The sequence below is a fragment of the Mycobacterium szulgai genome (genome assembly GCF_002116635.1).
In the GTDB taxonomy this organism is placed as follows: domain Bacteria; phylum Actinomycetota; class Actinomycetes; order Mycobacteriales; family Mycobacteriaceae; genus Mycobacterium; species Mycobacterium szulgai.
Genome location: NZ_LQPW01000106.1, coordinates 1 through 57,671 on the forward strand (window position 1 = coordinate 1; position 57,671 = coordinate 57,671).

At 67.4% G+C, this 57,671-nt stretch carries 46 protein-coding genes and 4 pseudogenes (1 of these 50 running past the window's edge); 16 read left to right on the forward strand and 34 right to left on the reverse strand.

The features are described 5' to 3' along the window. A pseudogene (locus AWC27_RS31160) lies at positions 1-3,226 on the forward strand (PE family protein); the annotation flags it as partial. Positions 3,227-3,241: 15 nt separating this feature from the next. Here AWC27_RS31160 and AWC27_RS14925 read toward each other — a convergent pair. Both AWC27_RS14925 and AWC27_RS14930 read right to left on the reverse strand, forming a co-directional pair. Beyond that, entirely contained in the window at positions 3,242-5,179 is a 1,938-nt protein-coding gene (locus tag AWC27_RS14925; protein ID WP_085671233.1) for a primosomal protein N', read from the reverse strand. Positions 5,180-5,237: 58 nt separating this feature from the next. Further along, positions 5,238-5,975 carry a lysoplasmalogenase gene (locus tag AWC27_RS14930; protein WP_085671193.1) on the reverse strand — a complete coding sequence of 246 codons (738 nt, stop codon included), beginning with the start codon at positions 5,973-5,975 and terminating at the stop codon, positions 5,238-5,240. On the opposite strand from AWC27_RS14930, the gene AWC27_RS14935 reads away from it, so the two are divergent. Further along, on the forward strand, positions 5,974-6,939 hold the full coding sequence (locus tag AWC27_RS14935) for an alpha/beta hydrolase (protein ID WP_085671194.1): 966 nt from the start codon (positions 5,974-5,976) through the stop codon (positions 6,937-6,939). The two genes, AWC27_RS14930 and AWC27_RS14935, sit on opposite strands and share 2 nt — an antisense overlap. 25 nt (positions 6,940-6,964) lie before the next feature. Beyond that, complete coding sequence (locus tag AWC27_RS14940; RefSeq protein ID WP_085671195.1) at positions 6,965-7,921, forward strand: alpha/beta hydrolase; 957 nt, start codon at positions 6,965-6,967, stop codon at positions 7,919-7,921. Positions 7,922-7,928: 7 nt separating this feature from the next. Here AWC27_RS14940 and AWC27_RS14945 read toward each other — a convergent pair. Beyond that, positions 7,929-8,950: pseudogene (locus AWC27_RS14945) on the reverse strand (helix-turn-helix transcriptional regulator). 74 nt (positions 8,951-9,024) lie between these two features. Here AWC27_RS14945 and AWC27_RS14950 point away from each other — a divergent pair. After that, complete coding sequence (locus tag AWC27_RS14950) at positions 9,025-10,434, forward strand: cytochrome P450 (protein ID WP_085671196.1); 1,410 nt, start codon at positions 9,025-9,027, stop codon at positions 10,432-10,434. Beyond that, positions 10,431-11,915, forward strand: a complete 1,485-nt coding sequence (locus tag AWC27_RS14955) for a flavin-containing monooxygenase (protein WP_085671197.1) — start codon at positions 10,431-10,433, stop codon at positions 11,913-11,915. The genes AWC27_RS14950 and AWC27_RS14955 overlap by 4 nt, the downstream gene beginning before the upstream one ends. Here AWC27_RS14955 and AWC27_RS14960 read toward each other — a convergent pair. Further along, positions 11,912-13,285, reverse strand: a complete 1,374-nt coding sequence (locus AWC27_RS14960) for an alpha/beta fold hydrolase (RefSeq protein ID WP_085671198.1) — start codon at positions 13,283-13,285, stop codon at positions 11,912-11,914. The genes AWC27_RS14955 and AWC27_RS14960 overlap by 4 nt on opposite strands. A gap of 180 nt (positions 13,286-13,465) precedes the next feature. Between AWC27_RS14960 and AWC27_RS14965 the strand changes: the two genes are divergently transcribed. Continuing rightward, positions 13,466-15,592: a PPE family protein gene (locus tag AWC27_RS14965; protein WP_085671199.1), complete on the forward strand. Its 2,127-nt coding sequence runs from the start codon at positions 13,466-13,468 to the stop codon at positions 15,590-15,592. A gap of 16 nt (positions 15,593-15,608) precedes the next feature. Then, positions 15,609-16,181 (forward strand): pyridoxamine 5'-phosphate oxidase family protein, encoded by a 573-nt coding sequence (locus AWC27_RS14970; protein WP_085671200.1) that lies wholly within the window; start codon positions 15,609-15,611, stop codon positions 16,179-16,181. Here AWC27_RS14970 and metK read toward each other — a convergent pair whose 3' ends face one another. The 5 genes from metK to mihF form a co-directional block, all read right to left on the reverse strand. Continuing rightward, positions 16,182-17,393 (reverse strand): methionine adenosyltransferase, encoded by a 1,212-nt coding sequence (gene metK, locus AWC27_RS14975; RefSeq protein WP_085671201.1) that lies wholly within the window; start codon positions 17,391-17,393, stop codon positions 16,182-16,184. 127 nt (positions 17,394-17,520) lie between these two features. Next, a complete protein-coding gene (coaBC, locus tag AWC27_RS14980) occupies positions 17,521-18,774 on the reverse strand; it encodes a bifunctional phosphopantothenoylcysteine decarboxylase/phosphopantothenate--cysteine ligase CoaBC (protein ID WP_085671202.1) in 1,254 nt (417 codons plus the stop codon). 20 nt (positions 18,775-18,794) lie between these two features. Next, on the reverse strand, positions 18,795-19,127 hold the full coding sequence (gene rpoZ, locus AWC27_RS14985; RefSeq protein WP_083114000.1) for a DNA-directed RNA polymerase subunit omega: 333 nt from the start codon (positions 19,125-19,127) through the stop codon (positions 18,795-18,797). Between the two features lie 46 nt (positions 19,128-19,173). Further along, positions 19,174-19,803, reverse strand: coding sequence for a guanylate kinase (gene gmk, locus AWC27_RS14990; RefSeq protein WP_139837015.1), 630 nt, complete (start codon positions 19,801-19,803; stop codon positions 19,174-19,176). Between the two features lie 16 nt (positions 19,804-19,819). Then, positions 19,820-20,137, reverse strand: coding sequence for an integration host factor, actinobacterial type (gene mihF / locus AWC27_RS14995; protein WP_003407240.1), 318 nt, complete (start codon positions 20,135-20,137; stop codon positions 19,820-19,822). Between the two features lie 436 nt (positions 20,138-20,573). Here mihF and AWC27_RS15000 point away from each other — a divergent pair, with 436 nt between their 5' ends. Then, entirely contained in the window at positions 20,574-20,984 is a 411-nt protein-coding gene (locus tag AWC27_RS15000) for a TOBE domain-containing protein (RefSeq protein WP_085671203.1), read from the forward strand. Here the strand turns inward: AWC27_RS15000 and pyrF are convergent. The 7 genes from pyrF to pyrR form a co-directional block, all read right to left on the reverse strand. After that, complete coding sequence (gene pyrF, locus AWC27_RS15005; RefSeq protein WP_085671204.1) at positions 20,972-21,796, reverse strand: orotidine-5'-phosphate decarboxylase; 825 nt, start codon at positions 21,794-21,796, stop codon at positions 20,972-20,974. The genes AWC27_RS15000 and pyrF overlap by 13 nt on opposite strands. Further along, positions 21,793-25,155, reverse strand: a complete 3,363-nt coding sequence (carB, locus tag AWC27_RS15010; protein ID WP_085671205.1) for a carbamoyl-phosphate synthase large subunit — start codon at positions 25,153-25,155, stop codon at positions 21,793-21,795. The genes pyrF and carB overlap by 4 nt, the downstream gene beginning before the upstream one ends. Further along, positions 25,155-26,282: a glutamine-hydrolyzing carbamoyl-phosphate synthase small subunit gene (gene carA, locus AWC27_RS15015; RefSeq protein WP_085671206.1), complete on the reverse strand. Its 1,128-nt coding sequence runs from the start codon at positions 26,280-26,282 to the stop codon at positions 25,155-25,157. Before carA ends, carB begins: the two co-directional genes overlap by 1 nt. A 14-nt stretch (positions 26,283-26,296) precedes the next feature. Further along, a complete protein-coding gene (locus tag AWC27_RS15020; RefSeq protein WP_085671207.1) occupies positions 26,297-26,794 on the reverse strand; it encodes a PH-like domain-containing protein in 498 nt (165 codons plus the stop codon). A 61-nt stretch (positions 26,795-26,855) separates the two neighbouring features. Further along, a complete protein-coding gene (locus AWC27_RS15025; RefSeq protein ID WP_085671208.1) occupies positions 26,856-28,148 on the reverse strand; it encodes a dihydroorotase in 1,293 nt (430 codons plus the stop codon). Further along, the gene (locus AWC27_RS15030; RefSeq protein WP_085671209.1) at positions 28,145-29,098 is read right to left on the reverse strand and encodes an aspartate carbamoyltransferase catalytic subunit; all 954 of its coding nucleotides are present in this window, start codon (positions 29,096-29,098) and stop codon (positions 28,145-28,147) included. The genes AWC27_RS15025 and AWC27_RS15030 overlap by 4 nt, the downstream gene beginning before the upstream one ends. Next, entirely contained in the window at positions 29,095-29,655 is a 561-nt protein-coding gene (gene pyrR, locus AWC27_RS15035; protein ID WP_085671210.1) for a bifunctional pyr operon transcriptional regulator/uracil phosphoribosyltransferase PyrR, read from the reverse strand. Before pyrR ends, AWC27_RS15030 begins: the two co-directional genes overlap by 4 nt. Positions 29,656-29,858: 203 nt before the next feature. Here pyrR and AWC27_RS15040 point away from each other — a divergent pair, with 203 nt between their 5' ends. Then, a complete protein-coding gene (locus tag AWC27_RS15040) occupies positions 29,859-30,512 on the forward strand; it encodes a class I SAM-dependent methyltransferase (RefSeq protein WP_085671211.1) in 654 nt (217 codons plus the stop codon). On the opposite strand, the gene AWC27_RS15045 is transcribed toward AWC27_RS15040, so the two are convergent. The 5 genes from AWC27_RS15045 to AWC27_RS15065 all read right to left on the reverse strand — a co-directional run bounded on the left by AWC27_RS15045 (position 30,509) and on the right by AWC27_RS15065 (position 36,135). Continuing rightward, positions 30,509-31,489 carry a sulfotransferase domain-containing protein gene (locus AWC27_RS15045; protein ID WP_085671212.1) on the reverse strand — a complete coding sequence of 327 codons (981 nt, stop codon included), beginning with the start codon at positions 31,487-31,489 and terminating at the stop codon, positions 30,509-30,511. The genes AWC27_RS15040 and AWC27_RS15045 overlap by 4 nt on opposite strands. After that, positions 31,483-32,397, reverse strand: a complete 915-nt coding sequence (locus AWC27_RS15050) for a sulfotransferase domain-containing protein (RefSeq protein ID WP_139837020.1) — start codon at positions 32,395-32,397, stop codon at positions 31,483-31,485. The genes AWC27_RS15045 and AWC27_RS15050 overlap by 7 nt, the downstream gene beginning before the upstream one ends. Before the next feature lie 57 nt (positions 32,398-32,454). Next, entirely contained in the window at positions 32,455-33,633 is a 1,179-nt protein-coding gene (locus tag AWC27_RS15055) for a type III polyketide synthase (RefSeq protein ID WP_085671214.1), read from the reverse strand. Next, a complete protein-coding gene (locus tag AWC27_RS15060) occupies positions 33,630-35,132 on the reverse strand; it encodes a fatty acid desaturase (protein WP_139837017.1) in 1,503 nt (500 codons plus the stop codon). The genes AWC27_RS15055 and AWC27_RS15060 overlap by 4 nt, the downstream gene beginning before the upstream one ends. A 154-nt stretch (positions 35,133-35,286) precedes the next feature. Further along, positions 35,287-36,135 carry an LppX_LprAFG lipoprotein gene (locus AWC27_RS15065; RefSeq protein WP_085671215.1) on the reverse strand — a complete coding sequence of 283 codons (849 nt, stop codon included), beginning with the start codon at positions 36,133-36,135 and terminating at the stop codon, positions 35,287-35,289. Between the two features lie 275 nt (positions 36,136-36,410). Between AWC27_RS15065 and AWC27_RS15070 the strand changes: the two genes are divergently transcribed. The 4 genes and pseudogenes from AWC27_RS15070 to AWC27_RS32785 all read left to right on the forward strand — a co-directional run. Beyond that, positions 36,411-37,619: a serine hydrolase domain-containing protein gene (locus AWC27_RS15070; protein WP_085671216.1), complete on the forward strand. Its 1,209-nt coding sequence runs from the start codon at positions 36,411-36,413 to the stop codon at positions 37,617-37,619. Between the two features lie 340 nt (positions 37,620-37,959). Continuing rightward, positions 37,960-39,207 (forward strand): FAD-dependent monooxygenase, encoded by a 1,248-nt coding sequence (locus tag AWC27_RS15075; protein WP_085671217.1) that lies wholly within the window; start codon positions 37,960-37,962, stop codon positions 39,205-39,207. Further along, positions 39,204-42,377 carry an ATP-binding protein gene (locus tag AWC27_RS15080; protein WP_085671218.1) on the forward strand — a complete coding sequence of 1,058 codons (3,174 nt, stop codon included), beginning with the start codon at positions 39,204-39,206 and terminating at the stop codon, positions 42,375-42,377. The genes AWC27_RS15075 and AWC27_RS15080 overlap by 4 nt, the downstream gene beginning before the upstream one ends. 162 nt (positions 42,378-42,539) lie before the next feature. Further along, positions 42,540-43,075: pseudogene (locus AWC27_RS32785) on the forward strand (PE family protein); the annotation flags it as partial. Between the two features lie 47 nt (positions 43,076-43,122). On the opposite strand, the gene AWC27_RS15090 reads toward AWC27_RS32785, so the two are convergent. Both AWC27_RS15090 and AWC27_RS15095 read right to left on the reverse strand, forming a co-directional pair. After that, positions 43,123-45,957, reverse strand: a complete 2,835-nt coding sequence (locus tag AWC27_RS15090) for an aminotransferase class I/II-fold pyridoxal phosphate-dependent enzyme (protein WP_085671219.1) — start codon at positions 45,955-45,957, stop codon at positions 43,123-43,125. Positions 45,958-45,989: 32 nt separating this feature from the next. Further along, on the reverse strand, positions 45,990-46,400 hold the full coding sequence (locus tag AWC27_RS15095) for a DUF6636 domain-containing protein (RefSeq protein ID WP_085671220.1): 411 nt from the start codon (positions 46,398-46,400) through the stop codon (positions 45,990-45,992). 164 nt (positions 46,401-46,564) lie between these two features. Here AWC27_RS15095 and AWC27_RS15100 point away from each other — a divergent pair, with 164 nt between their 5' ends. After that, positions 46,565-47,347 carry a bestrophin-like domain gene (locus AWC27_RS15100; RefSeq protein WP_085671221.1) on the forward strand — a complete coding sequence of 261 codons (783 nt, stop codon included), beginning with the start codon at positions 46,565-46,567 and terminating at the stop codon, positions 47,345-47,347. A gap of 14 nt (positions 47,348-47,361) precedes the next feature. On the opposite strand, the pseudogene AWC27_RS15105 reads toward AWC27_RS15100, so the two are convergent. The 7 genes and pseudogenes from AWC27_RS15105 to AWC27_RS15135 all read right to left on the reverse strand — a co-directional run. Then, positions 47,362-47,604, reverse strand: a pseudogene (locus AWC27_RS15105) (GreA/GreB family elongation factor); the annotation flags it as partial. 142 nt (positions 47,605-47,746) lie between these two features. Further along, positions 47,747-48,283 (reverse strand): Rv1733c family protein, encoded by a 537-nt coding sequence (locus AWC27_RS15110; protein ID WP_085671223.1) that lies wholly within the window; start codon positions 48,281-48,283, stop codon positions 47,747-47,749. Positions 48,284-48,390: 107 nt separating this feature from the next. Continuing rightward, the gene (locus AWC27_RS15115) at positions 48,391-49,953 is read right to left on the reverse strand and encodes a PucR family transcriptional regulator (RefSeq protein ID WP_085671224.1); all 1,563 of its coding nucleotides are present in this window, start codon (positions 49,951-49,953) and stop codon (positions 48,391-48,393) included. A 14-nt stretch (positions 49,954-49,967) separates the two neighbouring features. After that, positions 49,968-50,375, reverse strand: coding sequence for an antitermination protein NusB (locus AWC27_RS15120; RefSeq protein ID WP_083116172.1), 408 nt, complete (start codon positions 50,373-50,375; stop codon positions 49,968-49,970). Then, positions 50,372-50,845, reverse strand: coding sequence for a transcription antitermination factor NusB (gene nusB / locus AWC27_RS15125; protein ID WP_139837021.1), 474 nt, complete (start codon positions 50,843-50,845; stop codon positions 50,372-50,374). Before nusB ends, AWC27_RS15120 begins: the two co-directional genes overlap by 4 nt. Then, positions 50,842-51,405 carry an elongation factor P gene (gene efp / locus AWC27_RS15130; RefSeq protein WP_083116174.1) on the reverse strand — a complete coding sequence of 188 codons (564 nt, stop codon included), beginning with the start codon at positions 51,403-51,405 and terminating at the stop codon, positions 50,842-50,844. The genes nusB and efp overlap by 4 nt, the downstream gene beginning before the upstream one ends. A 14-nt stretch (positions 51,406-51,419) precedes the next feature. Continuing rightward, positions 51,420-52,547: a M24 family metallopeptidase gene (locus AWC27_RS15135; RefSeq protein WP_085671226.1), complete on the reverse strand. Its 1,128-nt coding sequence runs from the start codon at positions 52,545-52,547 to the stop codon at positions 51,420-51,422. Positions 52,548-52,580: 33 nt separating this feature from the next. Here AWC27_RS15135 and AWC27_RS15140 point away from each other — a divergent pair, with 33 nt between their 5' ends. Beyond that, positions 52,581-53,306, forward strand: a complete 726-nt coding sequence (locus AWC27_RS15140; protein WP_085671227.1) for a B-4DMT family transporter — start codon at positions 52,581-52,583, stop codon at positions 53,304-53,306. Here the strand turns inward: AWC27_RS15140 and aroQ are convergent. From aroQ to aroC, 4 genes are read right to left on the reverse strand one after another with little or no spacing between them, the layout of a single operon-like run. Next, positions 53,303-53,725: a type II 3-dehydroquinate dehydratase gene (aroQ, locus tag AWC27_RS15145; protein WP_085671228.1), complete on the reverse strand. Its 423-nt coding sequence runs from the start codon at positions 53,723-53,725 to the stop codon at positions 53,303-53,305. The genes AWC27_RS15140 and aroQ overlap by 4 nt on opposite strands. Then, on the reverse strand, positions 53,722-54,810 hold the full coding sequence (aroB, locus tag AWC27_RS15150; RefSeq protein WP_085671229.1) for a 3-dehydroquinate synthase: 1,089 nt from the start codon (positions 54,808-54,810) through the stop codon (positions 53,722-53,724). Before aroB ends, aroQ begins: the two co-directional genes overlap by 4 nt. After that, the gene (locus AWC27_RS15155) at positions 54,807-55,337 is read right to left on the reverse strand and encodes a shikimate kinase (RefSeq protein ID WP_085671230.1); all 531 of its coding nucleotides are present in this window, start codon (positions 55,335-55,337) and stop codon (positions 54,807-54,809) included. The genes aroB and AWC27_RS15155 overlap by 4 nt, the downstream gene beginning before the upstream one ends. Continuing rightward, the gene (aroC, locus tag AWC27_RS15160; RefSeq protein WP_085671231.1) at positions 55,337-56,542 is read right to left on the reverse strand and encodes a chorismate synthase; all 1,206 of its coding nucleotides are present in this window, start codon (positions 56,540-56,542) and stop codon (positions 55,337-55,339) included. Before aroC ends, AWC27_RS15155 begins: the two co-directional genes overlap by 1 nt. Before the next feature lie 139 nt (positions 56,543-56,681). Here aroC and AWC27_RS32125 point away from each other — a divergent pair. Further along, the coding region annotated (locus AWC27_RS32125; RefSeq protein ID WP_085671232.1) for a PE family protein crosses the window boundary (this coding region is incomplete at its 3' end): on the forward strand, positions 56,682-57,671 show 990 of its 3,989 nt. The annotated region continues 2,999 nt past the right edge of the window.

Genomic DNA, 57,671 nt, shown 5'->3' on the forward strand with positions numbered 1-57,671 from the left:
GGCCGGCGGTGCAGGCGGAGCCGGTGGTCTCAGCCGCGCGCTGATGTCTGGAATCGGCGGAGCCGGCGGGCTCGGCGGTGACGGCGGGGCCGGCGGCGCCGGGAACCAGGACGGCGGAGACGGCGGGATCGGCGGCCCCGGCGGGGCCGGTGGGGCCGGCGGGTTGAGCCACTCGTTGATATCTGGTGCCGGCGGGGCCGGCGGGCTCGGTGGTAACGGCGGTCTGGGTGGCGCGGGTAGCTACGGCGCTGAAACCGGCGGCGGCAACGGTGGGTCCGGCGGGGCCGGTGGGGCTGGCGGTGCCGGCGGGACCGCCAGTATGAGTGTGGCCGGAACCGGCGTCACTGGCGCCGCGGGCGACGGCGGCAACGGCGGGTCTGGCGGTAACGGCGCCAACGCCGTCGGTGGCACCGAGCAACACGGCTTCAACGGCGGCCACGGCGGGGCCGGCGGCGCCGGCGGCAATGCCGGCGGCGTCACTGCAATCAACGGCAGCGGCGGCGCGGGCGGCAATGGCGGCAACGGGGGCAACGGCGTGGAAGGCACCGCGAGCACCGACGGCGGCGCCGGTGGCAACGGCGGACACGGCGGCGCAGCCGGCAGCGGCGGCGTTGGCGGCGCGGCCGGCAACGGTGGCAATGGCGGGATCGGCGGCAACGGATTCAATGCGCCCAACGGCGGTGCCGGCGGCCACGGCGGGGCCGGCGGCGCCGGCGGCAACGCCGGCGGCGTCACTGCAATCAATGGCAGCGGCGGCGCGGGCGGCAATGGTGGCAACGGGGGCGACGGCAACACTGGCAACGCTGCCGGAAACGGTGGCGACGGCGGGGCCGGCGGCGTGGTCGGGAGCGGCGGCGTCGGCGGCGTCGCGGGCAACGGCGGCACCGGCGGGACCGGCGGCAACGGCAATGCCGGAGGTAATGGCGGAGCGGGCGGCGCGGGCGGCGACGCCGGGGGTGAAACCGCGATCAACGGCAACGGCGGCGCCGGCGGCAACGGCGGCAATGGAGTCGACGGCGTGGACGGCGTCGCGAGCAGCGCCGGCGGCAACGGCGGCGCCGGCGGCAACGGCGGCAACGGCGGCGCCGTGGGTAGCGGTGGCATCGGCGGTGCTGCCGGAAACGGCGGCCACGGCGGCGGCGGTGGCGACGGCGGCACCGGTCTGCTCGGCTCGGTAGGCAGCAACGGCGGCAACGGTGGCGCCGGCGGCAACGCCGGAGGCGCGACCGCCATCAACGGCAACGGTGGGGACGGCGGCCGTGGCGGCAATGGCGGCAACGGCGTGGACGCCACCGTGAGCAGCGCCGCTGGCGGCAACGGCGGCGCCGCAGGCGCCGGCGGACACGGCGGCATGGTCGGCACCGGTGGCATCGGCGGCACCGCCGGCAACGGCGGGGCCGGCGGGACCGGCGGCAACGGCGGAACGGGCGCTGACGGTACGAATCTCACCGCACAGGCAGGCGGCACCGGCGGAACCGGCGGGGCCGGCGGGGCCGGCGGCAACGCCGGAGGCAGCACCGGCACCAACGGCGATGGCGGCACCGGGGGCCGCGGCGGCAATGGCGGCAACGGCGCCACCGGCAACGCGACCAGCAGGGCGGGCGGTGCCGGCGGCGCCGCAGGGACCGGCGGTCACGGCGGCATGGTAGGCACCGGCGGTAACGGCGGCACCGCCGGCAACGGCGGGGCCGGCGGGACCGGCGGCAACGGCGGGACGGGCGCGGGCGGTGCAAATCTCACCGGGCAAGCGGGCGGCACCGGCGGCATCGGTGGAGCCGGCGGCGCCGGTGGCGATGCGGGCGGCGGCAACGCCACCAACGGTGACGGCGGCACTGGCGGTCGCGGCGGTAACGGCGGCGCCGGCGGCACCGGCAAACAAGACCTGCTTTTCGTCACGAAGGCCGGCATTGGCGGCAACGGCGGTGACGCCGGCGCCGGCGGCGCCGGCGGCGCGGTGGGCACGGGCGGCGTCGCTGGTACTGCCGGCACCGGCGGCACCGGCGGCACCGGTGGCACCGGCGGCACCGGCGGCACCGGCAGCAGCGGGTTGTTCAGTGTCGAGGGCGGCGACGGCGGCCAGGGCGGCCACGGCGGTGGAGGCGGCGACGCCGGCGGAAGCACCGGCACCAATGGAACCGGGGGCAACGGCGGCCAAGGCGGCCAAGGCGGTGTCGGCGGCACGTTAGTCGGCGTGGGTGTCGGCGGAGGCAACGGTGGGGCCGGGGGCACCGGCGGCGCGGTCGGCACCGCTGGTGTCGGCGGAGTCGACGGCAATGGCGGCACCGGCGGAGCGGGCGGTACCGGCGGCATGAGTTTGCCCGCCATCTCGAGCGGCAACGGAGGCAACGGCGGGAACGGCGGTAACGCCGGCGGTAGCACCGGAACCAACGGCAACGGCGGCAACGGCGGCAACGGTGGTGCCGGCATAGACGGCGCGGCCGGCACCACTGATGCTATTGCCGGCGGTTCGGGCGGCAACGGCGGCAACGGCGGCAATGGCGGCGCGGTCGGCAAAGGCGGCGTCGGCGGCCACGCCGGCGACGGCGGCAACGGCGGCACCGGCGGCAAGGGCGGAACCGGGTACACCGGCCAGGACCGCGGCGGCAACGGCGGCAACGGCGGCAACGGCGGTAACGGCGGCCTTGCCGGCACAGGCGGCGGCGGTCACGTAGGCGCTGGCGGTAACGCCGGCGACGGAGGCAATGGCGGCAACGGCAAGACCAGCAGTATCAGCCAGGGCGGTTCCGGCGATGGGGGTGATGGCGGCGACGGCGGCCTTGGCGGTCGTGGCGGCAACGCCGGCGACGCGTTCGGCACCAGCGGCAGCGGCGGCCACGGCGGCAACGGCGGCTACGGCGGGGCCGGTGCCGAGGGGCTTGGCCTGGGCGGCTGGGACGGCAGCGGGGGCGACGGCGGAGCGGGCGGTGCCGGTGGGGCGGCCGGCACCGGCCATGGAGGCATCGGCGGCGACGGCGGCAACGGCGGTAGAGGCGGCGGGGCACGCAGCCTTCCCGGCGGCGCCGGCGGCGACGGCGGTGCCGGCGGCGGCGGCGGTGGCGACGGCGGCAATGGCGGTGACGGTGGCCGCAGCTCCACCGACAACGGCGGCGACGGCGGCGACGGCGGCAACGGCGGTAGCGGCGGCGGAATCGGCGGTTTGCCCGGCGCCGGCGGCGGCTCCACTAGCGGCACTCCCGGCAAAGCCGGACAGCCCGGCACCTCCTAGCCGAGCAAGGCGGCGCTACCCAATTTGCAGTGGGTCGATCTGCACGCGCAACGACTGATGTGTCTGGCGCGCGCTGAGCACGCCGACGCCACGCCGCAGGCAGGCCGCCAACTCCAGCCCGTGCTGGCGACCTACTCGGACCAAGATCCGGGTAACCGGCGCGCCAGTCGGCGTGCCCGCGGGGCGCCGAGCGCCGGGCGGCAGATCCACCGGGCCCAAGAGTTCAGCGTCATCGGGCAGATCGGCCGCCTCCAGCAGGGCCGTGACAGCTTCAGCGGGACCGTCGACGGCGGCGATGTGCACACTCGGCGGCAGCCCGACTTCCGTGCGAGCCACCAGTTCGGCTTCGGCGTTGCCTACCGGATCCCATCTGATCAGCGATTGCACCGTGCGCAGGGAGGATTCGGCGACGATGGTCACCACGCCCCCGTCACCGCGCGGTCGCACCAGCGCGGCCGCGGCCATCCACCGGGACAGCGCGTCCTCGGCCGCCCGGAGGTCTTGCCGACCCAGCAGCGCCCAGGTGTCGAGCAGCAGCGCGGCCCCATATCCGCCGGCCGCCCGGGGTTCGGCCCCCGGGGTGGCGACCACGAGCGCCGGTTTGGCGCCGACCTCCGGAACGACCGTGTCGTCGGCCGACGTGATGACCGCGGTGCCCGGAAATGCCCGGCCAAGCTCCTCAGCGGTGCGCCGGGCCCCGACGACGACCGCGCGGATCGCGTCGGACCCACAGCGTGCGCAGCGCACCGTCGGATCCATCCGGCCACACCAGCGGCAGAGCGGGCCCGTGTCCTGGAGTGACAGCGGACCGGTGCAGTGCCGGCATCGGGCGATCGCGCGGCAGCGCCCGCAGGCCAGCGACGGCACGTACCCGCGCCGCGGGACCTGCACCAACACCGGCGCCTGCGCCTCCAGCGCGGAGCGGGCCGCGCGCAGCGCGATTGACGGCAGCCGGGCGGTGCGGGCGGCCGGGTCGCGTTCCTCGGCGTAGCCGCTGTCATCGAGGGCAACCACGCGGGGAGTGCGCGCCCGCACCACCGTCCGTGCCGCGACCACGTCCTGCGCCCACCCGCTGCGAACCAGCGCATGCGCCTCGGTGGTGCGGGCGTAGCCGCCGATCAGCGCGGCACAGCGCGCTTGATGCGCGCGCAGCATCGCCACCTCCCGGGCATGCGGATAAGGTGCCCGCGGCTCGGCCAGGCTGTCGTCGCCGTCGGCCCACACCGAAACCAGTCCCAGGTCGCTGAGCGGTGCAAACACGGCACTGCGCGTACCGATCACCAGCCGCGCGGTACCCCGCAGCACCGCCAGCCAGCGCCGGTATCGCGCGGCCGGCCCCAGACCCGCCGACAAAGCCACCAGGTGGTCGGCGCCCACCCGGCTGGCCGCCGCTTCCCGCAGCAGGTCCAGGTCGCGCTGGTCGGGCACGATCGCCAGTGCGGTGCGTCCAGCGCGCACAGTCTCGGCGGCGGCCTCGGCGAATCGGTCGGCCCACCGCTCACCCGGTAGCGCCTGCCAAACGGCCCGGGCGGCGCGTCCTTCGGCGAGTGCGGACAGGAATTGACCGCCCCGGCCATAGCTCTCCCAGGCTGACGGATCGACGGGTGCGACGACGGGCAGGCCCGGCTGGACCGCCGTTTCCCGCTCCACCCGGGCGTGCCGCGCCGGCACCGCCAGGCGCAGCACGTCGGGCCGCGTGCCCGCGTAACGCGCCGCGACCGCGTCGACCAGTCGCCGGATCTCGGGAGTGAGCACGGGCACCGGCGAAACCACGCGATCGAGCCAGCCCAGTTTGCCGTGATGGTCGGTGTCATTGCGGCGTTCCAGAATGAACCCGTCGACCAGCCGGCCATGAAACCTCACCCGCACCCGCACCCCCGGCTGGGCGTCGTCGGACTGCTCGGCGGACACCAGGTAGTCGAACTCGCGGTCCAGGTGCGGCACCGAAAGCATCGGCAGCACTCGCGCTATCGGTTCGACCTCGATGGGTAGCCGATCCCGAGATGCGTTGCTAGGCAATATCTTTCTCGGTGGACTCGGGAGCGCCGGCGATTCCCTCGCGACCGAAGAAGAATCCGGCGGTGATCAATATCTCCGCCGCGGCGTACAGCCACCAGATCGGTACGGCCAGCACCTCATTGCCGAGGATGAACCGGCTGATCGCGATCATCGAGTCCGACGCCGCGAAACATACCGCGCCCACCGCGGTCCAGATCGTCGGCAACCGCGCCAACAGCGCCGCACTCACCATGGCGCAGATAACGGTGATGTACATCGTCACTGGAATCGTCAGTCTCTGCTCGGTCAGGTGTGGCCACAACCAGACCAGCATTCCCGCACACGCCACGACGATGATCACAACACCGCCCAGGCGCCACCGCGACAACACCGCGTGCGGCACCATCGCCCCCAGGAAACATAAGTGCGCCAACAGAAATGATCCCAGCCCGAACACGAACGACTGGCTCCACCACGGAATCGACAAGAACCAGTCGCCGGCGGCCGAGAACAGCAGCGCCGGCATCAACCAGCGCCGGTCGCGAACCACAGGGTGAGCAACCGCGGCGACGGTCAACAGCACCGCCATCGATGCTTTGAACGGCGGCTGCAAAATCCAGTGCCCGGTGAGTTCGGCGCCCGGCGGAAAACGCAACGCGAGCACGGTTAGGTAGACACCGTAGGCGATTCCCGCCCAACCGGCCGCCACCCAGAACCCGGCAACCAGACGAGATGCGTACGGTACCTCCATGCCCAATTTGGAGAACACCGACGAGGAAAAGCCCGCTGTCGATCCCATCCTGCTGAAGGTACTGGATGCGGTTCCGTTTCGGCTATCACCCGAGAATGGAATCGAGGCGATGCGTCAGCGATTGCGCAACCTGCCGCGCCGCGCGGTACATCCGGAGTTGCGGGTTGAGGATCGGGCCATAACCGGGCCCGCGAGCAGCATCGGTCTCCGGATCTATTGGCCGCCAAGTGATTCCGATCGCGGCACCGATCCCCCGGTGGTGGTGTATTTCCACGGGGGCGGCTTCGTTATGGGCGATCTCGACACGCACGACGGCTCCTGCCGTCAGCACGCTGTGGGCACGGGTGCGGTAGTGGTGTCGGTCGACTACCGCTTGGCACCTGAACACCCCTATCCCGCCGCCATCGAAGATGCCTGGGCCGCAACGAGTTGGGTGGCAGAGCACGGTCGCGCGATCGGAGCCGACAGCAGCCGCATTGCCGTCGCCGGCGATTCGGCGGGCGGCACCATTGCCGCGGTAATGGCACAGAAAGCCCGCGATGAAAACGCGCCGCCGCTTGCCTTTCAGCTGTTGTGGTATCCCTCCCTCATGTGGGATCAATCGCTGCCGTCGTTCACCGAGAACGCCACCGCACCGATCCTGGACACCAAGGCAATCGCCGAGTTCTCGCGTTGGTACGGAGGTGAAGTCGACATGTCCAACCCGCCGGCCGGGCTGGCTCCGGGTCGAGCGGAAAACCTGGAAGGCGTGGCGCCCGCCTACATCGGCGTCGCCGGCCATGACCCGTTGCGCGACGACGGCATTCGCTACGGCGAGTTGCTGGCGGCCGCCGGTGTGCCCGTCCAGGTCGACAACGCCGAGACGCTGGTGCACGCCTATGTCGGCTACGCCGGCGTGGTGCCGGCGGCCACAGCGGCGCTGGAGCGCGGACTGGCCGCATTGCGCGTGGCGCTACACCCCTAGGTCCGACGTTGCTTAAAGTGGGGAAATGAGGGAGACACATGCCCAACCCGGCATCGATCCCGTCTTCAAGGCGTTGCTCGATGCCGTTCCGATGACATTCAACGCCGCCGACGGCGCCGAGGTCGCTCGCGCGGCGCTCGCCGCACTGAAGGTGCCACCCGAATTGCTGCCGAAGCTGCGGACCGAGGACCGGACCGTCGGATATGACGGGCGCAGCGACATTCCGATCCGGATCTACTGGCCGCCCGTCGACGAGGACAACCTGCCCGTCGTCGTCTACTACCACGGCGGCGGATGGGCGCTCGGCAGCCTGGACACCCATGACCCCGTCGCCCGCGCGCACGCCGTCGGCGCCGACGCGATCGTGGTGTCTGTCGACTACCGGCTGGCCCCCGAGCATCCCTACCCGTCGGGAGTCGACGACAGTTGGGCGGCTTTGCGCTGGGTCGGCGAGCACGCCGCCGAGTTGGGCGGCGACCCCACCCGCATAGCCGTTGCGGGCGATTCGGCAGGCGGCAACCTCGCCGCGGTCATGGCCCAGCTGGCTCGGGACAACGCGGCCCCGGAGCTGGCCTATCAGCTGTTGTGGTACCCCTCGTGTATCGGCGATCTGTCGCTGCCGTCGTTCACCGAGCACGCCACGGCATACATCCTGGACCTCGAAGTCATCGACGCGTTTCTAGCGTGGTACCTGCCGGGCCACGACCTCAGTGACCACACGATGCTGCCCGCCACCCTGGCCCCAGGCAACGGCAACCTCGCCGGGCTCCCCCCGGCGTTCGTCGCCACCGCCCAGCACGACCCGCTGCGCGACGACGGCGCCCGCTACGCCGAGCTGCTCAACGCGGCCGGGGTGCAGGTGGAGTTGTGCAACGAGCCGCATATGGTGCACGGCTACGTCAACTTCGCCTTGGTGGTGCCCGCCGCCGCCGAGGCAACCAACCGCGGGCTGGCGGCGCTGCAGAAGGCGCTGCACGCCTAGTCTTTGGCTAGCCTCGGCGCGAATAAGCGCCGGGCGGGGCGCCGTACCAGCGTTTGAAGGCGTGGGAGAACGTTGAGACTTCGGTATATCCGAGGCGGGTGGACACCTCCTCCACGGTGAGCCCGACATTTCGTAGCAAGTCCACGGCCACCGCGGCGCGCGCTTCGTTGAGCAGCGCGCGAAAAGACGTGCCTTCCTCGGCAAGTCGGCGGCGCAACGTGCGCGGGTGCATATCGAGCTCGGCGGCGACGTCGGACAGCGCGGGAAACGGCCGGAATCGCGAAACAGCTTGGTGCGCACCAGCGCGGTGATGCCGCGGCGCTGCTCGTTGCGCTGCATCAGCACGTCGCACTGTGCGATACACATTTCCAAGGTGTGCCGGTCGGCCTGCGGCAACGGCTCGTCGAACATGGCCCGCGGAAAGTGCAACCGGTTGTGTGCTCGGCCGAACGCGATGTCGTGCACCGGCATGAGCCCGAGCAGTGGGCGCAGCAGCTTTTCGTCGATCGCCACCTCCGCGGACACCTGCTCGGCGTATTTCTCGGCCACCGGCAACGCGAAACTCATTGTGGTGGTGATGATTCCGGCGACATCGCGTTCGATGAAAAACCGCTGTACGTCGGCCGGCAGATGGGCGGCGGCAAGATCGACCAGGCAGTCGTCGGCGGTCTCGAACAACGTCATGTCGATGTGCAGCATGGTCAGGGCGAAGTACCGCATCGACATGCTGAACAGTTCGCGCAAGGTGCCACACGACATCACGGCAAACCCGAACAAACCGAAATGGGTGAGCGTGAAGCGACTGCCCACATCGATGCCCACGCCGGCGTCGTCGGGCAGCCGGGCCAGCAGGCTGCGCACTGCGGTGATCTCGTCGAGCGCACTGACCACGGTGTCCGGCTTGTCCAGATAGGCGGGTTCGATTGCGGTGCCTGCCAACACGTCGCGGGTGGACACGCCGCGTTCGTTGGCCACTTCGCATAGAACCCGGGTGGCATACACCGGGTGGGTTACCTCGGTTCTCAACAGAACTGTCCTAAACTCCCAAGTCTGTGTCCCATACTCTCATTACGGGCCACCCACGTCATCCATACAGTGGAGCCATGGCCACCCCGATCGCGCAGCGGCCCCAGAGGGGACCGGCCCGACGCTTGCGGACCTGGACGATGACGCGGGAAGCCATCACCATCGGATTCGATGTGGGCGACGGCTTCCTGGGCAGGGTGCGTGGCAGCGATATCACTCGATTTCGTTGTGCCGGTAGACGCTTCGTCTCGATATGCCACCCCGACTATGTCGACCACGTGCTGCACGAGGCCCGGCTGAAATACGTCAAGTCCGACGAATACGGTCCGATCCGGGCCGCCGCCGGGCTCAACCTGCTGACCGATGAGGGCGATTCGTGGGCCAGTCACCGTGGGGTGCTCAACCCGATCTTCGCCCGCCGTCACCTCAACGAACTCGTCGACCTCATGATCGATCCGATCGTCGACGTCACCGCCGCCCTGCCGGCCGCGGGCGTGGCGTTCGACATGCACGACACGATGGTCGAGGCAACGCTGCGCGTCGTCGCCAACGCCCTGTTCAGCCAGGACTTCGGGCCCTTGGTGCAGAGCATGAACGACCTTGCCACGCGCGGGCTGCGGCGCGCCGAAAAGCTGGAGCGCCTCGGACTGTGGGGCCTGATGCCGCCGCCGATGTATGACGCGCTGATGCGATGCACCTATGCGGGCGTTCGGCTACCGCCACCGTTGCGGGAGATGCAGAAGATCACCCTGGCCCTGGACGACGCGGTCAACGCGGTGATCGATCGGCGGCTGAAGAACCCGACGGACTCCCCTGACCTGCTCAATGTCCTGCTGAGCGCGGACGGCGGATCCTGGCCACACCAGCGGATCCGGGACGAAGCACTGACCTTCATGCTCGCCGGCCACGAAACGACCGCCAACGCCATGTCCTGGTTCTGGTATCTGATGGCCCTGCACCCCGAGGCGCGCGAGCGGATGCTCGCCGAGGTGGACGAAGTGCTGGGCAGCCGCCGCCCTACCGCCGCCGACCTGGGTGATCTGCCGTGGACGACCGCGTGCCTGCAGGAGGCGCAACGTTACTTCTCCTCGGTGTGGGTCATCGCGCGCGAGGCCATCGACGACGATGTCATCGGGGGACCATCGACGGCTCACCACATTCGCCGGGGCAACACGGTCGTCATCCCGATTCACCACATTCACCACGACCCGCGCTGGTGGCCCGACCCTGAGGAATTCGATCCCGGCCGGTTCCTGGACGCCGACGCCGCCAAGAGCCGTCACCGCTGCGCTTATCTGCCCTTCGGCGGCGGCCGGCGAATTTGCATCGGGCAGAGCTTTGCCCTGATGGAGATGGTTCTCATGGCGGCAATCATGAGTCAGCGCTTGACCTTTGACCTGGCGCCAGATCACGTCGTCGAACTCGAGGCGACGCTGACGCTGCGGCCCAAGCACGGAATGCACCTCATTGGAAGCAGGCGGTCATGAACACACCACCGGATTACCCGATAGTGATCGTCGGTGCCGGATTCTCCGGAATCGGCGCCGCGATCAAACTCGACGAGGCCGGATTTCACGACTACCTGCTGATCGAGGCCGGTGACGGCGTGGGCGGCACCTGGCACTGGAACACCTATCCCGGTATCGCAGTGGACATTCCGTCGTTCTCCTACCAGTTCTCGTTCGAGCAGAGCCCGGACTGGTCGCGCACCTATGCACCCGGCCGCGAGCTCAAGGCGTACGCCGAACACTGCGTCGACAAGTACGGCATCCGGAACCGAATCCGGTTCAGCACCAAGGTCCTTGCCGCCGAGTACGACGACGAGCAAGGTCTGTGGCGCGTACAGACCGACCCGGGGGGCGAGATCACCGCCCGGTTCCTGATCAGTGCCAGCGGTGTCCTGACCACTCCGAAGCTGCCCGACATCGACGGGGTGGACACCTTTGACGGCATTACCATGCATACCGCGCGCTGGGACCACACCCAGGACCTGACCGGCAAGCGCATCGCCGTCATCGGCACCGGCGCATCTGCCGTCCAGATCATCCCCGAGATCGCACCAATTGCCGCTCAGCTCACCGTGTTTCAGCGCACCCCCATCTGGTGCTTTCCCAAACTCGACGTGCCGCTGCCCAAGGCGGCCAGGTGGGCGATGCGGATTCCCGGCGGTCAGGCCGTGCAGCGTGCGCTCAGCCAGGCGTTCGTGGAAGCCACCTTTCCCATTGCAGCGCAGTACTTCACGGTGTTCCCGCTGGCGCGGCGGATGGAATCGGCGGGACGGGCGTATCTGCGCAAGCAAGTCCACGATCCGGTGCTGCGCGAGCAACTGACCCCGCGATACGCGGTTGGCTGCAAGCGGCCCGGCTTCCACAACACGTATCTATCGACATACAACCGAGACAACGTGCGGCTGGTCACCGAGCCGATCGACAAGATCACGCCCAACTCGGTGATGACTACCGATGGCACCCATCACGAGATCGACGTGCTGATCCTGGCGACCGGCTTCAAGGTGATGGACACCGATAGCGTCCCGACGTTCGCCGTCATCGGAAGCGGCGGTCGGTCGTTGAGCCGGTTCTGGGACGACCATCGGCTGCAGGCCTACGAAGGCGTCAGCATCCCCGGATACCCGAACTTGTTCACCGTATTCGGCCCATACGGCTACGTCGGCTCGTCATACTTCGCGCTCATCGAGACGCAGACCCACCACATCATCCGGTGCCTGAAGCGGGCCCGGCGCGCCGGCGCGACCCGGATCGAGGTTACCGAGCAGGCCAACGCCCGCTACTTCGCCGAGGTGATGCGGCGACGGCACCGCCAGGTGTTCTGGCAGGACAGCTGCCGGCTGGCCAACAGCTACTACTTCGACAAGAACGGCGACGTCCCGCTGCGGCCCACCACGACGGTCGAAGCCTATTGGCGCAGCAGACGTTTCGATCTCGACGACTACCGGTTCTCGGCTTAGTGCTGCCTGGCCAGCTGGCGGCGTAACCTGGGCAGACTCCAGCGCCGCCAGGTCGTATCGATCGCGGCGGCCAATAGCCGGCCGGGCACCCACGGCGGGGTGTCGAAGACGATGCGATAGTCCAGTCGGATGCGACCGCCCGGTAGGTCGGTCAGTTCGATGTGGCCGAAGTGACTGCGGATTGGGCCGCGAATGGTGCGGTATTCGATCAGTCGGGGCGGGCGGTAACCGACGATCTCCTCCTGTATTGGCCAGAGCCCCAACACTTTTTGAGCCCGTACCGAACGCAGGCCGTCCGGGTGGGCGGGGTCCACGCCATCGCGCACCCGGCGCTGGCGCACCGGCCACAGCGTGGACCACCGGCGGCTGAGGATGCTGAAGACCGCTTCGGCCGATCCCTCGAGTTCGACGGTGGACTGCAGGCGGTGCCGGCCCACGCGCCACGCGCGTTCGGCGGTGTCGCTGTCCTGGGTGGCCGCGCCGGTCCTGGCGACGAGCCAGTCACGCAGGAACGGGAACACATCCGTGACGGCGGCGGGGTGTAGCAGGGGCGACTCGTGCGAATGGTTACGGGAAAATCCGGTGCGGCGAGCCGCCGACTGCACCCGCGCGTCGGTGCCGGCGAACGGTCGCGCGAGCCGGTCGCACCGGGCAGCGGGCGCGATGGCATCGCGCGGGGCGGTGAACACCAGGAGCGGCACGTCGACCGCGCTTAGGACCGTCGACAGCCCGGCCCCGGTTCGTTCGGCGGCGCCCCAGGAGATCGCGTCGGCGAGGGCGGCGACCGGCTCGTCTTCGGGACCCAGCCCGAACCGCCGCGCCGGGAACACGCCACGCCAAAGGCGAGATCCCAGCGTCGCGGCGACGATACGATTGGCAAGCAACGGGATGTCGACGGCCGAGTTGACCAGCACCAGCCCGGCGATCTGCGATCGTTGCATGGTCTCGGCCGCTGCCCGGGCCAGTGCCACCCCGCCGAATGAATGGCCGACCCAGAAGGCCGGGACGGCGGTGTGTGTGGCGATCAGCCGCTGGACGGCGGGCAGATCGACGCACACCACCTCCTCCCACCCCGCACGAGCCCGCGGTGACAGCGCCATGCCGCCAGTTCCGCGCCGCTCGACGATCCATACCGCGAACCCCGCGCCGGCCAACGTGTCGGCCAGCCCGCCCCCACCTGGCCACAAATACAACCTGCGGTTGTCGAACATTCCGGGCAGCAGCACCACTGGCACCCCATGACCGCCGGCGTCGCTGACTCGGGTAACGCGGAACCGTCCGCCATCGGCAACGACTAACGCCGTGGTCAGCACATAACGCCGCGCGTACTGCTCACCGGTCCAGGTGACCGGTGTGGTGAATTCCGTCATCGCCAAAGGTTCGTAGCACACAAATCGGACCGGCTTCAATGAATGTGCACATTTACGAAGGTAATTGGACACATTGTCCCTACTTGCGCGAAACGCGTTGCGGGAGCCCGGTTGTTCGTAGGATCTCCTGTTTGTCGGTGTGGCTAGTAGCACCAGCATCATGGGAAGGCTTGCGCAAAGGTGAATTTCACGGTATTTCCGCCCGAGGTGAATTCGGGGCTGATCTGGGCCGGTCCGGGGTCCGCACCGATGTTGGCGACGGCGACGGCCTGGGACACGCTGTCCAGCGAATTAGCCTCAGCCGCAGGTTCTTTCAGGTCCACCATCTCAGAGCTGGCCGAACAGGCATGGCAAGGCGCCGCGGCGCAGGCGATGACACGTGTCGCCGAGACATACGCGGCGTGGTTGACCGCGGCGACTGGCCAGGCCGAGCTGGCGTCGAGTCGAGCCAAAGCTATTGCCGACGTGTTCGAAACCGCGCGGGCCGCCACCATACATCCGGCGGTGGTGGCGGCCAATCGATCTGAGTTGGTGTCCTTGGTGGTCTCGAATCTGTTCGGTCAAAACGCGCCCGCCATTGCCGCCGCCGAGGCCGGCTACGAGGAGATTTGGGCACAGGATGTGGCCGCGATGAGCGGCTATTACGCGCAGGCATCGGCGGCGGTTGCGTCGTTGAGCCCCTGGCAGGCCGTGTCGGCGGTGTCTGGTCTGTCGGCTGGCGCCAAAGGCATCTACATCTACATCCCCTTCCTGGACGGCACCATCAACCTGACGCTCGGCAACGTCGGCCTCAGCCCGGGCGTCGGCAACATCGGCAACCTCAACCTGGGCAGCGGCAACGTCGGTGACTTCAACCTGGGCACCGGCAACTTCGGCACGCTCAACCTGGGCAGCGGAAACGGCAGCTCGGGCAAGGGGGATTCGGCGGCACAAGTACCGGGCAGCTTCAATCTGGGCAGCGGCAACATCGGCAGCTACAACCTGGGCAGCGGCAACCTCGGCAACTTCAATCTGAGCAGCGGCAACCTCGGCAACTTGAATCTGGGCAGCGGAAACACCGGCAGCACCAACTTCGGCAGCGGCAACGCCGGGAGCAACAACATCGGCTCGGGCAACACCGGCAACCTGAACCAGGGCAGCGGAAACACCGGCGACGCAAATTTCGGTCTCGGCAACACCGGCACGGGCAACGTCGGCAGCGGAAACACCGGCTCGGCGAACTTCGGCGGCGGCAACCTCGGCAACGCCAACATCGGTTATGGAAACCTCGGCAGCAACAACATCGGCTTGGGGAACAAGGGCAGCAACAACATCGGCTTCGGGTTGACCGGCGACCACCAGATCGGCATCAATTTCAGCGCGCTCAACAGCGGCAGCCGAAACCTCGGCCTGTTCAACTCCGGCGATGACAACATCGGTTTCTTCAACTCCGGCGACGGCAATTGGGGCGTCGCGAACTCGGGTCAGGGTGTGGGCCCGTTGAGCCTCGAATTCGGCACCTCAGGCGTTTGGAACACCGGGGTGGGAAGCTCCGGCACCCTCAACACAGGCCTGGGAAACTCCGGCAGCTACAGCAGCGGCCTATTCAACTCGGGCATGACGAACTCGGGCTTTTTCAATTCCGGCGATACCAACACCGGCCTGTTCAACTCGGGCAATACCAACACCGGCCTGTTCAACTCGGGCAACATCAATACCGGCCTATTCGACTCGGGCAGTACGAATTTCGGCAGCTTCAACGGCGGCAGCATCAACTCGGGCGGCTTCAACTCCGGCGACATCAACACCGGCTACGGAAACGCCGGCGGCGTCAACACCGGTTTTCTCAACGGGGGCAATCTCAACACCGGGCCCGGCAGCCCCTACGACCAAAACGTATTGAACTCAGGCTTTTCCAACTCCGGATCAGGTTTCGGCTACGGCGGTGTCAACCAGTCGGGCTTTGCGAATCAGGGTTTCAACAACTCAGGCATCGATTCCGGCGACAACATCGATCAAACGGTTGGGCCGCAAAGTTTCATCGGCACCATCGGCTCTTCAGGATACGAAAACCACGGCAATTTCGGTTCCGGTTTCCTCAACGCCGGCGCCTACAGCTCAGGTTTCCGGAACACCGGCCCCACCTATATCGGGCCGGCCAATATGTCGGGCTTCATCAACAGCTCGGGCCAGTACATTTCGGGAGTGTTCAATGCGGCTACGCTCAACGGCACCACCGAGACCTTCACCTCGGGCCTGATGAATCTGGGCAACCAGGTCTCGGGATTGTTCAACGCGCAAAATCAGGAGTCGGGCGCTTTCCATTAACCGTTACGCTCGGACGATGGCGAAGGTGTTTGCGGGTATCGACGAGTCACTGCGGGAGTTCATCGGAGAACAGGCGGTGTTCTTCGTTGCCACGGCCCCGTCCGAGGGTGGCCGAATCAACCTCTCCCCCAAGGGATACGGCGACACCTTCGCGGTGCTCGACGACCACACCGTGGCCTATCTCGACCTGTTCGGCAGCGGGGTCGAAACGATCGCACATCTACGCGACAACGGCCGCATCACGATCATGTTCTGCTCATTCACCCGCAACTCACGCATTCTGCGGCTGTTCGGCACCGGCCGCACCGTCCGCCCGGACGACGCCGAATTCGACCGCGTCCGAACATATTTCCCGCAGTTACGGCCGGGCGTCCGGGCCGCCATTGTCGTCGACGTTGAACGGATCGCCGACGCCTGCGGATTCGCGGTGCCCTACTACGAGCTAGTCGACGACCGTCCCGTGCTGGACGCCTATCACGCCAAGCAGCCCGACGAAGCCTTCACCCGGCTGACCAAACGCAACCAGCACAGCATCGACGGACTGCCCGGACTGGAACCCGACCATCCGCTGCCGCCCGGCCCAGCGTGACTAGATGGCGCGCTTGAGGTCGTCGACCTTGTCGAGACGCTCCCACGGTAGATCGACATCGGTGCGGCCGAAATGGCCGTAAGCCGCGGTCTGCGCGTAGATCGGCTGCAGCAGGTTCAGGTCGCGAATGATCGCGCCGGGCCGCAGGTCGAACACCTCGCCGATGGCCTTCTCGATCTTCACCGGGTCGACGGCCTCGGAGCCGAAGGTCTCCACGAACAGGCCGACCGGGGCGGCTTTACCGATGGCGTAGGCCACCTGCACCTCGACCCGCTGTGCCAGCCCCGCCGCGACGACGTTCTTGGCCACCCAGCGCATCGCGTACGCCGCTGAGCGGTCCACCTTGGAGGGATCCTTGCCGGAGAAGGCACCGCCGCCGTGACGGGCCCAGCCGCCGTAGGTGTCGACGATGATCTTGCGGCCGGTCAGCCCGGCGTCGCCCATCGGCCCGCCGAGGACGAACTTGCCGGTCGGGTTCACCAGGACCCGCGTTGCCGATGAGTCCAGGGTGTCGTGGGCCAGCTCCTCGAGCACGCTCTGCAGCACATGCTTGCGGATGTCAGGGTCGAGCGTCTTCTCCAGGTCGATGCCGTCGGCGTGCTGGGTGGACACCACCACGGTGTCCAGCCGCACCGGGACGTTGTCCTCGTAGGCGATGGTGACCTGTGTCTTGCCGTCGGGCCGCAGGTAGGGCAGCACGCCGTTCTTACGGACCTCGGTCAGCCGCCGCGACAGCCGGTGCGCCAGCGCGATAGGCAGCGGCATCAGCTCCGGGGTGTCGTTGATCGCATAGCCGAACATCAGGCCCTGGTCACCGGCGCCTTGGGAGTCCAGCGGGTCGGCCGCGCCCTCGACGCGTGCCTCGTGGGCGGTGTCGACGCCCTGGGCGATGTCAGGCGACTGCGCGCCGATGCCGATGTTGACCCCGCAGGACGCGCCGTCGAACCCCTTGTCCGAGGAGTCGTAGCCGATGTCGAGGATGCGGGCGCGAACCGTGTTGGTGATATCGGCGAACGCCGTTTTGGCCGTCGTAGTCACCTCGCCCACCACGTGCACCTGTCCGGTGGTGACCAGCGTCTCGACCGCGACACGTGAGCGGGGATCCTCCGCCAGGAGCGCGTCGAGGACCGAGTCGCTGATCGCGTCACAGATCTTGTCGGGATGTCCCTCTGTCACCGACTCACTGGTAAACAGCCGACCCTTTTCGCTCACAACATCTTCCTTCCGATAATTAGTTAGCCGAATTATATCCTCGGGCAACAATTTCCTCGCGTCCAGTCGAGCAAGGGATCGTCCAGCACCTATCCAGGAGCCGCACAGACCGGGGCTCGCCGATCCGCTACCCGCCCCCACCCTCCAAGAACGTGACGATTGCGTCCACAATACGGCTCGCCATCAGCGTTTTCGAACCGTGTTGCAGCGCCGATTCGGTTCCGTCGGACGCCAGCAGCCAGCCGTCGTTGCTGTCCACCTCGAACGCCCGGCCGTCGCCGACGGCGTTGACGACGAGCAGGTCGCAGCCCTTGCGTTGCAGCTTTGCCCGGGCGTGAAACAGCACGTCACCGTTGGCGTCGCCGGTCTCGGCCGCAAAACCGACGATGGCCGCCATGTTCGGCAGCTGGCCGTGGGCCCGGGCCTGGACCGCGTCGGCCAGCACGTCCTCGTTGCGCACCAGCTCGATGGTGGGTGGTCCCTGCTCGCCTTTTTTAATCTTGGCGGTGGCAACCTGCGTGGGCCGGAAGTCGGCGACCGCCGCGGCCATCACCAAGACATTCGCATCGGGGGCGTGTTTGGAAACCGCATCAGCAAGCTGCTGGGCGGAGCTGACGTGCACCACATTGACGCCGGCCGGGTCGATGAGGCCCGCGGTGTGCCCGGCGATCAGCGTGACCTCAGCGCCGCGCTGGGCAGCAACTCGCGCTACCGCGTAGCCCTGCTTGCCCGAACTGCGGTTGCCGATGAAGCGCACCGGGTCGATCGCCTCGCGCGTGCCACCCGCCGTCACCAGCACCTTGCGGCCGGCCAAGTCGTAGGGCAGCGCGTCTTGGCGTTCCAGCAGCAAGTGGGCCAACGTCGTGATCTCCTCGGCCTCCGGCAGCCGGCCGGCTCCGCTGTCGGTACCGGTGAGCCGCCCGGACGCGGGCTCGAGGACCACCGCACCGCGGCGGCGCAAGGTGGCGACGTTGTCGACGGTGGCCGGATGCAGCCACATCTCGGTGTGCATGGCCGGGGCGAACATGATCGGACACCGCGCCGTGAGCAGCGTGCCGGTCAGCAGGTCGTCGGCGCGACCGGCCACGGCGCGGGCAAGTAGGTCCGCGGTGGCCGGAGCCACCACTACCAGGTCGGCCTGCTGGCCGAGGCGAACGTGTGGCACTTCGGGGACGTCTTCGAAAACGCCGGTGCGCACCGGCTCACCCGAAAGGGCCTCGAAGGTGGCGGCGCCGACGAAACGCAGCGCGGATTCGGTGGGGATTACCCGGACGCGATGGCCTGCCTCGGCAAGCTGACGGACGACCGTGCAGGCCTTGTAGGCCGCGATCCCTCCGGAGACGCCGACGATAACCCTTTTGGGGATCCGGTTGCTGTCCACAGCGCGCCCGGCCCTGCCTGTTACTCGCCCTCGGTGTGTTCGAGCAGGTCGGCGTGGATCTCGCGCATCGCGATGGACAGCGGCTTCTCCTGCAAGCCGGGCTCCACCAGGGGGCCGACGTACTCGAGGATGCCTTCGCCGAGTTGGTTGTAATAGTCGTTGATCTGCCGGGCCCGCTTGGCGGCGTAGATGACCAGGGCGTACTTGCTCGAGACACGGTCCAGCAATTCGTCGATGGGCGGGTTGGTGATGCCCAGCGGGGTGTCGTAGGCGCCCGCGCCCCCTGACGACGGATCGAATTGATCGACGGCAGAAACGGCGGCCAACGACGCGTCGGACTGCGGAATAGTCACTTCAGAATTTCTCCTGGCTGCGCACAGCGGCTTAGAAGGTTTGGAGTTACGCCGGGTTCGGCGAGGTTTTCACCAGCAAGGATACCAATTCGGCGCACGCAGACTCTAATCGACTGTTCACCACGACCTCGTCGAAGTCGCCCTGGGCGGCCATTTCCACGCGTGCGGTGTCCAATCGGCGTCGAATCACCTCCGGCGTTTCGGTGCCGCGGCCCACCAGCCTGGCCTCCAGGTCCTCCCAGCTGGGCGGCGCCAGGAACACCGTGACGACCTCCGGCATGGCCCTTTTGACGGCCCTGGCGCCGGCCAGATCGACCTCGATGAGCACCGGAACCCCGGCTGCGGTGGCCTTGCGCACTGGCTCGGCCAGCGTGCCCGACCGGTGCAGACCACCATGGATCTCGGCCCATTCCAGCAGCTCACCCTGGTCGATCAGCTGCTGGAACCGGGCCGGACTGACGAAGTGGTAATCGACGCCGTCGACCTCACCGGGCCGCGGCGCTCGCGTCGTTGCTGAAACACTGAAATGCAGGTTCGGGATCCGCTCTCGCAGACACCGGACCACTGTTGACTTGCCGACCGCGGAGGGACCGGACAACACGACCACACGTCCCGTGCCCGGTCCCCCGTCGGCGAGGGCTGGATTGCCGGCCTCCTCAGGCCTGGCGGCCTGCATTGTCGGCCGGTGGGGATCAGGCGGAGCCGAACTTTTCCAGCAGGGCCTTGCGCTGCCGGTCACCGAGGCCACGCAGGCGACGGGTCGGTGCGATCTCCAGCTCGGTCATGATTTCCTGCGCCTTGACCTTGCCCACCTTCGGCAATGCCTCGAGCAGCGCAGACACCTTCATCTTGCCCAGAACTTCGTCGCTCTCGGCGTCCTTGAGCACCTGGGTGAGGTTGGTGCCGCCACGCTTGAGCCTGTCCTTGAGTTCTGCTCGTGCTCGACGTGCGGCAGCAGCCTTCTCCAACGCGGCCGCGCGCTGCTCGTCGGTCAACTGGGGAAGGGCCACGATTCCTCCGTATCTCATCGATAACCATCGATATTTGTTTGTCTTCGGCCGGGTACTCCAGCCAGCGCAGACGACCGTACTCACGCTTCCTGACGAAATCTAACCCGACCCCCCGGTTTGGGGGACATTTGTCCAGCATGGACCCGCCGTGGGCGCCGCTAGAGCCACCTGTTCGCGGCCGCCTCGGCGCCCCTGACACCGGCCCGACGGGCCGTCCGATCGAAGCCGTGATGACCAGCTTTCGGCCGCAGATATGGCTATCTAGCTGCGGTTTTTCGGTTAGGCGCACGATTGGCGGGCTGCGGTGATGCAAGGGCTTGCCCCGCTTCAGGCAGACATCGGCAGCTCGCAGCGCACCGGAGAATGATTTTCCTAGCAGGTCGCGCGTGTCGCGCCCGGCTTCGTGCGTGCCGGTTACGCAGCTAGGATCCAGCCCGTGCCGAATCTGCGGATCCGTCAGGCGGCTGAGCTGCTGGGAGTCAGCGACGACACCGTCCGCCGATGGATCCAGCAAGGCGCTTTGCCGGTCAGCAACGACTCTTCGGGCCGCAAGGTCATCGACAGCGAAGTGCTGGCCGAGTTCTCGCGCAACAACGCCCCGGCTCCGCCGCCGGATCCGCTGGGGGTGGCCCGTTCGGCCCGCAACCGCTTCGTCGGGTTGGTCACCCGGGTGATCAGCGACAAGGTGATGACTCAGGTGGAGATGCAGTGCGGCCCCTTCACCGTGGTGTCGCTGATGAGCACCGACGCGGCCGAGGAGTTGAAACTGCAGCCCGGCAGCGTCGCCGTGGCCGTCGTCAAGGCCACCACCGTGATCGTCGAAACCGCCGGCGACTACGCCGACTGAAGGTAGGCGACGGCGTCGCGCATCCGTTCGCCCGCCACCCGCAGTTGCGTCACGTTGGGGCCGGCCCGCAGCACTTCGCGCGACACCGCGGGCAACAACAGGCCCGGTGGCGCGCCGCCCAGGCCGGCCAGCTGGTCCGGCCGCCCGCCCTGCACGCCCAGCCCAGGCACCAGAACCGGTCCGCCCAAGGCGCTCAGATCCGGCGCCTTGAAAACCGTCGCACCCACCACCACCCCGACCGATCCGGGCTCTTGCGGTGCCGACCCGTTGATTGCCGCGACGTGGTCGACGATCAGCTGGGCCACGGTGCGGCCGTCGGCGTCGGCGCCCTGCACGGTCTTTCCCTCCGGGTTGGAGGTCGCTGCCAGCACGAATACCCCCCGGTCGCGTGCCGCGGCCACTTCCAGCAGCGGCCGCAGCGAACCGAACCCCAGATAGGGCGAAGCGGTCACGGCGTCGGCAGCCAGCGGCGAGTCGCCGGCCCAGGCGTTGGCATAGGCGGCCATCGTCGACCCGATGTCGCCACGCTTGGCGTCGGCCAGCACCAACACCCTGTTGTCACGCAGGGCCGCAATAGTGCGCTCCAGCACCACGAATCCGGCCGCGCCATACGCCTCGAAAAACGCGACCTGTGGTTTGACCACCGCGAAGCCGGCGTACGCCTCGACGCAGATGTCGCAGAAAGCGGTCAGCCCGTCGGCGGTGGCCGGCAGGTCCCAGGCCCGCAGCAGTTCGGGATGTGGATCGATGCCCAGACACAGCGGCCCCCGGCTTGCCTTCGCCTCGGCCAGCCGCACGCCGAACGTGGTCACTGCCCGGCACTCCCCGGCCCGGTCGCGCCGATCGCGCGGTGCAGTTCCTGTAGCGAGCGCACCCCGATATCGCCGCGAATTCCAGCTTCGATGCCCTGCACGGCAGCCGAAGCGCCCTGCACCGTCGTGACGCAGGGAATGTTGACCAATACCGCGGCCGAACGGATCTCGTAGCCGTCGATGCGCGGCCCGGAATTGCCGTAGGGGGTGTTGATCACCATGTCGACCTCGCCGGCCCGGATCGCGTCGACCGCGGACATCGCCGGACGGCCGTGCTGTGGGGACTCGAAATGCTTGCGCACCTCATCGCACGGAATTCCGTTGCGGCGCAACATTTCTGCGGTCCCTTCGGTGGCGAGCACCCGGAAGCCCAGATCTGCCAGCCGCTTAACCGGGAACACCAGCGACCGCTTGTCCCGGTTGGCCACCGACACGAACACGGTCCCGCGCGCCGGCAGCGACCCATACGCGGCGGTCTGGCTCTTGGCGAAGGCACTGCCGAAATCCCGGTCGATGCCCATGACTTCGCCGGTCGATTTCATCTCCGGACCGAGCAGCGAGTCGATGGCCGCCCCGTCGGCGCGGCGGAACCGGTGGAAGGGCAACACCGCTTCCTTGACCGCGATCGGGGCCTGCGGCGCGGCGTCCGCACCATCTCCGGAAGCCGCCAGCATCCCTTCGGCACGAAGCTGAGAAATAGTGGCGCCCAACATGATCCGTGAACATGCCTTAGCCAGCGGGATCGCCGTGGCTTTGGAGACGAAGGGCACCGTGCGGCTGGCGCGAGGGTTGGCCTCCAAGACGTAGAGCACGTCGTCCTTGAGTGCGTACTGCACATTGAGCAGACCCACCACGCCGATTCCGTGTGCGATCGCCTCGGTGGCCTTGCGCACCTTCTCGATGTCGCTGCGGCCCAAGGTAACCGGCGGCAGCGCGCAGGCCGAGTCACCGGAATGGATGCCGGCCTCCTCGATATGCTCCATGATCCCGCCGAGGTAGACCTCGGCGCCGTCGCACAGCGCGTCCACATCGATTTCGACCGCGTCTTCAAGGAAGCGGTCGACGAGTACCGGGTGCTCGGGCGAGAGCAGGGCGGCGCGGGTGATGTAGCCCTTCAGCGTCTCCTCGTCGTAGACGATTTCCATGCCCCGGCCGCCCAAGACGTAGGAGGGCCGCACCAGAACCGGATAGCCGATCTCGTCGGCGATTCGGCGCGCTTGCGCGAAAGTCGTTGCGGTGCCGTACTTGGGGGCCGGCAGTCCGGCGTTGTTCAGCAGGTCGCCGAAGGCGCCGCGGTCTTCGGCCAGGTCGATCGCTTCGGGCGGGGTGCCGACGATCGGAACCCCGGCGTCGGCCAGGCGTTGCGCCAGCCCGAGCGGCGTCTGGCCGCCCAGCTGCACGATGACCCCGACGACACCGGGGCCACCGGCCGCGGACTCCGCTTCGGCCCGGTAGACCTCGAGGACGTCTTCGAACGTCAGCGGCTCGAAGTAGAGCCGGTCGGCGGTGTCGTAGTCGGTGGACACCGTCTCCGGATTGCAGTTGACCATGACGGTCTCAAAACCGGCTTCCGACAACGTGGTTGCGGCATGCACACAGCTGTAGTCGAATTCGATGCCCTGACCGATCCGGTTGGGTCCGGAGCCCAGGATCAGCACCTTGGGCTTCTCGGTCTGCGGCGCTACCTCGGTCTCGGCGGCCGGGTCGAGTTCGTAGCTGCTGTAGTGATACGGCGTCTTGGCTTCGAATTCGGCCGCGCAGGTGTCCACCGTCTTGTACACCGGGTGGATGCCAAGGCGCTCGCGCAGCGAGCGCACCCCGGCTTCGCCGGCCAGTTCCGGTCGCAGCGCGGCGATCTGGCGGTCGGACAGGCCACTGTTCTTGGCCTGCCGCAGCAGGTCGGCGTCCAGCACGGGCGCGTCGACGAGATCGGAGCGCAGTTCGATCAGCTCGTTGATCTGCGCGACGAACCAGGGGTCGACACCACTGGCCTCGGCGACCTGTTCCACCGGGGCGCCCTGCCGCAGCGCCAGCTCGATGTCGTAGAGCCGGCCTTCGGTGGGGGTGCGCAGCCGGGCGAGGGTAGCCTCGACGCCGCCGTCCGGATCGGCGGCAGTCCAGAACCCGGCGCGGGTGGTCTCCAGCGATCGCATCACTTTGCCGAGCGATTCGATGAAGTTGCGGCCCAGCGACATTGCCTCGCCGACGGACTTCATCGTGGTGGTCAGGGTCGGATCGGCGCCGGGGAATTTCTCGAACGCGAACCGTGGCGCCTTGACCACGACATAGTCCAGAGTGGGCTCGAAGCAGGCCGGCGTCTCCTTGGTGATGTCGTTGAGGATCTCGTCCAGGGTGTACCCGACAGCGAGCTTGGCGGCGATCTTGGCGATCGGGAAGCCGGTGGCCTTGGACGCCAGCGCGCTGGACCGCGACACCCGCGGGTTCATCTCGATGACGATCAGCCGGCCGTCTTTCGGGTTGACCGCGAACTGGATGTTGCAGCCGCCGGTGTCCACCCCGACTTCGCGCAGGATCGCGATGCCCAGGTCCCGCATCCGCTGGTATTCCCGGTCGGTCAGCGTCATGGCCGGTGCCACGGTGACCGAGTCGCCGGTGTGCACGCCCATCGGGTCGACGTTCTCGATCGAGCAGACCACCACCACGTTGTCGTTGCCGTCGCGCATCAGCTCGAGCTCGAATTCCTTCCAGCCGTAGATCGATTCCTCGATCAGCACATTGGCGCTGGGGCTCGCCGCCAGCCCGGCGCCGGCTATCCGGTCCACCTCTTCGGCGGAGTGCGCCATGCCCGAGCCGAGGCCGCCCATAGTGAAGCTCGGTCGCACCACCACCGGCAGGCCCAGCTCTTTGACCGTCTCGCGGACCTCGTCCATGGTGAAACACACTCGGCTGCGCGCGGATTCACCGCCGACCTTGGCGACGATGTCCTTGAACCGTTGCCGGTCCTCACCGCGCTGGATGGCCTCGAAATCGGCGCCGATGAGCTCCACGCCGTATTTCTCCAGCGTACCGTTCTCGTACAGTGCGACGGCGGTGTTGAGTGCGGTCTGACCGCCCAGGGTAGCCAGCAGGGCGTCGATCTTGTTGCCGCGCTCGGCCTGCTGGGCGATCACCCGCTCGACGAAGGCCGGCGTGATGGGCTCGACGTAGGTGTGGTCGGCGTACTCCGGGTCGGTCATGATCGTCGCCGGGTTGGAGTTGACCAGGCTGACCTGGAGCCCCTCGGCGCGTAGCACCCGGCACGCCTGGGTGCCGGAGTAGTCGAACTCGCAGGCCTGGCCGATGACGATCGGCCCGGAGCCAATCACCAGCACGTGGTTGAGGTCAGTCCGCCGGGGCACTAGCGGCTTCCTTCCATCAGGTCGACAAACTGGTCGAACAGGTAATTGGCATCGTGCGGGCCCGCGGCGGCCTCCGGATGGTATTGCACCGAAAACGCCCGCCCGTCTCTGAGTTTGACGCCTTCGACCACCCCGTCGTTGGCGCAGGTGTGGCTGACCACGGCCGGGCCGAACGGTGTGTCGAAGGACTGTCCCGCCTCCCCCTCCAGCGCGAAGCCGTGGTTCTGCGCGGTCACCGCGACACGGCCGGTGGCGTGGTCGATGACGGGGATGTTGATCCCGCGGTGACCGAACACCATCTTGTACGTCGACAAGCCCAGTGCCCGGCCCAGTATCTGATTGCCGAAACAGACGCCGAACAACGGGATTCCGGCGCCCAGCACCTCTCGGGTGAGCGCCACGACGTGGTCGGCGGTAGCCGGGTCCCCCGGGCCATTGGACAGGAAAACCCCATCGGGCTTGAGGTCGGCGATCTGGTCGAAGGTGGCCGACGCCGGCAGGACGTGGGTGCGGATGCCGCGCTGGGCGAAGTTGCGCGGGGTGTTGGTCTTGATGCCGAGGTCCAGAGCGGCGACGACAAACCTCGAAACACCGGGTTGCCCTTCGGGTTCGACGACGTAGACGTCGTCGGTGCTGACCTCGCCGGCGAGGTCAGCACCCAGCATCGGTTGCTGGGCGCATACCCGCTCGACGAGTTCGCCCGGCTCTGCCAGCGCCGCCCCGGAGAACACCCCGGCCTTCATCGAGCCGCGACTGCGCAGATGGCGTACTACGGCCCGGGTGTCGATGCCGGCGATCCCGACGATGTGCTGTCGCACGAGCTCGTCCTCCAGCGTGCCGGTGGCCCGCCAGTTGGAGGCGCGCGGCGACGGGTCGCGCACCGCATAGCCGGCGACCCAGATCTTGTCGCTGCGGCTCTCGGCGTCCTCGTCGTTCCAGCCGGTGTTGCCGATCTGCGGCGCCGTGGCCACCACGATCTGGCGGTGATAGCTGGGGTCGGTCAGTGTCTCCTGGTAGCCGGACATGCCGGTGGAGAACACGGCTTCCCCGAGCGTCTGGCCGATGTGGCCGAACGGCTTTCCGGTGAAGACGCGGCCGTCCTCGAGTACCAGCAGGGCTTTGGACATGGCGCCACTCCTAGTCACGCAGCCTCCTGTAACCAGTCTGAGTAATCGTCGCGGTTGTTCGCGCGAAACCCGGTGTCGATCTCGATGTCTGACGGCAACCGCCAGCGGATCGCCAAGATCCCGTGCCGGGCCACCACCTTGCCTGCGATGCCGCGCTCCATGCGGATCGCCGAAATCGATTCCCGCGGAATCCAAATCGGGCGGGCGCGGATGCGCTGCATCATGATTCCCTCGGGATAGCGGGTCAGCACCGCCTTGCTGCGGTAGCCGAGATCCCCCGTGGTGACGCGGTCGTTCCACTCCGGCGCCAGTGTGCAGCCGCAATAGATTCCGCGAGTCGTGACACTGGCCGAGCCCAGGGTTTCGGGCACATCGGGCAGCGTGCCGATCACCTCGTGCTGCCGCTGCGCCTTGCGCCGCCAGCCCCGCATCATCAACTGGATCACCACCGCGATCACCACTACCAGCACCGCCGCGAAGATCAGCGATCCCAACAGCGTGCCGGAGTTCATGTGCGCCGCTCCTCCCTGCTGTCCGCGATCGCAGTGCCCTGTTCATCGTCGCCGGCGCGGTTCATACCGGGCTCTTCCCGTCCCGAGCAGTGATCTTTCCGCGCAGCAGAGTGGCGGTCACCTTCGCCGGCAGCGTCATCGACTCGAATGGGGTGTTGGCCGACCTGCTGGCCAGCTCGGTTCCGCTGACCGTCCACGTCGCGTCGGGGTCCACCACGGTGAGGTTGGCCGGCTCCCCCACTTCCAGCAGACGGCCCTGGTCGGGCAGGCCGACGATGCGCGCCGGGTTCTCGCTCATCACCCGCGCCACATCACGCCAGCTCAACAGGCCCGGTGTCACCATCGTCTGGACTACCACCGACAACGCCGTCTGCAGCCCCAGCATGCCGGGCCGGGCCGCAGCGAACTCGACGCACTTCTCGTGCTCGGCGTGCGGAGCATGGTCGGTGGCCACACAGTCGATCACCCCGTCGGCGAGCGCCTGCCGCAGCGCCGTCGCGTCGGCGGCTTCGCGCAGCGGCGGGTTCACCCGATTCACCCCGTTGTAACTGGCCAGTCTGCTGTCGTCGAGCAAAAGGTGATGCGGCGTGACCTCGGCGGTGATCGAAATGCCTTGCGCCTTAGCCCATTTCAGAATCTCAACGGTACCGGCGGTGGAGGCGTGGCAGATGTGCACGCGGGCGCCGGCGTCGCGGGCCAGCAAGGCGTCGCGGGCGACGATGGATTCCTCGGCGGCCCTGGGCCATCCCGAAAGGCCCAGCCGTGCCGCCGTCGGCCCCTCGTGCGCCACGGCGCCGACGGTAAGCCTGGGTTCCTCGGCGTGCTGGGCGATCAGCACGCCCAGGCCGGTGGCGTATTCCAGGGCCCGGCGCATCACCAGCGGATCGTGCACGCAGCTGCCGTCGTCGGAGAACATGCGCACCTGTGCGGCACCGGCGTGCATCATTCCCATCTCGGTCAGCTCGACTCCGGCCAGCCCGACGGTGACCGCACCGACCGGGTGCACGTCGACCAGGCCGACCTGCTGACCGCGGTGCCAGACGTGGTCGGTGACCACCGGGCTGTCAGCGACCGGGTTGGTGTTGGCCATCGCGAACACCGCGGTGTAGCCACCCAAAGCCGCTGCCGCCGAACCTGTTTCGATGTCTTCGGCGTATTCGCGGCCGGGCTCGCGCAGGTGAGTGTGCAGGTCGACGAAGCCGGGCAGCAGCACGTGACCGGTGGCATCGATGACGTCGGCCGTATCGGGAATGTCGAGCCCGGGCCCGATGTCGGCGATCTGACCATCATCGGCGAGGACATCGACCCGGTCCCCTTCGCCGTACAACCGCACACCGCGGATCAGCACGCTCACGCTGCCACCTCTTCCGCACCGACCAGTACATGGAACAGCACCGCCATGCGCACGTGCACTCCGTTGGAAACCTGTTGCAGCACAGCCGATTGCGAGGAGTCGGCTACCGAGGAGGAGATCTCCATGCCACGCAGCATCGGCCCCGGGTGCAGCACCACGGCGTGACCGGGCAGCAGCGCCTGGCGCCGGGCGGACAAGCCGTACAGCGACGAGTACTCGCGCACCGACGGGAAAAAGCCTCCGTTCATCCGCTCGGCCTGGACCCGCAACATGAGCACTGCATCGGCCGCGGGCAGTTCGGCATCGAAGTCGTTGGACACTGTCACCGGCCAGCCGTCCACCCCGACGGGGAGCAGGGTCGGCGGCGCCACCAGCACCACCTCGGCGCCCAGCGTGTGCAGCAGCATCACATTGGACCGGGCCACCCGGCTGTGCAGGACATCGCCGACGATGACGACCCGCCGGCCGTCGATGCCGCCGAGGCGCTGCCGGATGGTCAGCGCGTCCAGCAGCGCCTGGGTCGGGTGCTCGTGGGTGCCGTCACCGGCGTTGATCACAGACGGGCCGGAGTCGTTGTCTGCAAACGAGCCAGTCCAGTCGGCCAGCAGCTGGGCGGCACCGGATGCGGGATGGCGAATGATCAGCGCGTCGGCGCCGGCCGCCCGCAACGTCAGCGCGGTATCGCGCAGCGACTCCCCCTTGCCCACCGAGGAGCCCGCGGCACTGACATTGACGACGTCGGCGCTCATCCACTTGCCGGCCACTTCGAACGAAACCCGGGTGCGGGTGGAGTTCTCGTAGAACATGGTGATCACGGTGCGCCCGCGCAGCGTGGGCAGTTTCTTGATCTCGCGGCCCACCAGCGCCTCGGCGAAGCGGTCGGCGTCGTCGAGGATCGCCGTGGCGTCATCGCGGGACAGGTCACCGGCGGCCAGCAGGTGTCTGGTCACGACGCACCTCCGCGGTCGATCATCACGGCATCGCGGCCGTCGGACTCGCGCAGCTGCACGTGCACGCTCTCGCTGCGGGACGTGGGCACGTTCTTGCCGACATAGTCAGCGCGCACCGGCAGTTCCCGATGGCCGCGGTCGACCAGCACAGCCAACTGAATCGCCCGCGGACGACCCACATCGCGCAGCGCGTCCAGAGCGGAGCGCACCGACCGGCCGGAGTAGAGCACGTCGTCGACGAGGATCACCAGCGCGTCATCGATGCCCCCAGGCGGGATGGTCGTCTCGGCCAGCGGGCGCGGCGGCTTGATCATCAGGTCGTCGCGGTACAGGGTGATGTCCAGGGCGCCGTGGCCCACTTCGATTCCGCTGTATTCGCCGATATTGGTGGCCAGGCGGCTGGCCAGAATCACGCCGCGGGTCGGGATACCCAGCAACACCACGCGCGGCGAATCAGGATTGTCCAGCGCGGTTTTTTCGATGATCTGGTGCGCCATACGGGAAACGGTGCGACCGACGTCGGCCGCTGACATCAATTCTCGCGATCCAGCACCCATGCGAGAGCTTGACCTCCTTCTCCGCCTCTCTGGACGGATCGTTAAAGGATGTCGACTGCGGGGCAGCCTAACACGGCCCAGCCCCGATGACCGCATGGCGTCGAGACTGGGTTCAGCGCTAGTCCAAGGCCCGTCAGCGGTACTGCGGACGCAGTCTCGACGCAGCCCCTACTACCCTGACGGACCGGACTACCCTGACGGAAATGACAGGCCCCAGCTCCCCCCAGCGCATTGACTTCGACGCCCTCTACCGCGGTGAAAGCCCGGGCGAAGGCCGTCCCGCGGTAGCCACACCACCATGGGATACCAAGGCGCCCAAGGAGAGTGTCATCAGCTGGCAATCCAACGGCTGGGTCAGCGGTGACGTGCTGGACATCGGCTGCGGGCTCGGCGACAACGCGGTCTACCTGGCCAAGCAAGGACACCGGGTGACCGGTCTCGACATCTCCCCGACCGCGCTGATCACCGCTGAACGCCGCGCCAAGGACGCCGGAGCCGAGGTGACGTTCGCGGTGGCCGACTCCACCAAACTCGAGGGTTACACCGGCGCGTTCGACACCGTGATCGACAGCGGCATGTTTCATTGCCTCGACGACGACGGCAAGTGCAGCTACGCCGCCGCGGTACACCGCGCCACCCGGCCGGGTGCCACTCTGCTGCTCAGCTGCTTCTCCGACGCCAACCCGCCGAACGAGGAGTGGCCGCGTCCGTCGGTATCCGAGCAGACTTTGCGCGAAGTGTTCGGCGGCGCCGGCTGGGACATCACGTCGCTCGAGCCCGTCACGGTGCGCCGCGAGGTGGACGGCACCGAGGTGGAGATGGCGTTCTGGAACGTGCGCGCGCAGCGTCGCGACTAGGCGGGGTCCAGACCGCGGCGGCCCTCGTGCGCCCACGCCAGTAGGTCCGGCGTGGCGAGCTGGTTGATGCGGTCGTAGTAGCGCCGGTAGACACGCTCGTCGAAGAAGTCCCGCCATTCGCCGCTGCCGCCGGCCCGAAAGAAGCGCTCGTTGCTCCGCCAGACCCCTTCGGCGGAGTCGGGTGCCAGATCGGCGGCGCGTGCCCGCATCGCGTCGAGGGTGGCGTGCTGCGCCAGCTCGGCGGCGCGGCCGCGGCCGACGTCTAAGCCGAGAACCCCTGCGAGACGGATGATTTCGACCACCAGATCGCTACGGTAGTCGGTGTAGTGGAACATCGCCACGTTGGGCAGCTGCCGACGGGACCAGATGGTGTGGAAGTGGTGCAGGATGTTGGCCAGTGAGCCCATCTGCCGAGCGGGGGGTGGGGGCGCCGGCCCGCCGCGGGGCCCCAGGAACGGTGGCGGCGTGCCCGGAATCTCGGGCGGCATGATGGGCCCCTCCATCCAGGCCTGAAAGGCGCGGACCGGGCTGGGGTCATCCAGCCGGCCACCCTGTAGCCGCCGATCGAGGATGGTGTCATTCATGTTGTCCCACTGGAACAATTCCGACATCGCGGCGTCGCGCGGATCGCGACCCACTCCGATGTAGGTGACCCGCTCGTCGAGGACCAGGCCGTCCAGCGGCGTGTGGGTCTTGATGAACCGTCGATGGCGCTGGGCGTTGAGGGCGGCGACGACCTCCTCGATGGGCCGCGCGGTGCGGTCGAGCCACGGCGACACCGCCGACAGCGGCCCCGGCAGCTGCGGCCCGTCGAAGACGAGCAGCGAGATCAGCCGCTGGGTCAGGGTCACACCACACTTCGACGGCGCGGAGATGACGATGTCGCCCGCGCGCAACTGCAGCGCGTCCCAGCGCAGGTTATCGCTGATCCAGGTGCGATACAGCGTTCGACTGGTGGTCCGGCTGGTGGTCACCATGGCGCCCCCCGGCGGCCCTGGTGGGCCCAGGCGACCAGCTCGGGACCGCCGAGCTGTTCGGCGATTTCGGCCGCACGCTCGGGGTAGCGCCGATGCTCGGCCTCGGTGAAGATCTCCGGCCACCGTCCGCGCCCGCCCGTCCGGAAGAACGGATCGTCTTCGCGCCGAACGTCTTTGGGATGCAGGCCGGCTGTGGCGCGCGGCGCGAGCTGGGCGGACTGCGAGCGCATCGCCGCCAGGGTGGCGTGCTCGGCGAGCTCGGCGGCCCGGTCGGGCCCGAGCTCCACGCCGAGGACCACAGCCAGGCGCATCAGCTCTCCGGCCAGATCGGCCTGGTAGTCGGCATAGTGGAACAGGGCTACGTTGGGTAGTTCGCGGCGGGACCAGAACGAGTCGAAGTGATGCAGGATGGTGGCCAGCGACGCGATCCCCTCGGTGGGGGTGACCGGCCCTTCCATCCAGATGCGCAGCACTTCGAGCGGACCGAATTCGCCGCCGAAGTCACGGCGAATGGGCGGCCAAGGTTCGCCCTCGGGTCCGGTGGCCTCGCGCAGTGCGCGCATCCGGTCGTGCTCGGCCAGCATCGACATCGCCGCGTCGCGCGGATCGCGACCCACCCCGATGTAGGTGACGCGGTCATCCAGCGGCAGACCGTCCAGCGGCGTGTGGGTCTTGATGAACCGCCGGTGCCGCTGTGCGCTTAGCGCGGCCACGACGTGCTCGACGGGCTGTGCCGTCAGATCCAGCCACGGCGACACCAGATGCAACGGCCCCGGCAATTGCGGCCCGTCGAAAACGAGCAGCGACACCAGCCGCTGCGTCCAGGTGGTGCCGCATTTGGGAGGGGCGGAGATGACGATGTCGCCGTCGCGCAATTGCAAAGCATCCCAGCGCAGGTTGTCACTCATCCAGGAGCGGTACAGGACGCGGCCTTTGTCGGTAAGCGAAGACACGATGACTCCTGTTCACCGGTAGATGATGTCGAACAGCATGCCCTCGATAGTGACGCCGGGCGCGAACGCGAACGCCACGCCCGTGCGGATGGGCTTGGTGAGAGCCGAATCCGCCTGCTGCACCATCATTTCCAGTACGAAGAGCAGCGACACGCTCAGCATGTTGCCGAACCGGGCCAGCACCTCCCAGCTGGGTGCCGCCAGGTGGGAGGGAATGGCCAGCGAGCGCGCCGACTCCTCGATGATCTTGGGGCCGCCCGGATGGATAGCCCATAGATCGATGTCGGATTTGGCTAACCCGTTGTCCCGCAACATCTCGGCGATCACCGGTTCGACACCGGCATAGATGTAGTTCGGCAGGTTCTCGGAGAGCTCGCAGGTGATGCCGTTGTGGTTGATGCCCAGCACGATGCCGTCTTCGGCGTCGTCGAGCAGCTGGCTGAAACTACTGCGGATCACCACTTTGCCGGGCTCGAGTTTCTCGTGGACCTGGCTGGCGCCGATCACCACCGCCGCGCAGCCGTCACCGAACAGGCTGTGGATCACGACGTCGTTGATGTCGTCGGCGAAAACAGCGTTCACCGAACACAATTCGATGCACACCACCAGGGCCTTCATCGCCGGGTGGGACCGCACGTAGTTGGTGGCCGTGCGGATGGCGTTCATGGCGGCCGCGCATCCCATGAAGTTGACCACGACCCGCGAAATTGATCGGGACAGCCCGAGCTGCTTGACGATCGCGGCATCCACGCCCGGAGCGATGAATCCGGTACTGGTGACGAACACCAGCATCCCGATCTCGTCGACTCGGTGCGGAACCCCGGCCAGCGCACGACCGCTCACCTCGACCGCCAGCGGAACCGCATGCCGGTAGAACAGCTCCATCCGCTCCCGGATGGTGGCGGGTTGCCGGCGGAACGCATCGAAGCCTGCGTCGAGCGGGTCGACCGCCATTCGGCGGGTGTCGATCATCGTCTTCTGGTAAATCCGGGAAACTCGTTCGTGCTGTTCGGGATTGGTGAAATAACCGGCAACCCGGACGGCGGCGTCGGACTGCTTGACCGCCTCGGGCGGCGTACCGGTCGCGATGCTTTCGATCACCGCGACCGTGGTCGGCGGTGCCGGCGGCAGCTGGGCAAGATCAACGAGAGGGTCGACTTGCGGGGCGCCGCCCTCGGCTGTGGTGCTCATACCGACCCGATTCCGGCGAAGCCCGAAACCACGTAGCCGGCACTGGCTTTGAGGGCCGCGGGCGACAAGTGCTCGCGGATGAAGCCCCACTTCAGATCTTCGGCCTGGCGGGAGGGCGCCAACAGGTAGGTTCGGCACAGCTTGGGCAGCCGGTCGGTGAGGAAACTCTTCGCCGGAAGCCACTCGACACCGAACTTCGCCGCTTCTTCGCGCAGCACGTCCTCGGTGACGATGTTGGCGAAACCGCTGCGCTGGAACGGCAGCACGTGATGGACCCGGTGCGAACTCAGGCCCGCGGACAAGAAGCAGTCGACATAGCGGTTGCCGATGACGGTCAGGTCATTGGCGTGCTCGACTTGGTCTATCCCCCAGTCGTCGGTGAGCGCCGGCCCATTTGTGAACGGCGGCTCTGAGTCATCCGGGTCCTCGAATTCGTGGCTTGCCACGACCAGGAACGTGCTGACCCACAGTGTCACGACGAATTGCAGTGCCCAGGCCCAGAAGTCGCCGGCGAGCGCGAAGACGACCAGTTCACCGAGCAGCAGCAGGCGCACCCCGGAAGACCCGAGGAAGTGTGGAAACGCGTTGCGCCAGCTTCCGTAGCCCTGTTCGACGCCTACCTTGCGCGTCATGTTCCATACGTCGGCGAGCCGGATGGTCATGCCGGTCAACAGATGGCCGAACTTGTGCAGGGTATGGACGGGAATCCGATACAGCCGCGGCAGCCGCATCATCATCGTGAACACGTTCTTCTTGATGTCCACGTCGCTTTGGGTATAGGGGTGGTGCAGCAAGGTGTGTCCATCGGCGACCACCAGCGCCAGCGCGATGTAGTTCAGATCGAAGGCGTTGGCCAAGGCCCGGTTGAGGCCACGCTGCGCGCGATGCAATGCGTAGTGGCCATATCCGACCAGCGAGCTGCGCAGCAGCACCATCGCAATCACGAAGGCCCACAACGGCATCCACCGCGGTTCGGCCAACCGCACGCCCTGAACCGCGACATAGGCGCAGGCAAGCAGCACGACCACGATGTTGAAAAGCCGGTCCATCCGCTTGATCCGCGCGGCCAGGGCGGGTTCGGCCAGCCGGGCCTTGACCCGGTGCATCAGATCGCTGTCGTCGTCGAAGGCGTACTGCGGGGTGTCGCGCCAACTGTTGAAGCCGTCCTTGAAAAGGAACGGCGGCGCATTGTGTTTCGGGTGAATGTCGCGGGGAGTGGCGTCGCGGCCCAGCGCATACCGCTGCTGCAGAATCCGCTCAACCTTGGCCGGGTCCTTGTGATACGACTGGATGATCGCGGTGATGTCACGGTTCTTGGTTCGCCCGATGAAGAAGGCGCCACCGGGATGCTTTGCGATCCAATCACTTAGGTCGTAGGCACGCCCTTTGTAGACCCACACGTCCGACAGCACGGGCGGCCTGCCCGGGGGCGGGCCAGGGCGCGGGCCTGCCAAAGGTAGGCCACCACGCTCCTGAACTTCAGGGAGGTCGTTAGGCATTCGTGTTTCCTCCAGGTCTGATCGGCTGCACCGATGTTGGGGCCACGGCCTTGGAGAATTCTCAAAGGATTTTCGACGAGAACCGGCCCGCAGACCAACGGCCTTGCGGGCCGGTTCCCAATCGGCTTCTCACGCTTGCGCGTTGCAGTACCTACTAAGGTGTCGGGTTCGGGATCGTCACCGGCGCACCCCAATTCGACAGGGTGATCGTGACGTGCCCCTGGTCCTTGTCGAGGACCATCCGCACCAGATAAGGCTGCGTGGGCGTGGAGCCCCCGGCCTTCACATCGGCGACGTACAAGGTGATCGGGAGCGTTCCCCCGCCCTTGCCGATCTGCGGCACCAAGGGATCGACCACTGCCGCGTCAATGGTCCCGGTCACTTTCACCGTCGCCACGCCGTCGATCGTCTCGCTTCCGGCAGCCTGCGGATTCTGGACTTTGCCGATGACGGCCCCCAAGCCTTTGTCCCGATCGAGAACCACCCCCGGGTCGTAGATCTTCACCGCGGGCCCCACCGAGGTGTAAGCCCCGGACTCGTTCTTGGTGTACATGGTCTTGTTGGTGACCAGGAACTGCTTGGACACCGCGGGGGTCTGCGGCTGCAACCTGATCATGGCGTCGCCGACGGCCTGTCCATTGCCCTCGGGCTGGTTGGTGACGTCGGCGTTGACACTCTCCATCGGGAGTGTGGTGATGTTGGTGGTCTGCAGATTGACGTGAATGGAATGCAGACCCTTGGTCGCCTTCGAGCTGTCCTGCAGGGTCTGCGCGGCCTGCCCCGACGGCGCGCCCGAGGTCGCCGAGGTCGAGCTCGCCGCTGCGGACCCAGAAGTCCCGGTCTGCGAACTCCCGGAAGTTCCAGTCGTCGACTTCTGCCCGCAACCTGAAATGACCGTTGCGATAAGCGCCGCCGCAAACACGATCGCGACGGCTCCCCTGGTCTGGGTTTGGTATGACATTCGTCGGTGGGAGGTGTGCACTTGTGAGATCAAGCCATTCATGGCCAGCCTTTGCTGAGTTATCCAACCGGAGGTATAGGCAGCTGGGCGCCGCCCGCATCGTCGGCATGGACGGAACCGGCTAGCCAGCCCACATCCATGGTCGCGGGTCTCGGTGACTACCCACCCGCACCCTGGTTCACCAGCAACGAACACCGCTAACTGCATGCCGTTGCTCCCACAGCATGTTCCCCAGATCACATTCGCCGGAGAGCGAGACAGTAACACGCGGCCGGTGCCCGAGAAAGCGTTTCTTGCAGGCAGCTAACCTGAACCGGGTGAATCTCGACGGCAATCAGACATCAATTCGCGAGGTGTGCGATGCCGGCCTGCTCGCGGGCGCCCTGACGGTGGTCTGGCAGCGCGGAGAAATCCTGCAGATCAACGAGATCGGCTACCGCGACGTGGACGCGGGTCTGCCGATGACACGGGACACCATCTTCCGGATCGCTTCGATGACCAAGCCGGTCACGGTCGCGGCCGCGATGAGCCTGGTCGACGAGGGCAAGCTGGCGCTGCATGATCCGATCGCACGCTGGGTCCCCGAGCTGGCAGAGGCACCCGTGCTCAATGACCCGCGCGGACCGCTGGACCGCACCCATCCGTTGCGGCGCGCGATCCTGCTCGAGGACCTACTCACCCACACCAGCGGATTGGCCTACGGCTTTTCGGTGTCGGGGCCGATCTCGCAGGCCTACATGCGGCTGCCGTTCGACGACGGTTCGGACGTTTGGCTCGCCGAGCTTGCCGCCCTGCCGCTGGTGCATCAACCCGGCGATCGGGTGACCTACAGTCACGCGATCGACGTGCTGGGGATCATCCTTTCCCGCGTCGAAGGCAAACCGTTCCACCAGGTTCTCGACGAGCGGGTGCTGGGTCCGGCGGGGATGGTCGACACCGCATTCTTCGTGCGGCCCGAGGCCCGCAGCCGTGCCGCGACCATGTACCGCCACGACGAGCACGACCGGTTGCGTCACGACGTGATGGGTCCACCGCACGTCAAGCCGCCGGCATTCTGCAATGCCGGCGGCGGCTTGTGGTCGACTGCCGACGACTATCTGCGGTTCGTGCGCATGCTGCTCGGCGACGGGTCAGTCGACGGTGTTCAGGTCTTGTCGCCGGAGTCGGTTCGGCTGATGCGCACTGACCGGCTGACCGACGAACACAAGCGGCATGACTTTCTTGGATCGCCGTTCTGGGTCGGCCGCGGGTTCGGCTTGAACCTGTCGGTGGTCACCGATCCGGCGAAGTCGGCCCCGCTGTTCGGCCCGGGCGGTGTCGGAACGTTCAGCTGGCCGGGGGCGTATGGGACGTGGTGGCAGGCCGACCCGTCCGCCGACCTGATCCTGCTGTACCTGATTCAGTTCTGTCCGGACCTATCGGTGAATGCGGCCGAGGCGGTCGCCGGCAACCCGGCGCTGGCGAGGCTGCGGACCGCACAGCCGCGGTTCGTCCGCAACACCTATCGCGCGCTCGGGCTGCTGTGAGCCCGACAAGGTGCTCAGATGACTATCGGCGGGCTCCCCACTGATTGGGGAATCCCGCCGACAGCATTAAGCACTGACTACATAGGCAAATTCAGTCAGATTCTTACCCGGCGAGGTCGCCGAGGATGAACGAGATCTCGCAATGGGCCGTCTCCCTCTGCCGAGACGGACCCTGTTGTTCCATCTTCATCACCCTTCCGAATCAATTGATTGATTATTTTTGTCGAATCCCATGGTGCCGGTGTCGCAGGGCGACTGGTATCCCACGGATGGGCGCATTTCGGTCCCTCCGGCGGGAGGACCCAATGTCCCCCGATCGAGGGACATTAGGCTGTGCCGCATGCCCGCCCCCACCGTTCTGATCAGCGGCGCAGGCATTGCCGGGCCCGCTCTGGCGTTCTGGCTCAACCGCAGCGGATATCAGGTGGTGGTGCTCGAGCTCGCCGACGGCATCCGGACCGGCGGCCAAACCGTGGACCTGCGTGGCGCGGGGCGGGTGATCGTCGAGCGGATGGGGCTGCTGGACCGGATGCGCGAGCGCAGCGTGGATCAGCGCGGCATCGCCTGGGTGCGCGAGGACGGAGGACGGACGGCGGAGATGCCCGTTACCGCATTCCATGGCAACGGCGTGGTCAGCCAACTCGAGATCTTGCGCGGCGACCTGGCCGACGTGCTGTATCAGGCCACCGCCGCTGAGGTGGACTACCGGTTCAGCACCCGCATCACCGAGTTGTCGCAGTCGGAAGACGGTGTGCTGGCGACGCTGTCCGACGGCACGACGATGCGCGCCGATCTTGTCGTAGGGGCCGACGGACCCCATTCGGCTGTGCGCCGGCTGGTCTTTGGGCCCGAAGAAGAGTTCGTCCGACCACTGGGCGGCTACCACGCCTGGTTCACCGCTCCCGACGCCGTCGGCCTCGACGGCTGGTTCCTGATGTACCAGGCCCCGGGCGGCCTGAACGCGTCGCTGCGCCCGTCGCACGATCCGGCGATCGCTAAGGCGGGCCTCGCATTTCGGTCCGAACCACTGCAGTACGACCGCGGTGACCTGGACGCCCAGCGTGACCTGCTGGCCGCCCGCTTCGCCGGTGCCGGCTGGCACTGCGAAGCCCTGGTGGCCGCCGCCCGCCAGGCCGACGACTTCTACTTCGACATGTTCGCCCAGGTCCATATGGACGACTGGTCGTCTGGACGGGTCACGCTGGTCGGTGATGCCGGCTATTGCGCGTCGCCGCTGAGCGGCATGGGCACTAGCCTGGCGCTGGTCGGAGCGTATGTATTGGCCGGCGAGCTTTCCAGCGCGCCGCTCTCGGTCGCGCTACAGCGCTATCAGCAGGTGATGCGGCCGTACGTCGACAGATGCCAGCGGCTACCCAACGGCATCGACGGCTATGTCCCGAAATCCGCGACGGATATCCGCATCACGGCGCTGGTGATGAAGTACATGCAGCGCTGGCCGTTTCGGTCGTGGGCCGAGCGCAAATGGTTCACCACCGCCGACGCCGTCGAACTGCCCGACTACCCCGCCGCGGCCATTATTCTGGGAACGGCTGAGACGTTGGGGCCGGATCGGCGGAGGGGTGGATGACAGCTGTACTCGTGTGTCGCACCTGTGGGATCGAACCAGTTGAGAATGCCCGGTTTTGCCACGGTTGTGGCTCACCAATTAGCCAGAACGACACACCGGCCGAGTACAAACAGGTCACCGTGCTGTTCGCGGACGTGGTGCGCTCGATGGACATGGCGATGGCCGTGGGTCCCGAGCGATGGCGCGAGATCATGGCCGAACTCGTCACGCGCTCGGCGGCGGTGGTGCAGCGCTACGGCGGCACCCTCGACCAGTTCACCGGTGACGGCATCATGGCCGTGTTCGGCGCCCCGACCGCTTTGGAAGATCACGCGCTACGGGCGTGCCTGACGGCGCTCGGTGTTCAGGATCAGGCCAAGGACCTTGCCGTCGACATCGCTCGTCGCGACGGCGTCGATCTGCGGTTGCGGGTGGGTCTCAACTCCGGCCAGGTGGTCGCCGGCAAGATCGGTTCAGCTGGGTTGCGTTACACCGCAATTGGCGTGCAGGTCGGGATGGCTCAGCGGATGGAGTCGGTTGCGCCGCCCGGGGCGGTGATGCTCAGTGAGTCGACGGCGCGGCTGGTCGAGGGCGCCGCGGTGCTGGGCGAGCCGCAACTGGTGCGCATCAAGGGCAACGATGAGGGGGTGCCGGCGCGCCAGCTGCTGAGCGTGCCCGGTCGGCTCGAGGGGTCCGGTGGCTCGTATTCGAGGCTGGTGGGTCGCGAGTGGGAAGTGTCGGCGTTGACCGCGATGCTGGATCGCTCGATCGGTGGACGCGGGTCGGTGGTTTCGGTGGCGGGGCCGGCCGGCGTCGGCAAGACCCGGCTCGTCCGAGAGGGCATGCAGCTGGCCAAAAGTCGCGGCGTCGAGGTGTTCACCACCTTCTGCGAATCGCACGCCACCGACGTCTCGTTCCGGGTCCTGGCACGCCTGTTGCGCGCCTTCGGTCATTTGCGGGGTCTCGACGATGAGGCGGCGCGCGCGCAGCTGCGCGCGCAGGTCCCAGACGCCGACCCGCAGGATCTGCTGCTGCTGGACGAATTGCTCGGCATAGCGCAGCCCGGAGTGCAGCTGCCCAAGATCGACCCCGATGCGCGGCGGCGGCGGTTGACCGCGCTGATCAACGCGGCCCAGCTGGCCCGCCGCGAACCCGCGGTCTTTGTGGTCGAGGATGCGCATTGGATCGACGAGGTGAGCGAATCGCTCCTGGTTGACTTGTTCGCAGTGATCCCGCAGACCCGCTCGATGGTGCTGGTGACCTATCGTCCCGACTATCAGGGAGCGCTGGGGCGCGTGGCCGACGCACAGACGATTGCTTTGACGGCACTTAGTGATTCGGAGACCTCGATGCTGGTCGCTGAGCTGCTGGGGACGGATCCGTCGGTGGACCAGATCGGCGCGATCATCACCGAGCATGCGGCCGGCAACCCGTTTTTCGCCGAGGAGATCATCCGCGAGTTCGCCGAACGTGGCGTGCTGGTGGGCCAGCGTGGCAGCTACACCTGCAACACCGACGTCGCCGAGATACGTGTGCCGGCCACAGTGCAGGCGACCATCGCCGCGCGCATCGACCGGCTGGGTCCCGCGGCCAAGCAAACCCTTAGCGCGGCGGCGGTCATCGGGCCTCGTTTCAGCGCCGATCTGCTGAGCAGCCTCGGCATCGACGCATCGGTCGAAGAGCTGGTTGCCGCGGAGCTCGTCGACCAGGTGCGGTTCACTCCCCGCGCCGAATATGCGTTCCGGCACAACCTGATTCACGCGGTGGCCTACGAATCACAACTGAAATCCGATCGCGCCGCGATGCATCGGCGGCTCGCTTCGGCGATTGAAGCACGCGAGCCACAATTGGCCGATCAGAACGCTGCGCTGATCGCCGAGCATCTCGAGGTCGCCGGTGATTTGGAGGTTGCCTACGGCTGGCACATGCGCGCCGCGGCGTGGGCGGCCAGGCGCGACATCACCGCGGCGCGATTGAGCTGGGAACGCGCCATCCGGATCGCCGACGCCTTGCCCATCGAACATCCAAACCTGGCAGCGATCCGCATTGCCCCGCGAACGATGCTGTGCGGGCTGGCCTTTGTCGCCCGCGCGGACGTCGCCGGCGCTCGGCTCGACGAATTGCGCCAGTTGTGCACCACCGCCGCGGACAAGCCGTCGCTTGCCATCGGCATGTCAGGGCTGGTGATGCATCACGCGTATCAGGCCCGAACACGCGAAGCCGCCCGGCTGGGGTCCGAAGCCATGGCGCTCATCGAGTCGATCGGCGATCCGAACTTGACGGTCGGGCTGTCCTTCGCGGGCATCTACGCCAAAGCTATGAACAACGAGTGGGGTGACACGCTGCGGTGGTCACAGCGGGTCATCGAGCTGGCCGACGGCAATCCATCCAAAGGCAAAGTCATCTTCGGCTCGCCGTTGGCCCTTGCCCTCACCACCCGCGCAATCGCCCGGTATTGGCTGGGCCAGTCAGACTGGCGCGATGACTTGCAGCACGCCCTGAGCATGGCCCGCCGCGCCGACCACATGTCCTACGCCACGGTGGTCAGCTACGTCTATTTCATGGGCATACCGGCTGGAGCCTTGAAGGCCGACGATGACGCGTTGCGCGAGATCGAAGATGCCCTGCAGATTGCCGAACGATCCAGCGACGACCTTGCGTTGGCGTTCGCGCGGATGACGCTGGGTGTCGCGTTGGCCGAACGACCGACCGAGGCGGAACGTCAACGCGGACAAGCGGTTTTGACCGAGGTCGCCGAAACCTTCCAGCGCCGCGGACACAACCTGGGTGAATTACCGCTGGTGAATGTCTACCTGGCGCGGGAGCTGGCTCGCGGCGGAGATCTCGACGGGGCCATACCGTTGATGCGCGCCGCCGTCGAGAAGCTGACCCCCGACGGACAACTGCTGGCCTGGGCGGTGCCGGCAATCGGCGTGCTGGTGGACACGCTGCTCGAACGCGGGGGCGAGGACGACGTGGCCGAAGCCCGCACCATGATCGAGCGGCTGGCGGCAGTACCCACCGACAACGGTCTGGGTGTGCGCGACATCCTGATCCTGCGACTGAGCGCGCTGCACGCACGGGCGCAGGGCGAGGCCGCAACCTACGCAACTCTGCGCGATCGCTACCGCGAGCTGGCGGCATCGCAGGGGCTCGACGGGCACATCGCCTGGGCACAAGCGATGCCATGAACTCCCCCGCCGACTCTCGGGCAAAACGCCGGGGCGGGGCCGATGACGCGGATACCATGTCCTGACGCGCCAGGCGACGGTGCAACGCTGACGTGACCAGAGACAGCCCAACGCTAGCCAGAAATAGCGCAGAGGTAGCCCAGAGGTAGCCCAGAGGTAGCGATGTCGTTTGTGGTGGCGGTACCGGAGGCGTTGACGGTGACGGCAACCGACTTCGCCGGCATCGGTTCGGCACTTGCGGTGGCCAACGCTGCGGCGGCGGCTCCCACCGCACGGGTGCTGGCCGCGGGTGCTGATGAAGTGTCGGCGACGATCGCGGCTGTCTTTTCCAACCACGTGGGGCGGGCGGCAACGCGGGCCTGATCGGAAACGGCGGTGTCGGCGGGCTCGGTGGCGCTGGCCGCCAATTCGGCCCGATCGGCGGACTCGGAGGCAACGGCGGCGCCGGCGGTAACGGCGGCTGGCTGTACGGCGCCGGCGGCGCCGGCGGGGCCGGCGGGGCCGGCAGTGACGGCTTCGATTTCGGCGGGGACGGCGGGATCGGCGGCAACGGTGGCAGCAGCCGGCTGATCGGCGATGGCGGGCACGGCGGACACGGCGGGCGTGGCGGGACCGGTGGCCTGGCGTCCGGCGCCGCTGGGGCCGGCGGTGCCGGCGGCAGCGGCGGACAGTTGTTCGGCGAGGCCGGCGCCAACGGGGTGTCCTAGCCCGTTACCAGCCTCTTACTTGCCCCTGACGCCAGGCTTCACGAATCCTCGGCTGTAACCCCCACCACGCCGTTGCCGGCCAATGCCAACGCGTCGGCTGGTACCTCAAAGTCCGGCAGCGCGTCGCCGGCCGCTGCGGCGACGGCGTTGCGGGCCGCCTCCATTCGCTTCAGTGCTTCCTGGGTGAACACCGATAATCCGAGTTCGTGGTTGTACCCGTGGATCTCTTTGACGTCGAGCTGGGCCAGGAAGTAGATGATCTCCTTGGAAACCACCTGACCCGGCACCAGCACCGGGAAGCCCGGCGGGTAGGGCACCACGAACGTGGTGGATACCAACGTCTTTCCCTCGGCAATGCGTCGCCCGGCCGTGCCGATCAACACGTATTCGCGGTCCTTCTCCTCGTATCCGGCGTAGAAAGCGGTCCGGGTGTCGCCGTACACGCTGTTGTCGTCGGGACGGAAGGCCACATCGAACTCGCTGAAGTCCGGCAGGTGCGGCAGGTCCTCGGTGATCTCCTCGACGCGGCGCTGATGCAGCGCCCAGTCGGCCGCGCTGGCCGCCTGCTTTTCCCGGTCGAAGTCGGTGGCCACCCGCCGCAGCACGTCGAGCAGATGATGCACGCTTGACCAGGTGACCCCGATGGTGAAGATCAGCAGCACGCTGTTGATCGACGTCTTGTTGATCTGAATGCCGAACCGGTCCATCAGGATCTTCTCGCGAAAGTCGTACCCGTTCATACCGGTGTTGCCGAGGAACAGCGTGACCCGGGTCGGATCCAGCACGAATTGATCGGATCGCCAGGCCTCATTCCACTCGTCCAGCGCGCCTTGCCGGACCTGACGATAGGAGCTGACAGCGGACGCCCGATACTCCTCGGGCACCAGGTCGGACTCGTCGAGGATGCGGAACCACTTGCTGATCAGCCGGTCCTTGCGGACCCGGTGCCGAAACACCAGTGCCATGTCGTAGACCTGCCGGACCAGTTGGAAGCCCTCGATGTCGACCTGCCGGCGGGCCAGGTCCAGCGAGGCGAGCAGTTGCTGGTTCGGCGACGTGGAGGTGTGCGTCAGGAACGCCTCACCGAAGGCATCGCGAGCGCGGGCGTTGAAATCCTGGTCGCGCACATGAATCATCGACGCCTGCCGGAAAGCCGACAAAGACTTGTGGGTGGAATGCGTGGCATACACCCGCACCCGCGCTTGTTCGGGATCCGGCAGTAGCCGGTGGTTGACCCACTCCGAGCGGGGAATCCCCTCCATCGACTCGCGCCAATCCCGGTATTCCGCAGCGTATTCCGGCGACGCCAGCATCTGCTCGAGGCGCTCGGCCGACACCATGGCGGTGCGCTGCCGGGCCCACGGCACGGCGGTGGCGAAGGCGTACCAGGCCTCGTCCCACAGGAAGCAGATGTCCGGCTTGATAGCCAGCACCTCCTCCATCACCCGCCGGGGGTTGTAGACGACACCGTCGAAAATGCAGTTGGTGAGCAACAACATCCGCACTTTGTCCAGCTGCCCGGCCGCCTCGAGATCCAATAGCGCCTTCTTGATCGTGGATAGCGGCACCGCCCCGTAGATCGCGAACTGCGGTAGCGGGTAGGACTCCAGATAGCGCGGGTACGCGCCGGCCAGCACCAGGCCATAGTGGTGCGATTTGTGGCAGTTGCGGTCGATGAGCACGATGTCGCCGGGCCGCGTCAGCGACTGAACGACGATCTTGTTGGCCGTTGATGTCCCGTTGGTGACGAAGTAGGTGTGGTTGGCGTTCCAGGTCACCGCGGCCTTGTCCATCGCCTTCTTGATGTTGCCGTGCGGGTCCAGCAGCGAGTCCAATCCGCCTGAGGTGGTTGAGGTTTCGGCCATGAAGATGTTGCGGCCGTAGAACTCGCCCATGTCCTGCAACGACTTCGAGTTGAAGATGCTGGCGCCGCGCGCGACGGGAAGGGCGTGGAATTGGCCCACCGGCGCGGCCGCGTAGGCGCGCAGGGCGTCGAAAAAAGGTGTGGAAAAACGGTTTCGAAGGCCGGCGATCACCGTGCTGTGCAGGTCGGTGACGTCGTTGAGGCGATAGAAGGTGCGGTCGTAGACGTCGGGGTCGTCGTCGTTGCCCGCGGCGATCGACTCGTCGGTGAGCAAGTAGAGGTCGATGTGCGGCCGCAGCTCTCGGATCCATTCGCCGCATTCGATCCAGTCGTGCGCACGGTCGGACACCTGAGCCTCATCATTGTGCCCGAGCAGGGTGTTCATCAGCGGCACCCGGTCCCGGGATCGCAGCGGCAGGTCGTGACGAATGATCGCGGCCTGGATCTCACCGTTGAGCGCCACCGCGGTGATGGCGTCCTCGACGCTGGGGGCCACCAGGATCTCGAACTGGATGTCGTCGGCCGGATTACGCAACTCGCGCAGGCACTCGACCAGGCTCTCCGGGGCGGTGGGCGGCGCGTCGTCGGCCAGCAGCACGGTGTAGAACTGCTGCTGCTTGGCCTGAGCCACCAGCTCCTGGTCGGCCAGCGGGGCCGAAGTGTCGAACAGCGCTGTGCGATCGCCGTATTCGGACAGCAGCCGCACCGCCAACGACACCTCTTCGGTGAGCCGCACCGTGGACAGGCTATCCAAGTGGGCGCGGAAGATCGCCAGGTTCTCGGCCCCGGGGTACAGCCAATAGCGCTCGTACGCCCCGATGCGGTCCATCAGGCGTTTCACCTTGGCCAGGTCGTGGGTCTTGTCCAAGCCGGCGAGGTCGACCTCGGCGAGATGACGGCAGGCGTCGTCAAGCTGATTCCAGGTATCGATGCGCGTGTAAGACGGGTTGGCCACTGCCGCAAGAGCGGACACCCGCAACCGTCGCGGATGGGCGCTGTCTCGATTCATGTCGTCACCTGTTCTCTTGGTGCGAGTCGCCGTCAATGCAGCTCGTAATTATCGCGCGCAACACGGAAATAATGGCCGGTGCCGGTATCGGTGCAGGTAACACCGGACGGTTGACTCTGGCAGGTTATCGAGCCGACCGACTGGGCCTGGCCGTACTGCAGCACCGGAAATCCGGGGCCCTGCACGGTGTCGCTGTGACAGGACATATGAGCCGGGGCTCCCTGGCGCAAGGTGAAGCGATCCCCCCAGGCGCCCATGCAAGGCGTCGGGCGCGGCGGCGCCACCCAGGTGTGGTCGCGAATCTCGCAGTCGGCGAAGGCGGTGGTATTCGACATCCCGATGCCACAGTAGATGTTCCCCGACGGCTCCTGGAAGGACTCGTAGGAATCCGCGCGCGCGTGAGCCGCCAACGCCACCGCGGCCAGTGTCACGGAGACTGCCACGGGGGCTGTGGGTTTCATAGTGTGCCGCTTTCGTCCAATCGCGGGTCTGACCGCAGCCATTCTGTCTCCCCCGCGGTCAGTGCGCGGTCAAAGCTGGCGGTTTGCCGCCTGGGGGCCATTACGCTGACGACCGAACGCCGGGGCCGAAGGTGACAGGGAGATCGATGGCGCGGACCGTATTGCCGCTTTGGCTGCTGCTGACCGCGGCGGTTTTCCTCGCGGTTCTGATCGCGGTGGGCTGGCAACGACTGGCCACCCGCACCCTGTCTGAAGTCAACGACAGACACAACTCGAACATGGCGCCGTTCATCACCGTTGTCGGACTTGTCTACAGCGCCCTGCTCGGATTCACCGTGGTCTTCGCCTGGCAGCAGTTCTCTGCCACCGGAGTTGTCGTCTCTCACGAAGCGTCCACGCTGACCACGCTGTATCGGCAGACGGCTGCCATGCCGGAACCGGAGCGAACCGAGGTGCGCATGCAGTTGCGGAAGTACGCGGGCGCAGTGGTGAACTCGGAATGGGAAGTGCAGAGCGGCGGCGGCACCGACGAGGGCGCAAGGTTCGCGATCACCGAAATGTACGCCATTATCGGCAATCAGCCGCCCGGCGTGGTATCCAGCCCGATCCAGTCGGCATTTCTCAGCCAGCTGACGGTCTTGGCTACTGACCGCACCACGCGAATCCTCGATGCCCGCTCGCGCATACCCGCAGTGATGTGGTTGGGACTGATGTTCGGCGGCATCGTGATCGTGGCGCTCGCGGGCTTCCTGCGTCTGGGGAGCACCCTCGGTCATGCAATTCTGTCCAGCTCGATCGCAGTTCTACTCACCCTGCTGATGTGCATCGCGTACTCGTTCGACCATCCCTTTGCCAACGAACTGGGCATCACCCCGGCGCCGTTCTACCACGCGATGCAGGTTTTCGACGCGATCGACAAGGAGATATAGCGCGGATTTGCGTCTTACCGCGCTGCGTAGGGGACCGCGTTGAGCAGTGTCACCAGTAGGTGGGTGCCGTCCGGGATCGAGTAGATCCGTTGCTCACCCACGCGTGCGCCGGCGATGGCGCGCCCGAGCGGCGACGCCATGGAGTAGACCTTGAGTTCGGCGCCTTCGGAGCCGCGCCGGCCGAGCAGGAACGTCTCGGTTTCCCCGATGGCGTCGTAGCGAATCGTAAGGACCATGCCGGGTTCGGCCATATAGTCCCGTCGTGTCGTCCTGCCCGGTTCGGTTGTAGTCATCGTGCGCTCCTCACATCATTGGAAAAATGCCGTCAGGGACGGGCCTGGGCCTGGCAACCGTCCCTGACGACTCGCCTGGGCCTTGTTCGGGCAAGGCCGGGAAAGCTCAGTGTCCGAAACTCCTATAGCCGTTTACCGACAGCGTTAATCGGCTGTCACGCAGGCGCTCGACGACCGCCCAGGCACCGGCCAGCAACACCGCCGCCACCGCGCCGACGCTCAGCCACGTTGACAACGCGGCCGCTACCGCCTCGTCCAGGGCCGTGCGGTGCGGCAGTCCGACGTGGTAACCGTTCTCGTCGACCCAAATATCAACGGAATCACCGGCTTTCACTCCGCGGGTGGCCGAAACCACGCCTTCGTGTACGGCTCCGTCGGCAACCCACCGGGCAGCCACGTCGACGGTCTGCGGATCGCCCAATTCCCGATGGGTGGCCTTGTCGCTGGTGATAACCGCCGTGACGGCGTGACGATTCTGGGCTTGGTCGCTGTAGAAGCGGCTGCGCGAATCGTGCACTGTGCTGCCCACCGTTACGGCCAGCGGGATGCCGATCAGCACGACGACGGCCACCCAAAGCGCGATCAGCACCTCGAAGCCGTCGCTGGTGCGTAAGCGGCGACGATGGGGACGCGGGGTGCTCATCGAACTTCCTTCGGCAGGTGGCCATCTGGTGACACCTCCAGGGTGGCGTCAAGGACGGCCGCATGCGTTGCCGGAGTCGGACAATGCGACCCTCGCGGTTTGTCGGATTACGACAGCGCGGTGGGTCCGTCCGGCTCGGTGGCGGCCAACTCGATCGTCATCGCCAATCGCTTCGTGGCGTCGTCGAGCGCCAGATTGGTGATCTCGGCCATCTTGCGCAGCCGGTAACGCACGGTGTTCTCGTGTAACCCCAGCCGCTCGCCGGCCTGCACCAAGTCGCCCTGGGCTTCCAGCCAGGCCTGGAGCGTGGCTACATAGTCGGTCGAGTGGGCCCGGTCGTGGCGGCGCAGCTCGGCCACGGGTCCCCGCTCCGGCGACCGTCCGGCGCGCGCCGCGGTGCGCAGTCGCTGCAACAGAATGTCGGCCCACGACTCGTCGTAGGCCGGCGGCGTACCAGTGCCGCCGGATAGCTCGTGCAAGGCCAGACATTCGTCGGCCTCGTGGCGTGCCGCGACCAGCTCAGCGACTTCGGCGGGTCCGCTGATGCCCGCCGCAACCCGCACTCGCTCGGGCAGAGCCGCCCGCAGGTCGTTCACCCAGCTGCGTGCCGTCGTCGCCTGCTCGCTGGGCAACACGGTGTAGACGGTGTTGCCCGCCAACGCGCTGCGTCCGGGCCGGGACCAGCCGAAACCGGTGGTGGCGCGTTCGAACGCCAGCAGCAGGGCGGCGTCGCGCTCGGCGCCGACAAAGGCCTGCAGCGCGATGACCCGCAGCGGGTTACGCGGCAGCCCCAGCCTGCTGGCCACCGTGGCGGCGTCGAGGGTCCCTTCCAGCAATTGGATGACCAATTCCGATTCGACCTGGCGCTCCAGATCTGCGCTGGCTCGCGAACGCAGTAGATGCAGGGCCACCGTGTGCGCGCCGTCGGTCAAGGCGGCCCGGTGTGCGCCCTGCAACGGATCCGGGCAGGCCACCCACACCGATCCCAGGATCTCGCGACCCGAGCGGACCGCGACCACCATGCGTCCGGTCAGGCCCTGTTCGTGGTCGGGGGCGACGAACAGCGGATCGTCGGAGTCCGCCAGATGCGCGAACACCCCGTGCGTTTCCAGCGCCACGCGCAGCCGCTCGGGTGTCTGACGCTCCAGAATCGTCGCCACCCGCGCCGGGTCGGCGTGCTGCTGAGGCTGCGAGTACGCCAATACCCGCAATTCCCGGTCCTCGATGGTGACGTCACCGCCGGTCGACTCGGCCAGACTGTCGGCCAGCGCGAACAAGTCGGTGGGGCCGCGACCGGATTCGGTTTCCCGGCCCTCCAGCACCAGCCCGTAGACCACCGCGGCAACTTCACTCCACGACACCGATTCCTCGAGCACCAGCACGGCTCTCGCGTCGACGTCACCGTCGAATGGTTGCCCGCAGGTACGCGTCAGCACCACCACGGCGTGGGCCGACGCCGCCCACTGCACCGCTTCGGCCACCGACCCGGCACCGATGGCCAGCAGCACGTCACCGATCTGGGAACCGATCTGGGAACCGGTCTGGGCGCGATCGCCGGCCGCTTCGTGGATCACCACACTGCGCAGTTCGGTGGACCTGGGCAACTCCGACCACCGCAGCCGAACCCCGTAACCACCGAGCACGTTGACCAAGCGATCCAGGGTGATCACGAGCGGAGTCCGGGTCAGCCGTCCAGCTCGTCGTCGCTGTCCACGATTTGTCCCTTACCGCGGCTGCTTTCCATCCAGCGCATCACCGGCAGTTGGGGAAATTGCGGCAGGTCCCAGCGGCGCGACGGCAGCTCGGTGACATCGCCGAGTGAGCGCACCACGGCTTGGGTCAGGCCCATGATGGCGGCCATCACCGGCAACAACGGCTGCAGCGGCTTGGCCGCGGTGCGAACCGTGCTGATCCGGCGGGCCAGGATGAGTCGCTGGACCGAGTGATACAGCCAGGCGCCCACCCCCAGGGCGTAGATGGACAGCGCCGACGCAACGATGGCCCAGTCCATCGCGGCGCAGACGACGGCGCCGAATACCACCGCGGCGGCCAGCCAGGCCGCCACGACGACGCGCAATTCCAGCCGGGTCATGACGAACCGCCCCGGACTGCTTGGGCGGCGGCGCGGATTTGTGGCGTGACCAGCATGACCTGGCCGAGGACGCCGTTGACGAAGCCGGGCGAGTCGTCGGTGGACAGCTCCTTGGCCAGCTCGACGGCCTCGTCCACGGCGACCGGCTCGGGTACGTCCTCGGCGTACAGCAGCTCCCAAACCGCCACGCGCAGAATCGCACGATCCACCGCCGGCAACCGGTCCAGGGCCCAGCCCTGCAGATGAGTGGTGATCAAGTCGTCGACGTGGGCGGCGTGTTCGCTGACGCCACAAGCCACCGCGGCCGTATAGGGGTGCAGCGCCGCCACGTCCGGGTTGGCCTTGGCCAGCGCGGTCCGGGCCTCGACAACCGCGGCCGGGCTCATGCCGCGGGCCTCAGCCTCGAACAGCAGGTCGACCGCTCGCTTGCGGGCCTGATGGCGTCCTTTAACCGGCTTCGACATACTCAGGCGTTGACCCTGCCCAAATAGCTGCCGTCGCGGGTGTCCACCTTGAGCTTGTCGCCTGTGTTGATGAACAACGGCACCTGAATTTCGGCGCCGGTTTCCACGGTGGCGGGTTTGGTGCCCGCACTGGACCGGTCGCCCTGCAAACCGGGCTCGGTGTGCGAGACCACGAGTTCGACCGACACCGGCAGCTCGATGTACAGCGGCGCGCCGTTGTGGAAGGCCACCTGCACCGGCAGGCTCTCCAGCAGGAACCGTGCGTCGTCGCCGACCAGCGACTCGGGAAGATGGTGCTGCTCGTAATCCTGGCTGTCCATGAACACGAAATCCGAGCCGTCGCGGTACAGGTAGGTGGTGTCGCGCCGGTCGACCGTGGCGGTTTCCACCTTCACCCCGGCGTTGTAGGTCTTGTCGACGACCTTGCCCGACAGCACGTTCTTGAGTTTGGTGCGCACGAAGGCCGGTCCCTTGCCTGGCTTGACGTGCTGGAACTCGGTGATCGTCCACAGCTGCCCGTCGATAACCAGGACAAGTCCGTTCTTGAAGTCAGCAGTGGTCGCCACGGTCGGTGAATCTCCTACAGGATGGCCAGTTCCTTGGGGAACCGGGTCAACAATTCCGGCTTAGCGCCGGCGGTTTCGGGTGTTTCTCGCGTCCCAGTGGCCACTACCAGGGTGTCTTCGATGCGCACACCGCCGCGGCCAGGTAAATAGACGCCGGGCTCCACGGTCACTACGGAACCCGCAAGCAGTGTACCGGCGGATGTCGCTCCGATGCCCGGCGCTTCGTGAATCTGCAGGCCAACGCCGTGTCCCAAACCATGGCCGAAGTGGTCGCCGTAGCCCGCGTCGACGATCATCTGACGCGCCGCGGCGTCGACGTCGCGTAGGTTGGCTCCCGGCCTTAAGGCCTCCCGGCCAGCTTTTTGGGCTTCGGAAACCAGCTGGTAGATCTCACGCTGCCAGTCGGCCGGCGAGCCGAGGACGAAAGTGCGGGTCATATCGGAGTGGTAGCCGGCCACCAGCGCGCCGAAGTCGATCTTGACGAAGTCACCCTTGGCCAGCACGGCGTCGGTGGGCCGGTGATGCGGAATCGCCGAGTTGGCGCCTGCGGCCACGATCGTCTCGAACGAGATCGTGTCCGCGCCATGGTCGAGCATCAGGCTCTCCAGCTCGCGGCCCACCTCCTTTTCGGTTCGGCCCGGTCGCAGTCCCCCACGCTGCACCAGATCGGCCAGCGCGGCGTCGGCCGCTTCGCAGGCCAGCCGCAACAAGGCCAGCTCACCGGCGTCTTTGACCTCGCGCAAGCCCTCCACGATCCCGGATGCCCGCACCAGCTCCGTGTCGTGGCCCTCCACCGCGCCCGTCAGCGCATCCAGTCCGTCGACGGTCACGACGTGACTTTCAAAGCCCAGCTTCTGTACACCGGCCGTCGCGGCCCGGGCGGTCAGATGGCGACCCAGTGCCCGCTCGATGGCCACCTCGAGATCAGGTGCTTGCTGTGCGGCCTGCGTGCGGTACCGGCCGTCGGTGGCCAGCACGGCGTCGCATTCGCTGTCGGGGTTGGCGAAAACCAGCAACGCGCCGTTTGATCCACTGAAACCGGATAGATATCGCACATTTATCAGGTCCGTGACCAGCATCGCATCCAGTCCGGCTGCGGCAATTTGGGCTCTGAGCTTGTGTCGACGCTGGGAATGTGTCACGACCCTTGACGGTACTCGCTAGGCTGAACCCCCATGAGGAACTGGATGGTGCGCGGGTTGGCCTTTGCCGCCGCGATGGTGATTGTCCGCCTGTTCCAGGGGGCGTTGATCAATGCATGGCAGACGCAGTCGGCACTGATCAGCATTGTGCTACTGGTTCTCTTCATCATCGGTGTGTCGATATGGGGAGTGCTCGACGGCCGCGCCGACGCCAGGGCCAATCCGGACCCCGACCGCCGCGAAGACCTCGCAATGACCTGGCTGCTCGGCGGTCTGCTGGCCGGCGTGCTCAGCGGGGCGGTGGCCTGGATCATCGCCCTTTTCTACAAAGGCATCTACACCGGCGGCCTGATCAACGAGATCACCACGTTCGCGGCCTTCACCGCGCTGCTCGTGTTCCTGTTCGGAATCGTCGGCGTGGCTATCGGCCGGTGGCGGGTAGACCGCAGCGCTCCGCCGGCCGAGAAGCACGAAGGAGCCGGCAGATCTGAGGAGCGCGCCGACACCGACGTGTTCACCGCCGTTCGCGGCGACGACAGCCCTACCGGCGAGATCCCCAAGGGCGCAGCCCAGACCGAGGAACGCACCTCATCGGTGGCCACGGCCGAACGTGAGGCACCCACCGAGACGATCCCGACGACCGACAGCGATGCGAAGACCGAAGTCATCCACACCACCGACAGCGACGCGAAAACCGAGGTCATTCACACCGACACCGGCAAGACGGAGCCGACCAAGAAGCCGGACAAGAAGGACTAGCGGCCGGCCAGGTAGCGCAAGGCCAGCAGATAGCCCTGGATTCCCAGCCCGACGATGACGCCGGTCGCGATCGGGCTCAGGTAGGAATGGCGCCGAAACTCTTCGCGCGCATGCACATTGGAAATATGCACCTCGATCAAGGTGTCCAGTTCGGCGCATGCATCGCGCAACGCCACCGAGGTGTGGGTCAGACCGCCGGCATTGAGGATCACCGGTTCGCCGGCGTCGGCCGCCCGGTGAATCCACTCCAGCAGCTGGGCTTCGCTATCGCTTTGCCGCACAACGGCTTTGAGCCCCAGCTCGACGGCCTCGCGCTCGATCAGGGCAACCAGCTCGTCGTGGGTGGTGCTGCCGTAGACGGCGGGCTCGCGCTGACCCAGCCGACCCAGGTTGGGGCCGTTGATGACGTTCACGTTCATGGTGCGCACACTCCCGCGTAAGCGGTGACCAACAGCCCGGGGTCCGGACCCACCAGCCGGCCGGGTTTGGCCAGCCCGTCGAGAACCACGAACCGCAACACCCCTGCCCGGGTCTTCTTGTCCCCTGCCATGTATTCCAGCAGCTGCGGCAATGCGTCGGGGTCGTAGCTGACCGGCAGGCCCAGCGAGGTGAGGATGGCGCGGTGGCGCGCCGCAGTGGCGTCGTCGAGCCGGCCGGTGAGCCGCGCGAGCTCGGCCGCGAAGACCAGGCCCACTGAGACCGCGGCGCCGTGCCGCCACTCGTAGTGCTCTCGGCGTTCGATCGCATGCGCCAAAGTGTGGCCGTAGTTGAGGATTTCGCGCAGTTCGGATTCCTTCTCGTCGGCGGCCACCACCTGCGCCTTGACGGCGATCGCGCGCCGGATCAGCTCCGGCATGACGTCGCCCTTGGGATCAAGCGCGGCTTGCGGATCGGCTTCGATGAGGTCCAGGATCACCGGGTCGGCGATGAACCCGGCCTTGACCACTTCGGCCATTCCGCAAGCGATTTCGTTGTGCGGCAACGTCTCCAGCGTCGCCAGGTCCACCAGGACCGCCAGCGGCTGGTGAAACGCGCCGACCAGATTCTTGCCGGCATCGGTGTTGATGCCGGTCTTGCCGCCGATGGCCGCGTCGACCATCCCCAGCAGCGTAGTCGGCACATGCACGATCGACACCCCGCGCAGCCAGGTGGCCGCGGCGAACCCTGCAACATCGGTGGCCGCTCCCCCGCCAAGGCTGACCAGCGCGTCTTTGCGGCCAATTCCGATGCGGCCCAACACTTCCCAGATGAAGCCCACGACCGGCAGGTCTTTGCCGGCCTCGGCATCGGGTATTTCGATACGGTGTGCGTCAACGCCCTTGTCCGCCAGGCGACTTCGAATGGCCTCGGCGGTCTGCGCCAGCACCGGTTGATACAGGATGGCGACCTTATGCCGTCCGGACAGCAACTCGTCCAGCTCGTTGAGCAGTCCGGTGCCGATCACCACCGGGTACGGCGGGTCGACGGCCACCTGCACGGTGACCGGTTCGGGGATCTGGGTCATGTGGCGGCCTGAGTCTGACTGGGCACCTGCAGCCGCGACATGATGTAGCGGACCACCGCTCCGGGGTTGCGACGGTTGGTGTCCACCCGGATGCTGGCCACCCGCCGGTAAAGGGGCGCCCGTTTGGCCATCAAATCCCGGTATTTCGCAGCACGGTTGGGGCCGGCCAGCAGCGGCCGCACAGTGTTGCCGCCAGTGCGGCGAACCCCTTCGGCCGCACTGATTTCCAGGTAGACGACGGTGTGGCCGGCCAGCGCCGCACACACCCCGGGGCTGGTGACCGCGCCGCCGCCGAGCGACAGCACACCGTCGTGGTTGGCCAAGGCGGCGCGCACCACTTCCTCCTCAATCCGTCGGAACTCCTGCTCGCCGTCGGCGGCGAAGATGTCGGCGATGCTTCGGCCGGTCTGCTCCTCGATCGCCATGTCGGTGTCGAGCAGGCTGACCCCGAGCGCCTTGGCCAGCCGGCGTCCGATGGTGGACTTGCCGGAGCCCGGCAGGCCGACGAGTACCGCCTTGGGTGCCATTAGCCCGATGCCCGCGCGGCCGGGGATTCCCGGTCGGTGACGGTGCGCTGGTAGGACTCGATGTTGCGGCGGGTCTCGGCCAGCGAATCACCGCCGAACTTCTCCAGCACCGCGCGGGCCAGCACCAGCGCCACCATGGTTTCGGCCACGACTCCGGCGGCCGGGACCGCGCACACGTCCGAGCGCTGGTGGATGGCGACGGCTTCGTCGCCGGTCGACATGTCGACGGTGGCCAGCGCCCGCGGCACCGTCGAGATGGGCTTCATCGCCGCGCGCACCCGCAGCGCCTGCCCGTTGGTCATGCCGCCTTCGAGTCCGCCGGCCCGATTGGTGGAGCGCACCACACCGTCGGGACCGGGATACATCTCGTCATGGGCCTGGCTGCCGCGGCGCCGCGCGGTCTGGAATCCGTCGCCGATCTCTACACCTTTGATGGCCTGGATGCCCATGACCGCGGCAGCCAGCTGGCTGTCTAGCCGGTTGTCGCCGCTGGTGAACGAACCCAGTCCGACCGGCAGGCCCACAGCCACCACCTCGACCACACCGCCCAGGGTGTCGCCGTCCTTCTTGGCGGCTTCGATCTCGGTAATCATGGCCTGTTCAGCCTGCTCGTCGAATGCGCGAACGGGGCTGGCGTCGATCTTCGGTAGATCCTCGGCTCGCGGCGGCGGCCCTTCATACGGTGCCGACGCGCCGATCGAGATCACGTGGGACAACACCTCGACACCGAGGGCTTGACGCAGGAACGCGCGGGCCACCGTTCCCGCGGCAACCCGGGCTGCGGTCTCCCGGGCGCTGGCGCGCTCCAGCACCGGGCGGGCGTCGTCGAAGCCGAACTTGAGCATGCCGGCGTAGTCGGCGTGGCCGGGCCGCGGCCGGGTCAGCGGCTCGTTGCGCGCGCTGTTTTCCAGCTCTGTGGGGTCGACCGGATCCGCGGCCATGACGGTCTCCCACTTAGGCCATTCGGTGTTGCCGATCTCGATGGCGATGGGGCCGCCCAGGGTGCTGCCGTGCCGTACCCCGGCCAGCACGGTCACCGCGTCCCGCTCGAACTTCATTCGTGCGCCGCGGCCATAGCCCAGCCGGCGGCGGGCCAACTGATCGGCGATCTCGCTAGAGGTGACTTCCACGCCGGCGACCATGCCCTCAACCACGGCGACCAGCGCTCGGCCATGGGACTCCCCGGCAGTGATCCAGCGCAACACCCGAACATCTTCCCACGAACCCGGAGTTGACCTCGCCGATGCCCCGTGGCCTGCGATTCAAGGTCTATTTCACTTTTATAACAGCCGCGCCTGCAACTTCTTGACCAATCTATTTCCATGCGTTGACGGGAGAGGTCTCATGGCGCTTGTGCTTGTGACGCCGGCTGTGTTGGCGGCGGCGGCGGGCGATGTGGCAGGCATCGGCTCATCTATCAGCGCGGCCAACAGCGCGGCGGCCGCCCAGACCACGGGCCTACTCGCGGCTGCTCAGGACGAGGTGTCTGCAGCGATCGCATCGCTGTTCTCCGGCCACGCCCAGGAATATCAAGCGCTCAGCGCACAGGTGGAGGCGTTCCAGGCGCAGTTCGTGCAGGCATTGAACGGCGCGGCCGGAGCCTACGCATCGGCCGAGGCGGCCAATGCTTCCCCGATGCAGGCGCTGGCGGCGGCGGCGAATGCGCCCACTCAGGCATTGTTCGGCCGCCCGCTGGTGGGTAACGGCGCCAACGGGAGCGCGCCCGGTCAGGCCGGGGCGCCCGGCGGCCTGTTGTACGGCAACGGCGGCAACGGCGCCCCGGGCGTCACCGCGGGAACGCGCGGGGGCGCCGGCGGTGCTGCGGGGCTGATCGGTAACGGCGGCAACGGCGGCGCCGGCGGCGCGGGCGCCGCCGGTGGCGCCGGCGGTCGCGGCGGCTCATTCATGGGCAACGGCGGCGCCGGAGGCGCAGGTGGGGCTGCTACATCGTTCAACATGATGGGCGGCCGGGGCGGCGATGGTGGTGCTGCGGGACTGCACGGCAACGGCGGGGCCGGCGGTCAGGGCGGGGCCGGAGCGGCCGGCGCGGCCGGCAGTTCGGCGACGATCGCCGGCGGGTCAGGCCATGACGGCAGCATCGGGGGCCGCGGCGGAGACGGTGGCAAGGGCGGCGCGGGCGGCTCCCTGTCGGGCGTTGGCGGAGATGGCGGCGCAGGTGGGTCCGGCGGGAGCGGCGGCCTCGGCGGCAGCGGCCTCAGCGGCGCCGACGGGCTCAGTGCTGGTGCGGACGGGCACGCCGGCGGCAACGGCGGGAATGGTGGCGCCGGTGGCGCCGGTGGTAACGGCGGAGCCGGCGGGACCTCCGCGACTGGC

Coding starts and splice junctions, on each gene's coding strand:
- AWC27_RS15055 (WP_085671214.1), bottom strand. CDS start 33,633: ATGAGCACCACAGCCGAGGGCGGCGCCCCGCAAGTCGACCCTCTCGTT.
- AWC27_RS14925 (WP_085671233.1), bottom strand. CDS start 5,179: ATGCTTTCGGTGCCGCACCTGGACCGCGAGTTCGACTACCTGGTGTCC.
- AWC27_RS15120 (WP_083116172.1), bottom strand. CDS start 50,375: ATGACCCGGCTGGAATTGCGCGTCGTCGTGGCGGCCTGGCTGGCCGCC.
- AWC27_RS14960 (WP_085671198.1), bottom strand. CDS start 13,285: ATGACGGAATTCACCACACCGGTCACCTGGACCGGTGAGCAGTACGCG.
- AWC27_RS15075 (WP_085671217.1), top strand. CDS start 37,960: ATGCCCGCCCCCACCGTTCTGATCAGCGGCGCAGGCATTGCCGGGCCC.
- AWC27_RS15155 (WP_085671230.1), bottom strand. CDS start 55,337: ATGGCACCCAAGGCGGTACTCGTCGGCCTGCCGGGCTCCGGCAAGTCC.
- AWC27_RS15020 (WP_085671207.1), bottom strand. CDS start 26,794: ATGAACTCCGGCACGCTGTTGGGATCGCTGATCTTCGCGGCGGTGCTG.
- AWC27_RS15080 (WP_085671218.1), top strand. CDS start 39,204: ATGACAGCTGTACTCGTGTGTCGCACCTGTGGGATCGAACCAGTTGAG.
- AWC27_RS15040 (WP_085671211.1), top strand. CDS start 29,859: ATGACAGGCCCCAGCTCCCCCCAGCGCATTGACTTCGACGCCCTCTAC.
- AWC27_RS14935 (WP_085671194.1), top strand. CDS start 5,974: ATGCCCAATTTGGAGAACACCGACGAGGAAAAGCCCGCTGTCGATCCC.
- AWC27_RS15100 (WP_085671221.1), top strand. CDS start 46,565: ATGGCGCGGACCGTATTGCCGCTTTGGCTGCTGCTGACCGCGGCGGTT.
- AWC27_RS14955 (WP_085671197.1), top strand. CDS start 10,431: ATGAACACACCACCGGATTACCCGATAGTGATCGTCGGTGCCGGATTC.
- AWC27_RS15060 (WP_139837017.1), bottom strand. CDS start 35,132: ATGCCTAACGACCTCCCTGAAGTTCAGGAGCGTGGTGGCCTACCTTTG.
- carA (WP_085671206.1), bottom strand. CDS start 26,282: ATGTCCAAAGCCCTGCTGGTACTCGAGGACGGCCGCGTCTTCACCGGA.
- gmk (WP_139837015.1), bottom strand. CDS start 19,803: ATGCAGGCCGCCAGGCCTGAGGAGGCCGGCAATCCAGCCCTCGCCGAC.
- pyrR (WP_085671210.1), bottom strand. CDS start 29,655: ATGGGTGCTGGATCGCGAGAATTGATGTCAGCGGCCGACGTCGGTCGC.
- AWC27_RS14950 (WP_085671196.1), top strand. CDS start 9,025: ATGGCCACCCCGATCGCGCAGCGGCCCCAGAGGGGACCGGCCCGACGC.
- AWC27_RS14940 (WP_085671195.1), top strand. CDS start 6,965: ATGAGGGAGACACATGCCCAACCCGGCATCGATCCCGTCTTCAAGGCG.
- aroQ (WP_085671228.1), bottom strand. CDS start 53,725: ATGAACGTGAACGTCATCAACGGCCCCAACCTGGGTCGGCTGGGTCAG.
- aroB (WP_085671229.1), bottom strand. CDS start 54,810: ATGACCCAGATCCCCGAACCGGTCACCGTGCAGGTGGCCGTCGACCCG.
- AWC27_RS14970 (WP_085671200.1), top strand. CDS start 15,609: ATGGCGAAGGTGTTTGCGGGTATCGACGAGTCACTGCGGGAGTTCATC.
- AWC27_RS14930 (WP_085671193.1), bottom strand. CDS start 5,975: ATGGAGGTACCGTACGCATCTCGTCTGGTTGCCGGGTTCTGGGTGGCG.
- AWC27_RS15065 (WP_085671215.1), bottom strand. CDS start 36,135: ATGAATGGCTTGATCTCACAAGTGCACACCTCCCACCGACGAATGTCA.
- AWC27_RS15050 (WP_139837020.1), bottom strand. CDS start 32,397: ATGAGTGACAACCTGCGCTGGGATGCTTTGCAATTGCGCGACGGCGAC.
- AWC27_RS15045 (WP_085671212.1), bottom strand. CDS start 31,489: ATGGTGACCACCAGCCGGACCACCAGTCGAACGCTGTATCGCACCTGG.
- AWC27_RS15140 (WP_085671227.1), top strand. CDS start 52,581: ATGAGGAACTGGATGGTGCGCGGGTTGGCCTTTGCCGCCGCGATGGTG.
- AWC27_RS15110 (WP_085671223.1), bottom strand. CDS start 48,283: ATGAGCACCCCGCGTCCCCATCGTCGCCGCTTACGCACCAGCGACGGC.
- AWC27_RS15090 (WP_085671219.1), bottom strand. CDS start 45,957: ATGAATCGAGACAGCGCCCATCCGCGACGGTTGCGGGTGTCCGCTCTT.